Consider the following 46,822-nt stretch of genomic DNA (forward strand, 5'->3'; position numbering starts at 1 on the left):
TTCGGCTTCCGCGCACAGCGCCTGGTAGGCGTCCATGCCGGACACCGTGGCACTCGCTACGATCTGTGCGGACGGCGCGAAAACGCGGCGCTCCTGAAGTACCGATTCAATCGCTGACATCGACAACCCCTTCGTCAAGATAAGACGTCAAACTCATCGACACACGCAGCATCTCCGATGCCCGCGTGCGCCGTCTCCGAATGCCGCCCCGCCTTTTGAGCGGTTGCGACGATTATTGTTACTGCTTTATCCCTGCTTTTCGTGCTGCTACTTTCAGACGTGCACTGCGGCGCTGCAGCAAAACCGCGTGCGCAATATTGCTCTCCGTCCGTGCGGACTAGCGTAAGCGTACCAACTTACCTGCCACTTACGTGCGACGCGCGCAGCTTTACCCACACGCCTTTCAGGTGACGTTCAGGTAAGCGGGCATTTAGAATGCTAGCTGAAAACTTTGCGCGCCCGGACTCCAGCTTGAACCGATATTCCATTTTCCTCGTCGCTGCGATGCTCCTCGTGGGCAGCAATGTCGGCATCGGCAAGTCAATCGTCGCCTTCATCCCCGTTCCACTCTTTGCGCTCCTGCGTTTCGTGATCGCTCTCGCAGTGCTCGGGCCGCTGTTGCGCGTCGCGAAGATGCGGCTCGTGACGCGCGGCGAGTGGATCAATCTCTTCCTCCAGGCGCTCTTCGGTACATTCGGGTTTACGCTGCTCATGCTTGGCGGCGTGCATCGCACGAGCGCCGTCGCTGCGGGTGTCATCACGAGTACCATCCCCGCGGTCGTTGCCCTCTTCTCGTGGATATTCCTGCGTGAACGGCCCGACGCTCGCGCGCTCGCGTCAATCGCGCTCGCCATCGCGGGCATCGCCGTCATCAATCTCGCGCACACCGACGACGGCGGTTCGCCGCAATCGCTGACCGGCAATCTCATGGTGCTCGGCGCCGTATGCTGCGAGTCGCTCTACGTGATCCTTTCGCGCCGCCTCACGCAGACGCTCGCGCCCATCGACATCTGCGCATACACGCACCTGTTCGGCTTCCTGCTGATGCTGCCGGTGGGTCTGCCTTTTGCACTGTCGTTCGATTATGCGTCCGTGCCCGGCGGCATCTGGGGGCTCTCGCTCTGGTACGGACTCGCCGCGAGCGTGTTCTCGTTCTGGCTCTGGATGAAGGGAATCCGGCACGTTCCGGGCAGTGTCGCCGGCGTATTCACGGCCGTCCTGCCCGTAGCCGCGGCGGTCTACGGGATCGTGTTGCTCGGCGAGCGGCCCACACCCGCGCACGGCATCGCGCTGGCCTGCGTGATTACCGGCATCGCGCTCGCCAGCCTGAAGACAAAACCGGTGCCGCCCGTCGCATCCTGACTTGCATTGCGGCGCGGTGATGGATGATGCGCGCGCCGGGTCTGGCCCCCGGCGCACGATGCAGCCCGTGGCGCTCGCCGCGCGGCAACCACCAACCCTTCACACCTGGGCCGAACCTGCCCCGCCGCTGTTACGGCGAGGCCATCCGCCGACACTGTACAATTACGCCCGCCCGGTCCAGGCGGCGCGCACCCGCCGGCGGCGCACCCGTTGCGTTGCCGGATGCGGAAGGCGCGGCGCTTGAACCCCGCCCGATTTTCGCCATCGCAATTGCCTATGTCCGCCGCACGCCCTTCGCCGTCCAGAGCACCAGAGCCACGCCGCACCCCGCGCGCCAGCCGTCTGCTGCCGCGCGTGATCTTCATGAGCCGCTGGCTGCAGGTGCCGCTGTATCTTGGCTTGATCGTCGCGCAGGCCGTCTACTGTGTGCTCTTCCTGAAGGAAGTCTGGCACCTCGTCAGCCATTCGACGACGCTCGACGAAACGAGCATCATGCTCGCCGTTCTCGGCCTGATCGACGTGGTGATGATCTCGAATCTGCTCATCATGGTGATCGTCGGCGGCTACGAGACCTTCGTCTCGCGCATGGGCCTCGAAGGCCACCCCGACGAGCCCGAATGGCTCGATCACGTGAACGCCGGCGTGCTGAAGGTGAAGCTCGCGATGGCGCTCATCAGCATTTCGTCGATTCATCTGCTGAAGACCTTCATCAATCCTGATGCGGTCTCCGCGCACACCGTGATGTGGCAGGTGATCATCCATGGTGCGTTCCTCGTCTCCGCGCTGATCATGGCGTGGATCGACCGTCTCACGACGCATACGCATCCCGAGCATTACCAGGAATTCGCCGCGCGCCATCCGGTACCGGCTGACTCCGTTGTCGCCGAAGCCGTCGAATAAGGCGGCACTCAAAACAAGATTCACGACATTTCGTCCCCACTGAAGCTAGCCATGACCGTCATCAAACAGGAAGACCTGATCCAGAGCATCGCGGATTCGCTGCAGTACATCAGCTACTACCATCCGCAGGACTACATCGAAGCACTCGGCCGCGCCTACGAGCTTGAAGAAAGCCCCGCCGCGAAAGATGCGATCGCGCAGATCCTCACGAACAGCCGCATGTGCGCCGAAGGTAAGCGCCCGATTTGCCAGGACACCGGCATCGTCACGATCTTCGTGAAGGTCGGCATGGACGTGCGGTGGGATGGCGCGACGATGAGCCTGACCGACATGATCAACGAAGGCGTGCGCCGCGGTTATCTGAACCCGGACAACGTGCTGCGCGCATCGATCGTGAATCCGCCCGAAGGCGCCCGCAAGAACACGAAGGACAATACGCCGGCCGTGATCCACTACGAGATCGTGCCGGGCGACAAGGTCGACGTGCAAGTCGCGGCCAAGGGCGGCGGCTCGGAGAACAAATCGAAGTTCGTGATGCTGAACCCGTCCGACTCGATCGTCGACTGGATCCTCAAGACCGTCCCGACGATGGGTGCCGGCTGGTGCCCGCCGGGCATGCTCGGCATCGGTATCGGCGGCACCGCTGAGAAGGCGATGCTGATGGCGAAGGAATCGCTGATGGAGCCGATCGACATTCAGGAGATCATCAAGCGCGGCCCGAAGGATTGGATCGAAGAACTGCGTGTCGAACTGCACGAGAAGGTCAACGCGCTCGGCATCGGCGCGCAAGGCCTCGGCGGCCTCGCCACCGTGCTCGACGTCAAGATCATGGCCGCGCCGACGCACGCCGCGTCGAAGCCCGTCGCGATGATCCCGAACTGCGCGGCCACGCGCCACGCGCACTTCGTGCTCGACGGCTCGGGTCCCGCGAAGCTCGAAGCACCCTCGCTCGACGCCTGGCCGAAGGTCAACTGGGAGCCGAATACGGAAACGAGCAAGCGCGTCGACCTGAACACGCTCACGCCGGAAGAAGTCGCTTCGTGGAAGCCGGGCCAGACGCTCCTGCTCTCGGGCAAGATGCTCACGGGTCGCGACGCCGCACACAAGCGCATCGCCGACATGCTCGCGAAGGGCGAGAAACTGCCCGTCGACTTCAAGAACCGCGTGATCTATTACGTCGGCCCGGTCGATCCGGTTCGCGACGAAGTGGTCGGCCCGGCCGGCCCCACCACCGCCACGCGCATGGACAAGTTCACCGAGACAATGCTTGCGCAGACGGGCCTCATTTCGATGGTCGGCAAGGCTGAGCGCGGACCGGTCGCGATCGAGGCGATCAAGAAGCACAAGGCTGCTTACCTGATGGCTGTCGGCGGTGCAGCGTACCTCGTGTCGAAGGCGATCCGCGGCTCGAAGGTCCTCGCATTCGAAGACCTCGGCATGGAAGCCATCTATGAGTTCGACGTGCAGGATATGCCGGTGACGGTCGCGGTCGATTCGTCGGGCACCTCGGTCCACCAGACCGGCCCGAAGGAATGGCAGGCGAAGATCGGCAAGATTCCGGTCGCAACGGTTTGATGCGCGACTCAAGCCTGCTGGCCGGTTCACGCCAGCGACGCTGATACACAAAACCGGGGCCCTGTGCCCCGGTTTTTTTATGCGCCGCAACACGGCTCGAGGCTGGGTATCCGTCGCAAGGACCTGCTTTGAGTCCTCGGTCCGCCTTGGCTTTTGCCGGCACAGCGCTTATTGTTGAAAACCAGAGTCCGCCCCACACACCAAGGAAAAGATCATGCAAGGCGACAAGAAGGTGATCGAATATCTGAATGCGCAGCTCAAGAACGAGCTGACCGCCATCAATCAGTATTTCCTGCACGCGCGCATGTATGACCACTGGGGCCTCGGCAAGCTCGGCAAACACGAATACGACGAATCGATCGGCGAAATGAAGCACGCCGACATGCTGATCGAACGCATCTTCATGCTCGACGGCCTGCCGAATCTGCAGGACCTGCACAAGCTGCTGATCGGCGAGGAGACGAAGGAAATCCTCGAATGCGACCTGAAGCTCGAACGGATTTCCCAGGGCACCTGCAAGGAAGCGATCGTCTATTGCGAGTCCGTGCGCGACTTCGTCTCGCGCGAAATCTTCGAAACGATCCTCGACGACACCGAAGAGCACATCGACTGGCTCGAAACGCAGCTTGATCTCATCGACAAGGTCGGCATCCAGAACTATCAGCAGTCGGGCATGGGTTCGGTAGAATCCTGATCGCTGTCTTGCTGCTACGACGCATGCGCCCATCGGGCGAATGCGTCCCTACTATCCTGCCCGGACTATCTTGAACGTCTCGCCCCTCTGCGGCGCCGCGCCCGTTGGTATCTTCGACTCCGGCCTCGGCGGCCTTTCCGTGCTGCGCGCGGTGCGCGCGCTCCTGCCCGCCGAACGTCTCGTCTATGTCGCCGACTCGCGCTACGCGCCTTACGGGCAGCGCGACGACGACTTCATCGCCGACCGCACGCTCGCCATCGGCGAATGGCTCGTGGCGCAGGGCGCCAAGGCACTCGTGGTGGCCTGCAACACGGCCACCGCGCAATCCATCGAATTCGTGCGCGAGCGGCTGCCTATCCCGCTCGTCGGCGTGGAGCCCGGCATCAAACCCGCCGCGCTGCAGTCGAAAACGCGCGTGGCGGGCGTGCTCGCCACCCAGGTCACGCTGCGCAGCGCGCGCTTTCAGGCTCTCGTCGAACGCCATGCGGCTGATCTGCGCGTGCTCTGCCAGCCCGGCCACGGGCTAGTGGAAGCCGTGGAGCGCTGCGACACAGGCTCTCCTGAACTGCTCGCGCTGCTGCGCGGCTATCTCGCGCCGATGCTGGACGCCGGCGCCGATACGCTGGTGCTCGGCTGCACGCACTATCCGTTTCTGGATACGGCGATCCGCTCGATCGTCGGTGAGCGCATGACGCTGGTCGACACCAGTGTCGCCATCGCACGGCAGCTCGAACGCGTGCTGGGCCAGCACGGCCTGCTCGCCGACACAGCCGGTGACGCGCAATCGAGTGCACGCTTTTGCTCGACGAGCGATGGCGCCCACCTGCGCATGCTGGCCGCGGCGCTGCTCGGCATCGACGCGCAGGTCGAATCCGTGCGGATTCCGTCACGGCGCACGCTCGAACTGGAAACCGACGCGGTCTGAGGTCGCACCCTCGTCGCGGCACCCGTCTGGCAAGTCGAGCCCGTCTGGCTGCCGATCCCCCTTCTGCCCCCCGTTTCGCGTCTTTCCCGCGAGCCTGGCCTGCGGCGAAAATCCCTGCTAAGTGTCCGGTTTTGTTACAAAAATTCCATTAAAGCACTTGCCACGCGCGCCGAAGATAATGATAATAATTCCCATTACTGCTCTCTGTTGCGCTCCATCATCATGATTGTCTGCGTGTGCAAGTCCGTCTCCGACCGGACGATCCGAGCTTCCATCGCGGAAGGCACGGATTCATTCGATGAACTGCAGTTCGAACTCGGCGTTGCGACCTGCTGCGGCAAATGCGAAGAATCGGTTCGCGACGTGATGGCTCAGAGCGGTGTCTGCGCGGGCAGTTGTGGTGTCGCCCACGCGCATCCCGTGGCCGCACCCGCCGCCGCGCCCGTCATGTTCTACGAGCTCAAGGCCGCCTGAACATCCCGGCGCGCCCCGTTCGCGCCGACAGCAAGCCAGTTTCACGACGAGCCAGCGACCGCTCACCCCTCTACCAGGAGATCGGGATGGAATTGCTGGCCGGATTCGTGACGACTGTGTGCATCGCGCTGTGGATTTTCCGCGAATGACGCAGTCAGACACTGCGTTAATCATCTATCACGCACTGCTTACGATTGGTGCCGTCGTTACCGCATCTTGCCAGGCGCGTTTCATTGCCACATCTTCGGCCTCTTCGTCGCGACCGCCATGGCGCAAAGCCTGCGCGCTTGCTTCGTAATCGACGGGCGCCACCGCACGCGCACTAAAGCGCAGCCTCACGATGACCTGATGAACGACATCAACGTGTGCTCGGGCTCGACATAACGTTCGCTATCCTGATCATTTTCTGATAACGATCACCACAACCTGTCGAACCGTGAAGATCGGCCTGCTACACGCAAGCAGCCAGATGGAAGAAGCGCAGCCACGCCGATCAATGTATTGACCACCACGCAAGCCCCGGACCGCACGGTGGCGTCCGGGCAAGTGGCACAACCGATATCGGTCGCCCGGAGCGCCCCGCCTTGCAAAACCGGGTTCCCACCGATCCCGTGCCCACTTACGGAAGTACGGAACTCCCAGGCCACTGCCGCACATTTCGCGCCCTTGGCCTGTACAAAGTAAAAGGCCCTCATCGTCAGATGAAGGCCTTTTTTCGAGCGCACGCGGCGCATTCGGGCGGTCTCGACGCTCACCGTCGGCCAGTTCGCGTCAACACATGCGACATACCGTGGGCAACACGGATAGCGCTATCAGCCCTGAAGGCTCGCTATCATAGCGGCCATCAATTCCCGCACAAGACCGGTCTTGGCGAGAGGGATTTCAATATATTCCTCCCGCGGCGCGCATTCAAGACATTGCCCATTGAAAGTAACGATTGCCGGCGACGCTTAAATGCCAAAAGGCATAAGCCGCACCTGCCCTGCACTTCCTCATGCCGTTTCGATGTTGCGCCGGGACTTCGCATGCAGCGCTGGTGTGTCCGCCGGCGTCTCGCGATCGCGTTCGAGCAGCGGCGCGATGTCGCTGCGCAGCGGACACTCCTGCTGCAGGTTCTGGTCGGCATCGAGCACTTCGACGAGATAATCGACGAACGCGCGCACCGCCGGCACCATGCCCTGCCGCGACAGAAACACCGCGTAAAGCTGCGGCACCGGCAGCGTCCAGCCCGGCATCACAGGCGAAAGCTTGCCCGAACGCAGCGCGGCGCCATACATCATCTCGGGCATCGCCGCGATGCCGAGGCCCGCGAGTGCGGCTTCGCGAATTGTCGTGAGATCGGCCGAGATGAGGCGTGGTTCGTGTTCGTGCGAATGGCGCGTGCCGTCCGGCGCGATCAGTTGATAGACGTGGCGGCCGTCGCTCGTCGGTGTGTCGAGCGTTTCGAAACGTGCGAGGTCGTCGGGCGTGAGTGGCGGCGCGTTCTGCGCGAGCAGGCTCGGCGCGCCCACGAGCATCTGCTCCGTACGCCACAGCGGACGCACCACGATGTTCGCATTCTGCGGCGGATCCGAGCGCACGCGCAGCGCGATATCCACTGAATCCTCGAAGAGGTCGATGACGCGGTTCGTCACGCGCATCACGACTCGCACCTCGGGGTAGCGATGCATGAACTCGGGAATGATCTGCGAAAAGATGGTCTGCGAAAGCGTGACCGGCACGCTCACTCGCACCGTGCCACGCGGCGACGAGCGCAACGACTGGACGACGTTCACGGCGGCCTGCGCTTCGGCGAGCATGGCGCGGCAATGCTGATAGAACAGATCGCCGGCTTCAGTGAGCGCCAGCTTGCGCGTCGAGCGCTGCAGCAGGCGCACGCCGAGCGATGCTTCAAGCTCGCTCACCCGCCTCGACAGACGAGACTTCGAAATGCCGAGCACGCGTTCGGCCGCCGAAAAACCGCCGTGCTCGACGACCTGCGAGAAGTACATCAGGTCGTTCAGATTATGCGAGTCGATCTTCATCTGGTCGTTCCACCGGTGGGACAATCCATTGCGTCTGGGCCATAAAACCTGGCAAATCGGCTACCTATAATAGCGGTTTGTTTCGTATTTAACGCAATTCCCCCTGTTCGGAGGTGATATCCATGACGACCACCCGCACGATCGAACGCATCTTTCCCGCCGTTCGCACCACCGAGGGTGCCGGATTCATCGTCCATCGACCGTTCCCGACGCGGCAGTTGATGGACTTCGATCCGTTCCTGCTCCTCGACGAAATGGGTCCGACCGACTACGCTCCGGGCGCCGCGAAGGGCGCACCGGATCACCCGCACCGCGGCTTCGAAACCGTCACGTATGTCCTCGAAGGGCGCTTCGGGCACAAGGATTCGGCGGGACATTCGGGCACGCTTGGCCCTGGCGACGTCCAGTGGATGACCGCCGGCGCAGGCGTCATCCACAGCGAGATGCCCGACCCCGAATTCGCGCGCAGCGGCGGCCGCATGCACGGCCTGCAGTTGTGGGTGAATCTGCCCGCGCGCGACAAGATGATCGCGCCGCGCTACCAGGAAATGCCGACCGCGCAGATTCCGGTCGGTCGATCGGCGGACGGCAAAGTCTCGGTGAAAGTGATCGCGGGCGAAGCGCTCGGCGTCAAAGCCGCGATCGAAACGCGCACGCCGATTCTTTACCAGCACTTCACGATCGCACCGGGCGGACGCGTCGAGCAGACTGTGCCGCGCAACTGGCGCGTGTTCGCCTATGGTCTCGCGGGCACCGGGCGCTACGGGCCTGGCGGCGAGCGTATCGAGGCGCAGCAGATGGTCGCGTTCGCCAACGACGGCGACTCGATCGTGCTCGCCGCACCGGACGATGCAACGGAGGCGCTGGAAGTGTTGCTGATTGGCGGCGAACCGCTCAACGAGCCGGTCGTCCGCTATGGCCCGTTCGTGATGAATACGGAACAGGAAATCCGCCAGGCCGTGCTCGACTACCAGGCCGGGCGTATGGGACACATCGCGCACTGACGCGATACTTGCGGCGCGGCGATGCTGCATTGCAGTGCCACGCCGTTCCTCCCGCGGTTCCTCAGATACTTCCCACAGCTTTTTCGGCTTTCCGTCACAATATGGCCTCAAGGGACGCGCAGCGTCCCGCCCCTATCAGCCCGTACTGTCCGTGAGGAGCGCATGGCCGAACCCGCCGTCATTGCCCACATCGGCTCGACCGACTACCAGGTTCAATTCAACGATGGCACCCACACGTGGGTCGCCGACGAACCCGCCTCGCTCGGCGGCGGCGACAGCGGTCCGACGCCGTTCTCGCTCCTGCTTTCGAGCCTCGGCGCCTGCACGTCGATCACGCTCAAGATGTACGCAAAGCGCAAGGAATGGCCGCTCGAAGGCGTGCGCGTCAAGCTCTCGATGGAAAACGGCGACTCCGGCGCAACCATCGACCGCCAGATCGCGCTCGACGGCGCACTCACGAGTGAACAGCGAGAGCGTCTGCTGCAGATCGCGAACGTATGCCCAGTCCACAAGATCCTCACCCAGTCGGTAACGATCCGCTCGGGTCTGGTGGCCGCGTGAGCGGCGCTCACGGACAACGCCACAGGAAGCCTTCGACTTGAATTTCGAACATCTCATCCAGATCAACGACCCACAGAACCCGCTCGTCCCGACCATGACGCGCGAGCAGTTGTGGGAAGGCCTCGTGCTGCGCGCCGAGCAGCCGCAGCTCTTCGTGCTCGGCCTCGATAGCTGCACGATCCTCTCGCGCGAGGGCAACAGGCTCGAACGCGAGCTGCACTACGGTCACGCGACGGTGCGCGACCACGTCACGCTCACACCCGGCGTGAGCGTGCGCTACGACATCCTCGCGACCGAGGAGCACGTGGGCGGCTCGCTCACGATGACGATCGAAGAGCCCGACGATTCGCAGCTGTTCCTGCGTTTCGAGTACCGCACGACGTTGCCCGCCGCCGTTACCGACGACGAACGGCAGACCTCGGAAATCGTGAAGTCGGCGTATCGGGAGTCGGATATCGACACCGTGCGCCTGATTCGCCAGTTCGTGCTCGGACTCAACGGCCCGGGCGCACTGCCCCATTGAGCTACTTCACACGTGAGGCGGGCGTCGCGCGGTGAGCGCCCGCTTCGCGTGATAACGCACGGCCTCCACACCGCGCTCACCCTGCACACCGCCAAAAACTATCGTTGTACCGAGCCGATGTATATTTCGCAATTGCAAATGGGAACGATTATCATTTAATATCACTCCATCGAATCGAGACAGGCACCACGCTCATGACCGACTTCAACCGCTCGTCAACGCTCAGCCTGCGCCGCCCTGGCGGCCCGGCGTCGGGCGCCACGCGATCGAAACCGGCCGCGCCGACGCAAGCGTGCACGAGTGCGGTAACCGCACCGGCAGGAGCACCAGAAGTTGGCACTGCGTGCGCCGCACTCGACAGCACGACACTGCTGCAAGGCCGCAGCGTCGTCGGCATCACGCACAACGGCGAGACGTATCAGCTGCGAGCCACCCGGCTCGGCAAGCTGATCCTCACCAAGTAGTTCGTACCGGGTATTGTGGGGACCGCCTCCTTACGCGAGGCGTTGGGCACTAGCCAGTCACGACGGCCTGCACGCGAGATCTAGACCCCTTCGTGCAAACATTATTCAAGCCGGCCGTCGCAGCCAGCCACGCCATTTTTTTGTTCTCGCCGTGATACGGACGGCGCCGAAGCCAGGCGCGGCCCGAGCCAAAGGCCGCAGCATTGCCTGCGGCCTTTGCTTTTTCCAGCACTAACCGATGTGCTCGCGTCGCGTAGCGATCACGCGCACCGACCAGGCGACGTTTTACTCGACGCCGAGCGCTGCGATGCCCGCGCGGGCCACGACTGCGTCCTGATCGGACTTCACACCCGAGACGCCGATCGCACCGATCACATCGCCGTTGACGACGATCGGCACCCCGCCCTCCAGCATCGCCGTCAGCGGCGCGCTCAGAAAAGCGGTGCGGCCCTGCCGGATGACGTCCTCATAGATCTTGCTTTCGCGACGGCCGAGCGCTGCGGTGCGGGCCTTCGATGTCGCCATTTCGGCCGTGCCGGGTGACGCGCCGTCGAGGCGGCGCAGCCATAGCAGATGCCCCCCATCATCGACGATTGCGATCGTCACGTTCCATTGATTCGTGCGTGCGTGTGCGACGGCCGCATCGCCCATCGTCACAATGTCTTCGTCAGTCAATACCGCCCTGGTTCGCATGGCTTGCTCTCCGATCGGTTGAACCGCCGATCAGTGCGCCCAGCCCCAGAACATGAGCCACCACGCACCGTCGATCACGGCGAGCGCGGCGGCGAAACAGAGCATCGCGAGACCACGCTGCCAGAGCCGCTGACTGTAGCGGCCCGTCACCCGCCACGCAAGCCAGCCGCTCCACAAATTGAATATGACAAGAATCGCAATTCGCGCGGCCGTTGCCCAGTCGAGTTGCACGTGCTCGGCGCGCAGCAGCGCGAGCGTCGTGGCCGAGAGGCCCAGGAACACCCCCGCGCCCGCGAGCGGAATCAGCGCCTGGGCGAGGTGATGCAGACGGCGCATCTCGAAGCGTCCGAGCGGCACGCACGCGAGCGCCAGGATGGCGAGGAGCGTCGTGCCGAGAACGAGTCCGGTCGCGACGATATAGCCGACGATCAGCGTCCCGTCGAGCCACGAAAACACGTCGTTCTGCTCAGGGTAATGCGTCAGCAGGAACCACGGCGCGTTCGTGTCGAGCGGCCAGGTGATGTCGCGATCGATGAGCCAGCCGGCAATCGACTGCTTCAGATCGACGAACCACGGCGAGCCGCTCCAGTGGAAAGCACCGATCGCGATACCGAGCAGACCATAGAGGATGAGCGCCGTATCCCAGCCCTTTGCCTGCCGGTCACCGAGTTCGACGACCTCCTGCGCGGGCGAGCGCCACGTCAAATCGATGGCATCGCGGTGGCCGGCGCAGCGGCCGCACATGTGGCACGCGGCGGCGCCCTTCATGTTGCGCAGCGGCACGAGCGGCGCGCAATTGACGGGAATCACGCGATGTCCGCCGTGCTCGCCGGATTTGTACGAGCGGCGCCAGGCGTCCTCATCGACCTTGTAGTGGAATGGCGCGAGGCGCGCGAGAAGCGAAAACACCCCGTTGACGGGGCACAGGTAGCGGCACCAGATCCGCTTTTCGCGGCCGTACAGGAAGCCGATCACCATCGCGCCGAGCGTCGAGCCGCCCAGCACGAGCAGTACCGCTTTCGGATATTGGTAGACGCTCACCATCTGGCCGTAGATAGTCGTCAGTCCAAACGCGACGAACGGCCAGCCGCCCCAGCGCATCCAGTGCGGAATCGAACCACCGCGGCCGAAACGACTCGCGAACTCGGTGAGCGCGCCCTCGGGACAGAGCACGCCGCACCACACGCGGCCAAGCATGATCATCGACAGCAGCACGAACGGCCACCAGATGCCCCAGAACACGAACTGCGCCGCGAGCGTGAGATTGTTCCAGAGGTGCGCGGTGTCGCCGGGCAGCGGCATCACCGCAGGCGCAAGAATCAGGAATGCGTAAACCGCGACGACGATCCACTGCACGCCACGTATCACCGTACCGTGCCGTTGCATCCATAGCCCCACCTGGGCGAGCTTGCCACGCCTCACGACTGGCTGCGCCGACGCGCAGCTCACGCGGCCCGCCTCTTGCCGATCGCCGCCGCACGGCCATTCGCGCGACGCACGAGGAGCCACACGACACCCCAGTACGCGGCAAACGCGATCACGTTCATGAGCGCCGGGTGCGCACGATAGCCGGTGAGCGTCGCCACGAGCGAGCCGAAGGTGCTCGAATCGTCAAGCAGTGCGGACGCATTCCACACCTGGTCGATGAGGGTCGGCAAGATTTCCTTGTCGATCAGTTTGTCGACGCCGGTCTGGAACAGGCCCGCGCCGAGCAGGAGCAGCATGATCTCCGTGACGCGGAAGAAGTGGCGCCACGAAAACACCTTGCCGCCCAGCTGCAGAACGTAGAACGTGAGGAACGCGAGCGCGAGGCCGATCGCCACCGCGAGATACTGGCTTACGTCGACGTGGCCCGACTGGCCGAAGCCGAGGCCATAGAGGAAGATCACCGTCTCGCTGCCCTCGCGCGCAATGGCGAGCGCAACGAGCGCCGTCACGCCCCACCATTTCGCGTCGCGCGCACTCGCTTCGAGCGAATGTTCCATTTCGCGCTTGAGCGTGCGCCCGTGCTGCTTCATCCACAGCACCATCTGCACGATCAGCACGCAGGCGACGAGCACCATCGCAGTCTGGAAGTAGTCCTGCGCGTCGCCCGAAAGCACTTCGGTGAATCCCACCAACGCTGCGCCCAGTGCGACTGCCGCGAGCACACCGAGCGCGACGCCGCCCCACAAGTACGGCAAACCGCGCCGCGCGCCGGCATCGCCGTTCTTCAGCCACGCGTAGAGAATGCCGACGACGAGCAGCGCTTCGACGCTCTCCCGCCACACGACGAACATCACCTGTCCCATTCGAACCCTCCTGCTGGCGACACGAATTCCGCCGCGATCACTTCGCCACGATCAGGCCTTGCGCCTGCTGGTGGAAATCGTCGAAAAACTTGTATTCGCCCGGATCGAGCGGCGCGATCACGACGAACGACTCCGCACCCGGCGCCAGGACCTTCTCCTTGCGCAACTGGACGCTTTCGAACTCGGCCGCGCCCTTACCCGTGTTGCGCACGTCGATCTTGATGCGCTTGCCCGCGGGAACATCGATGCGCGTCGGGTTCAGCTTGCCGTCGGTCATTTCGAGCTTGAACGTCGGCAGATCCTCTGCGTGTGCGGCCTGCGCAAACAACCCGGCGACCGGGGCAACCAGCGCCGCAGCGAGCGCGAGCCCGGCAATCTTCCTTGTTCCAGTCATTCGTTGTTCCTGCTTTTGTTACTGCTCGTCCTGCGTTTTCAGGCGGCGGCGTCGCGCTCCAGACGCCACGCCGCACTCCCCGCTCATTAGCCGCTCAGTTACAACTCAGTAGCCGCCCTTCTTGCCGATGCCCGCGAACGGGAAATCGTATTCGAGCGTGATCGGCTTGAACCACGGACCCACGCCGGTTTCCTTGTCGACGTGACGGCCAAACGCCATGTGGCCCGACTGCATCGGTGCCTCTACGATCAGCTTCAGGTGATACTTGCCCGGACCCGCGAGCTTGACGTTGTCGCCATAGTGCGGGCCATCGTCCGCGACCATCGGCATGAGGTCACCCTTTTGCACGTAGCTCGAACCCGGCTTCGTCAGCTCGTAGCGAACCTGCAGGTACGGCATCCAGTCGCCCTCGGCAAAGCCGGTCGGGTTGCCCTTGACCGCGTGGATGTCGCTTTCGAGGTGGATATCGGAGTCCGAGGCCTTGCGCATCATGCCTTCCGGATCCATGGTGATCGGCTGCAGGTAGACCGCGCCGATTTCCATGCCGCCCTGAATCTGTTGTTTGCCGATCGGGTATTCGGCCGCGCTGGCTGCACAGGCAGCCGTCGCGGCGGCGATCAGCGTCATGCCGCGCAAAAGGGAGTGAATCCGCATCGAAACTCCTGATTGTTATGGGAGATACAAAGCCACCAAAGGCACAATAACGATGTAAACGTTAATGCGAACGATTCGCACTATGGTGTGGAGTGTAGCACCGATACGGCGCCATAACAAAGACGTGTTCGCGTAAGGCCTTAGGGTGAAAGGGTCTTGTGCGACGAGGCTCGGGCGCGAAGCGCCGTCTTGTGGTCTGAAGAAAGGGGAATCGGACGTCCTGCCTGAGACGCCCGTTGGCGGCACGGGTGGTCGAGTGCGGGCGGCCTGTGCGCGCCGCCCGCCTGCTCCCGCCCCGCGCAGAACAGCTCAGGCCGGATGGTCGCCGACGTTTGCTCCGAACACGCGCCGACGCAGCAGCGCAAGCTGGTCGCGGGTCTGAGCAGCCTTTTCGAATTCGAGGTTCTTCGCGTAGTCCATCATCTGCTTTTCCAGCTTCCTGATTTCCTTGGAAAGCTGTTTCTCCGACATGTCCTCGAACTTCGCGCGCTCTTGCTCCTCGCGCAGTTCGGCCCGCGCTTCGTCGACGTTGTAGACGCCGTCGATGATGTCCTTGATGCGCTTGACCACGCCGCGCGGCACGATGCCGTTCGCCTCGTTGAACGCGATCTGCTTGACACGGCGACGCTCCGTCTCGTCGATCGCACGACGCATCGAATCGGTGATGCGGTCGCCGTAGAGAATCGCCTTGCCGTTCACGTTGCGCGCCGCGCGGCCAATCGTCTGGATCAGCGAGCGCTCGGCGCGCAGGAAGCCTTCCTTGTCGGCGTCGAGGATCGCGACGAGCGACACCTCGGGAATGTCGAGCCCCTCGCGCAGCAGGTTGATGCCGACGAGCACGTCGAACGTGCCAAGCCGCAGGTCGCGGATGATCTCCACGCGCTCGACCGTGTCGATATCGCTGTGCAGATAGCGGACTTTCACGCCGTGATCGGAGAGGAACTCGGTGAGCTGCTCGGCCATGCGCTTCGTGAGCGTCGTGACGAGCACACGCTCGCCCACGGCCACGCGTTCGTTGATCTCGCCGAGCACGTCGTCCACCTGGGTCGACGCGGGTCGCACCTCGATCACCGGGTCAACGAGGCCCGTCGGCCGCACAACCTGTTCGGCAATCTGGCCCGTCACCTTCTTCTCGTAATCGGCCGGCGTCGCCGACACGAAAATCACCTGGCGCATCTTGCGCTCGAATTCGCCGAACTTGAGCGGCCGGTTATCGAGCGCGGAAGGTAGGCGGAAACCGTAATCGACGAGGTTTTCCTTACGCGCACGGTCGCCGTTGTACATGCCGTTCAACTGGCCGATCAGCACGTGCGATTCGTCGAGGAACATCATGGCGTCGGGCGGCAGGTAGTCGACGAGCGTCGGCGGCGGTTCGCCAGGCTGCGCGCCCGAGAAGTGCCGCGAATAGTTCTCGATGCCCTTGCAGAAACCGAGTTCCTGGAGCATTTCGAGGTCGAATCGCGTGCGCTGTTCGAGCCGCTGCGCCTCGACGAGCTTGCCTTCGGTGTGGAAGAACTCGAGCCGGTCGCGCAGTTCGGTTTTAATGGTCTCGACGGCACGCAACACGGTCTCGCGCGGCGTCACGTAGTGCGACGACGGATACACCGTGAAGCGCGGAATCTTCTGGCGCACGCGACCCGTGAGCGGATCGAAAAGCTGCAGCGTCTCGACTTCGTCGTCGAACAATTCGACGCGCACGGCCATTTCGGCGTGCTCGGCCGGGAAGATGTCGATTGTGTCGCCGCGCACGCGGAACGTGCCACGCTGGAAGTCCTGCTCGTTGCGCGTGTACTGCATCGCGATCAGGCGAGCGATGACGTCGCGCTGACCGAGCTTGTCGCCGTGGCGCAGCGTGAGAATCATCTGGTGATACTCGGACGGATTGCCGATACCGTAAATCGCCGACACGGTCGCGACGATCACGACGTCGCGCCGCTCCATCAGGCTCTTGGTCGCGGACAGGCGCATCTGCTCGATGTGCTCGTTGATCGACGAATCCTTCTCGATGAAGAGATCGCGCTGCGGCACGTACGCTTCCGGCTGGTAGTAGTCGTAGTACGAGACGAAGTACTCGACGGCGTTGCGCGGAAAGAACTCGCGAAACTCGGAATAGAGCTGCGCGGCGAGCGTCTTGTTCGGCGCGAACACGATGGCCGGGCGGCCAAGGCGCGCGATCGCGTTCGCCATCGTGTAGGTCTTGCCCGACCCGGTCACGCCGAGCAGCGTCTGGAACATCAGGCCGTCGCCGACGCCCTCGACGAGCGTCTCGATGGCCGTGGGCTGGTCGCCGGCCGGCGGATACGGCTGATAAAGCTCGAACGGCGAGCCGTCGAAACGGATGAACTTCGACTCGTCGAGGACGGGCGCATCGACAACACTGTGGTCGGACATGGGGCGACATCCTCTGCCAGGAGCAAACGACTATTCTAGCGTCTTGCCGCTGGCAAAGCCGGGGGTGGGATCGGGCGGGAATCGGGACCGAGGTGGCACGAAAACGGGCCTGGAACGAATGGGCTGCAGCGCGCAGGCAGGCGATCGCGCCGGGCGTGCGGCGCTCGGACGACCGTTTCCAGGGTCCGGTCCACGCTTGTCGCCCCGGCGAACAGCAAGCGGACGACACCGGTCCCGGGAAATGTGCAGCAGCGCCCCCCTGCAAAACGCGCCCGAAAACCGCGCAATCCGACCGCCACGGGCGAAAACGATTCACAGATTCGCTACAATAGCGAGTTGCGTGGCCGGCCGGCTGCGTCGCCCGGATTACATATCGCGGCGGCGCATAAGCCAGCGCAAGCGGCCAACAGAGTGTCCATCCCTGACTATTGCCGAACCATCATGTCCCTTTTCTCCGCTGTCGAACTCGCCCCTCGCGACCCGATCCTGGGTCTGAACGAAGCCTATAACGCCGATGCCCGCACCAACAAGGTGAACCTCGGCGTAGGCGTCTACACCAACGAGGAAGGCAAGATTCCGCTGCTGCGCGCGGTTCGTGACGCCGAAAAGGCCCGCGTCGAAGCGGGGCTGCCGCGCGGCTATCTGCCGATCGAAGGTCTCGCCGCCTACGACGCTGCCGTGCAAAAGCTGCTGCTCGGCGACGACTCGCCGCTCATCGCTGCCGGCCGCGTCGTGACGGCGCAGGCGCTGGGCGGCACGGGCGCGCTGAAGATCGGTGCCGACTTCCTCAAGCGTGTGAACCCGAACGCGAAGGTCGCCATCAGCGACCCGAGCTGGGAAAACCATCGTGCCCTGTTCGAAAGCGCGGGCTTCGAAGTCATTGCGTACCCGTACTACGACGCGCAGACCAACGGCGTGAACTTCGAAGGCATGCTGAGCGCGCTGAACGGCTACGCCGCGGGCACGGTCATCGTGCTGCACGCGTGCTGCCACAACCCGACCGGCGTGGACCTGACCGTCGACCAGTGGAAGCAGGTCATCGAAGTCGTGAAGGCGCGCAACCTCGTGCCGTTCCTCGACATCGCCTACCAGGGCTTCGGTGACGGCATCGCGGAAGACGGCGAAGTCGTGCGCCTCTTCGCTGCTTCGGAACTGAACGTGTTCGTCTCGTCGTCGTTCTCGAAGTCGTTCTCGCTGTACGGCGAGCGCGTCGGCGCGCTGTCGATCATCACGAACAGCAAGGAAGAATCGGCGCGCGTGCTCTCGCAGCTCAAGCGCGTGATCCGCACGAACTACTCGAACCCGCCGACGCATGGCGGCTCGGTAGTCGCAGCGGTCCTCGGCTCGCCGGAACTGCGCGCGCTGTGGGAAAACGAACTGGGCGAAATGCGCAATCGCATCCGTGCAATGCGCACGGGTCTCGTCGAGCGTCTGACGGCCGCTGGCGTCGACCGCGACTTCAACTTCATCAACGTGCAGCGCGGTATGTTCTCGTACTCGGGCCTGACGGCGGCGCAAGTGGACCGTCTGCGCGAAGAGTTCGGCATCTACGCCGTGAGCACGGGCCGCATCTGCGTGGCCGCGCTGAACATGCGCAATCTCGACGTCGTGGCTAGCGCCGTCGCGCAAGTGCTCAAGTAAGCAGCCTTGAACACGTGCCGCTTTAGTGGGCGGCGCGTGGCTTCGCTGCCGGAATGATTACGGCGCCCGTCTGAACGACGGGCGCCGTTTTTGTTTGACGAACGGGCGATGAAATCACTGCGAGAACACATTCGCCCCCCAACATCGCTGCTCAATCAACGATAAAGAGCCTGGCGCCCGTCCTCGTAAAGGATTGGTGTGGCTCGGCGTTGTCACCAACCTGGTAACTCATTCCCGCCGTCAAAACGAACTTCCGCCCATCTTCGAGCGTCGTTTCCAGTTCGCCTTCCATGCAGAAGAGAATATGACCTTTTTGGCACCAATGGTCCGCGAGGTAGCCGGGAGTGTATTCCACCATCCGCACGCGGATCTGATCCGGCTTCTCACCGAAATACCGCGTGCGCCAGTAAGCCACGCCCGTTTCCCCCAGGTGCTCCGTTCTTTCGACTTCCGCCCAGTTGGTTGTGCCAAACGCAAATGCATCCATTTTCATTCCGTCGCCTCCGGTACAAGTCACACTCGCGTGCGCTGGTCAACGCGTCGTCGTGCTCCGCGCATTCTAAACGGGAGTGGCAAGCGCAGCCTGTTTCCTGATCAGGATTACGAACCATAGAATATTGCCACTGCGAACGTCGAAGTACGTGCAACGCGGGTTTGAGGAAGGACCTCCGCGGCCCTTACACGATGCCCTCGCCTTCTCCCTTGCGCGAATGTCCGCGGCCATCGCGGTGAATGTCGTGCGTGACGAACCCCGCGTCGTTATCGGGCTTGTCGAGCCAGCCCGGCTGTGCGAGCGATGCACGTATGTCCTGCAAGCCACTTCGCCAATGCTCGTGCATGGTGGAGGTACCGAACTGATAGTCCTTGAAGTGGCCCTCGTACTCCTTTTGCCGGTAGATCAGGTGGATCACGTTGTACTTCTTCGAGCATGACAATTCCCCCGCCAGCTCGACCCACGGATCCTGCTGATGCTCGGGCGCGACGCGCTCGAGCACCTCTCGCAGCACATGGCGAAAGCGCTGCGAACGTTGGAGCATGTCGGTCACGAGACGCGTGCGACTCGAATACTGGATGTCCTTCATGCGGCCCTGGACGTCGGTGAGATTGTCGGGCACGGGACCGCGTGCGCTCCAGAGATCGACCTGGAACGCCAGTGTGTCGCGGCGCGGCGTGGTCTGGATCACCTCGTAGAGCGGTGTATTCGACATCAGGCCGCCGTCCCAGTAGTACTCGCCGTCGATCTCGACGGCCGCGAAGCCGGGCGGCAACGCTCCCGACGCGATGAAATGCTCGGGCCGCAGCTTTGTCGTGGTGTTGTCGAAGTAGACGAAGTTGCCGGTACTCACGTTGACCGCGCCCACCGAAACACGAATCTCCTTCGAATTGATGCGATCGAAGTCGCACAGACGCGCGAGCGTCTCCTTGAGTGGCCGCGTGTCGTAGTAACTCGCGCGCTCCGGATGGCCAGATGCGTGCGGCATGGGCGGCGGAAAGCGCGGCACGAAAAAACCCTTCTGACCTTCTACGAGCGCGCCTGCCGCCTGGAACGCCGTGAACGTCTTGCGGATCGCGTCGCCCGAATTAAAGAGCGCGTGCTCGACGAATGCTGGCATCGGCAGGCTATAGGCGGGCTGGCAGATCGTCTCCCAGAACTCGCGCAGCCGTGCGACGCGATGTTCGGGCGGATTGCCCGCGATGATCGCCGTGTTGAGCGCGCCGATCGAAATACCGGCGATCCAGTTCGGCGCGATACCGGCCTCGACGAGGCCCTCATAGACGCCGGCCTGATACGCGCCCAGCGCGCCGCCGCCCTGCAGCGTGAGCGCAATGGTTTCCCACTGCGCCGACTCGCCACCGCAGTAGTCGGGACGCGGCCGCGGCGCGGCTCCGGTATGGACGCCGGTCTCATCGACGACGGCGCTGGACTGGACCTGCTTCTTGCGTTGAACCATGGCCGCGCTCCCTCCCTAATGTCACTGCGGTCACTGCGGTCACTGCAGTTACTGCATGAACCACCCGTGGCTGACGACGAACGATTGACCGGTGAATGCCGCTGTCGGGAACGCTGAAAGGAACAGCACCGTCTGGGCGACGTCCTCGACGGTCGTAAACACCCCGTCCACCGTGCCGCCGAGCATGACGCGCTTGACGACTTCCTCTTCGGAAATGCCGAGTTCTTTGGCCTGCTCGGGAATCTGCTTGTCGACGAGCGGCGTGCGCACGAAGCCCGGACAGACTACGTGCGAGCGCACGTTGTGCTTCGCGCCCTCCTTGGCAAGCACGCGAGCCAGACCGAGCAGTGCATGCTTGGCGGCAACGTAGGCCGACTTGAGCGGCGATGCCTCATGCGAGTGCACCGAACCCATGTAGATCACGACACCGCCGCGATCGTCCTTGTACATGTGCTTGAGCGCCGCCTTCGTGGTGAGGAACGCACCATCCACGTGGATGGCCTGCATCTTCTTCCAGTCGGAATACGCATAGCTTTCGATCGGATTCACGATCTGGATGCCCGCGTTCGAAACAAGGATGTCCACCGAGCCCAGTTCGGCCGCAACGCGGTCCATGCCCTGATTCACGGCGTCCTCGCTCGTGACGTCCATGGCAATGCCGATCGCCTTGCCGCCCGCGGCCTTGATCTCGGCAGCGACGGCGTCGGCGCCGCTCTGGTTGAGGTCCGCAATGGCGACGGCTGCGCCCGCCTGCGCGAACGTGAGCGCAATCTGCTTGCCGATTCCGCTGGCCGCGCCGGTGACGACGGCAACCTTGCCATCGAGCTTGGTATTCAGGGAAAGAGACGACATCGAGCACCTCCAGGTAGTAGTCGAGATCAGACCTCGGTACGCGAACGCTGTCAAACCGGCCATATGGCCTATGCCGTCCAGCAGATTGTTGCACCGCGGCCAACCGCGTTATTGTGCATGAACCTGCCCGCACCTCGCATCTGGCAGGACGCCTGCTGGCTGCGCCGGCGTTAATATCGGGGTTCTATTCACAGGAGACATTCATGAATTATCGGCGACTGGGCCGTTCCGGCCTGCAGGTGAGCGAGTTGTCCATCGGCTCGTGGGTCACATACGGCAGCCAGATCGATCGCGGCCTCGCACGCGAGTCGCTCGCCGCTGCGCGCGACGCGGGCGTCAACTTCTTCGACAACGCTGAGGGTTACGCAGGCGGCAAGTCGGAAGAAATCATGGGCGAGGCTCTCAAGGAACTCGCGTGGCCGCGTGTGAGTTACGTTGTCTCCACCAAGTTTTTCTGGGGCTTGAGCGAAGGGCCCAACCAGTACCACACGCTCAACCGCAAGTACCTGCTCAACGCCATCGACGGCTCGCTCAAGCGTATGCAGCTTGACTACATCGATCTCGTGTTCTGCCACCGTCCTGACCCGAACACGCCCGTCGAGGAGACAGTCTGGGCGATGAGCGACATGATCTCGCGCGGCAAGGCGCTCTACTGGGGTACATCGGAATGGAGCGCCGACGAGATCCGCGCGGCGTGGGCAATCGCGGAGCGGCACCACCTGCACAAGCCGGTCATGGAACAGCCGCAGTACAACCTGTTCCATCGGCGCCGCGTGGAGGACGAATACCGGCGTCTTTACGAGGACATCGGTCTCGGGCTCACCACCTGGAGCCCGCTCGCGTCGGGCCTGCTCACGGGCAAGTACCGCGACGGCGTGCCGGCCGACAGCCGCGCGCAATTGAAGGGCTATGACTGGTTGCGCGCAGCGCTCACCGATGCGGACAAGAACGCCATCGTCGCCAGGCTCGCCGATCTTGCCGCGCAATTGGGCTGCACGGTCGGGCAACTCGCCATCGCGTGGATCCTGAAGAATCCGCACGTCAGCACGGTGATCACCGGCGCGTCGCACGTCGCGCAGATCAAGGAGAACATGTTGGCGCTCGACGTGGCCCAAAAGATCACGCCGGAAATCAAGGCGCAAATCGAGGCGATCGTCGGCGACGCTTATAACTGAAACGCACGGCGGGGCCGGGTGCGGCCGGGTCGCGTACGCGTCGAGTACAATACGCGGCCTCGACGTCGCTCACGGCCCCAAAGGGTAACGCGACGCACACCACAGGCGCACGGCCCCACGTTGCGCCCCCTGTTTTTGTCCTGGTTTTCCGTCCCGCCCATCATGCTGAGCTACCGCCACGCCTTCCACGCAGGCAATCATGCCGACGTCCTGAAACACGCCGTTGTCGTGCAATTGCTGCGCTATCTCGGCAAGAAGGACAAGGCGTACTGGTACATCGACACGCATGCAGGCGCCGGCGCGTATGCGCTGCGCGAGGGCTACGCGACGAAGACCGCCGAATTCGAAACGGGCATCGCCAAGCTCTGGGGCCGCACCGACCTGCCGACGGTGCTCGCCGAATACGTCGAAGAAGTCGCGGCGCTCAATCCCGATGGCGAACTGCGCTTCTATCCGGGCTCGCCATATCTGGCGGCGCGGCTGATGCGCGAGCAGGACCGCATGCGGCTCTTCGAGTTGCACAGCACTGAAATCGAAGTACTGCGCCACCGGTTCCGCGACGCTGGCCGTCACGTGATGCTTTACGAAGGGGACGGCTTCGAAGGCATCAAGGCGCTGCTCCCGCCGCCGCCGCGACGCGCGCTCGTTCTGATCGACCCGTCGTTCGAGGACAAGCGCGACTATGCGCGCACGCTCGCGTGCGCCGAGGAAAGTCTCAAGCGGTTCGCCACCGGCACGTATGCGATCTGGTATCCACAGGTGACGCGCCCCGAATCGCAGCGATTCCCCGAGCAACTCAAGCGTCTGCAGGAGAAAAACTGGCTGCACGTCACGCTCACCGTGAGCCAGCCGCCCGCGGATGGCTACGGCCTGTACGGCAGCGGGATGTTCATCCTGAACCCGCCCTACACGCTCGTCGCCGCAATGAAAGAGACGCTGCCGTGGCTCGTCAAAACGCTCGGACAGGATCAATCCGCGCAATTCAAGATCGAATCGCGCGGCGATTAAACCTGTCGCAGCCTATTGCGCTGGCAATACCTGCGGCGTGATATGCGGTGTGACCCGCGGTCGGTGATGCGGCGGGCGCGGTCGATTGGGCGGCGTTCCGGCGCCCGGCACTGCGATATAAGGCGACACGATATAAGGCTGCGAATAGTCATTCGGCAGCCCGGCCGGCTCAGCGGGCTGATGCGCCGCAACCATCGGCTCGTGCGAAAGCGGCGCGTTCTGCAGCACCATCCCTTTCTGGCCGTCGATAATTCCGTGCTGGGTATCGAGAATCAATGGCGGGCCATCCGCGTATGCGGCGGCATGCGTCAGAGCCAGTACGCCCGTCATCGCTGCGGCGGTCAGCCAGACGGTCAAAGGCTTGCGGAAGATGTGGTTCGACACCATGAACGCCCCCGAAATGTGCGGTTTCACTGCTTTGTCGGCTTATCTCGAAAAGACTTTACCTCACTGTGGCGTCGCGGATCAGTCTACAGCGCCTGCACTGGCAGGCGACCGCTTCCCGAAAAGGCAGTGCCAGAAATGACAAAGCCCCGCAAGGCGGGGCCTGAGACAACGTGGTGTAACGCGTGGCTTATTGCGAGTAGCCGTCCGTTTCGAGCGATCGGATACGTTGTTCGAGTTGCACAACGTCCGTCGATGACGCCAGATACGATTCGCGGCGGGTACGCTCAGCGACTTCAAACCAGTTGCTCACTGCTTCAAGAATGTACGCAAACATGATGTTCCTCTACAAGGATCTCTATGTCCCCGGTGGAATCTCATCAGGGATTACCCTACCAAGGGATAACCCGCAGTATAACCATGTTTTTGAGATTTGCAACTGAATCGCACGAATGCGGTGCATTCCAGAATGGAATGACTCAACACGAATGCTCCGCAAAAGCATGATTTATTGGCACAATTTTTCGCACAGGCGGCAGGCGATGCGTCGGAAGCACCACATACGCACCATTTTTGGGCATCGACTAAAGCAAGGTGCGGCGATTTGCGCCGTACTGGTCGCACTTTGATTCAATGCGCGCTGGCACACGGCTCGTGCACGGAAGGCTGCGGATCGGCAAGCTGCTCAAGGATCGGACAGTCGGGACGGTCGTCGCCATGGCAATGCGCTGCGAGGTGAGCAAGCGTGTCGCGCATCTGGGTCAGTTCCGCGATGCGCTGGTTCAGCTCGGTCACATGAGCGAGCGCAATCGACTTGACCTCTGCACTCGCCCGCGAGCGGTCGTGCCATAGCGCGAGGAGACGGCGGATATCGTCGACGGAAAATCCCAACCGTCGCGCCTGACGTACGAAGCGCAGCGCATGCACTTCCTCCATGCCGTACACGCGATAGCCGGACTCAGTGCGCCCCTTGGGCACCAGCAGGCCCACGCTCTCGTAATAGCGGATCATCTTCGCCGTGACGCCCGATTCGCGTGCCGCTTCGCCGATGTTCATGCTGCGCTCCCTCCCGTACTCAAACGATGTTTCCATCGTATACCTTCCAGCGATGGGAAGGTCTAGCGCCCATTCCACTCACGACTGGCATAATCCGGCCGCGGCCCCATATGAGGTTAGTAGTTGAGTCCTCCCCTCTGCAAAAGGAAGAAACGATGATCCAGTTCAACGTCGAAGGCATGAGTTGCCAGCACTGCGTGGGCGCTGTCACCCGCGCGATCCAGGAGCATGACGCCGCCGCAAAGGTCGAAGTCGATCTGGCCGCGGGCCGCGTGAGCGTCGAATCGAGCCAGAGCGCCGACGTGCTGAAGGCCGCGATCGACGACGCAGGCTACACCGTCAAGAGCGTCGTCACTGGCGCGTAGAACGGTTGACGCACGGGGCATTGTGCAAAGTTGGCGAGTGTGGGCCGCCGGGACACGCCCCGCTCAATGAAAATTACGGCTCTCGGTCGCGAGCCGCCCGAGCAGGCGGCTGTGATCTTCGAGCCGTTGCGCGACGAGGTGCACCACTTCACCCTCGCGCTGCACGACACCCGCCACCGCCATCAGCGACGACCCCAGCAGTTCCTTGCGCTGCCGCTCGACGAGCGCCGCGTGCACGATCACGTTGACCGAGCCGGTCTCGTCCTCCAGCGAGACAAAAATCGTCCCGTTCGCCGTTCCAGGCCGTTGCCGCACCGTCACGATGCCGCACACGCGTGCGAGCGCGCCGTGGCGGCACTGCGCGAGTTGCGCTGCCGTGCGAAAGCGCTGCTTCACGAGACCGGGCCGCAACAGTTCGAGCGGATGCCGGTTCAGCGTGAGCCGCAGGCTCGCGTAATCGGCGACGATTTCCGCACCCTCGGACGCGCACGGCAACGCGAGCGGCGCTTCTGCGACGCTCGCATCGCGCAGCAGCGCCGGCACCACATGTTGCGCGGTCACGGCCCACCACGCCTCGCGCCGGTGCCCTGCGATGCTTGCAAGCGCGTTCGCCGCCGCAAGCGCCTCCAGGTCGCGCCGCGTGAGCGCCGCGCGACGTGCGAGATCGTCGACGTCGACGAACGGCGCGCGCGCACGCGCCTCCATCACGCGCCGCGCGGCATCCTCCGAAAAACCCTTGATGAGACGGAAGCCGAGCCGCACCGCTGGACCACCACGGCCGTAGAAACGCGACGCCAACTCGATCCGCGCGCGCAGCCTGCGCGCAAAGCGGCGCGCAATCCGGCCTGAGAGCCGCATCCGGTCGTGCGGCCACGCGGCACGCAGCCGCTCCTGGTCATGTGCCGCGTCGGCACGGCGCGCGCGAGCCGCATCGGCATCGATCCGCACGCCTGCCCTGTCGTGCATCTCCAGCGCGCAATCCCAGTCGCTCAACGCGATATCGGGCGGCAGCACCGTCACGCCATGGCGTTTCGCATCCTGCACGAGTTGCGACGGCGAATAGAACCCCAGCGGAAAACTGTTTAGCAATCCTGCCAAAAATGCGGCTGGCTCGTAGCGCTTGATCCACGCACTCGTATAAACGAGCAAGGCAAAGCTCGCCGCGTGGCTCTCCGGAAAACCGTAATCGCCGAAGCCCTCGATCTGCTTGCAGATGCGCGAAGCAAACTCCTCGGTGTAGCCCTTCTTCAACATCCGGCGAGTGAGATCCGCCTGGTACGGGCGCAGATCGCCGTCACGCCGCCATGCGGCCATCGCGCGGCGCAGCTTGTCGGCTTCCTCGCCGGTGTAATCGGCGGCAACCATCGCGAGGTGCATCACCTGCTCCTGGAAAATCGGCACCCCGAGCGTGCGTGCGAGCGCCGCGCGCAGTTCGTCCTTCGCGTACTCCACCGCCTCCAGCCCCTGGCGCCGCTTCAGGTACGGATGCACCATGCCCCCCTGGATCGGCCCGGGCCGCACGATCGCCACCTGAATCACGAGGTCGTAATACGTGCGCGGCCTCAGGCGCGGCAGCATGCTCTGCTGCGCGCGCGATTCGATCTGGAACACGCCGACCGTATCCGCGTGACAACACATCTCGTAGACCGCCGGATCTTCGACGGGAATGTCCTGCACGCGAAATGCTGGCAGCCCGCGCCGCAACGCAATCAGCTCCAGCGAACGCCGGATCGCCGAGAGCATGCCGAGCGCGAGCACATCGACCTTCAGGAGCCGCAGCGCGTCGATATCGTCCTTGTCCCACTCGATCACGTAGCGGTCCTTCATCGCGGCATTCTCGATGGGCACGAGGCGCGAGAGTTTGTCCTTCGCGATCACGAAGCCGCCCACATGCTGCGACAAATGACGCGGAAAGCCGCGCAACTCGCGCGTGAGACGGATAAGCTGCTGCGTGACATGCGAATCCGGCGAGAAGCCCGCCTCCTCCAGATGCCCCGCGATCGAATCGGAGCCGTCCCACCACTGGTGCGCGCCCGAGAGCTTTTCGACGAGCGCGGCGTCGAGCCCGAGCGCCTTGCCCACGTCGCGCAACGCGCTGCGCGAACGGTAGGTGATGAGCGTCGCGGCCAGCGCGGCGCGGCGCGTGCCGTATTTGCGGTAGATGTACTGGATCACTTCTTCGCGGCGCTGATGCTCGAAATCGACGTCGATATCGGGTGGCTCGTTGCGCGCGCGAGAGATGAAACGCTCGACGAGCATGTTCATGCGCACGGGATCGATCTCCGTGATTCCGAGGCAATAGCAGATGACCGAATTCGCCGCCGATCCGCGCCCCTGGCACAGGATGCCCTGTTCCCGCGCGTAACGGACGATGTCGTGGACGGTCAGGAAGTACTTCTCGTACTTCAGCGCCGCAATGAGATCGAGTTCCTTGTCGATCTGCTTCTGGCGCTTTTCCGTCATGCCGTCGGGCCAGCGCCCGGCCGCGCCCCGCATGACCAGCTCGCGCAGCCACGTGGCCGGCGTCTCGCCGGCCGGCACCAGCTCTTCGGGATACTCGTAGGCCAGTTCGGCGAGCGAGAAGGTGCAGCGGCGCGCAACGTCGAGCGTCGCGTCGAGTGCATCGCGCGGATACAGCGCGCCGAGCCGCACGCGTGAGCGCAGATGACGCTCCGCGTTTGGTTCGAGCGCGCGGCCGCACGCCGTGAGCGGCCGGCCGATGCGGATCGCGCTCAAGGTGTCCTGCAGCGGCTTGCGCGAGCGTGCGTGCATCAGCACGCCGCCCGCCGCCACGAGCGGCAGGCCCGTCTCCTGCGAGACAAAACGCAGCGCTTCGATCTGCGTATCGTCGCCCCCCGTCTGCCAGAGTTCGAGCGCGAGCCACGCGCGCTCCGCCGCGAAGCCCGCGAGCCAGTGTGCGGCGCGCAGCGTATCGGCAAGCGTCGCCGCGCGCTGCGGCACGAGCAGCAGCACGCAATCGCGCAGATGCTTGAGGTGCGTGAGCTCCGGATCGGGATCGGTGAAATCATCTGGGTGCACGCGGTAATGCCCCTTGTCCGCCCGCGAGCGCGCAAGCGTGATCAGCTCGCACAGGTTGCCGTAGCCCTCGCGGTTCATCGCGAGCGCGACCAGCGTGCAGAACGGCGCATCGCTGTCCTTCTCGACGAGATTCAGCTCGCTGCCGATCAGCAACTGCAGCGACGGCACGAACGCCCCTAACGCCGCCGCAGCAGCATTGCCGACGCGGCTTTGCGCTTCGCGCACGGCTTCGTCATGCGCTTTCCTGAGCGGCTCGTCGTGATCATTCAGTGCGCTGAACGCGCGCACGACGCCGGCGAGCGAACACTCGTCGGTGATGGCGAGCGCGCGGTAACCATGACGGATCGCCTGCCCGACCAGTTCATCCGGGCGCGACGCGCCGCGCAGGAACGTGAAGTTGGTCAGGCAATGCAGCTCCGCATAATCGGGTAAATGCGCGGATAGCGCCCTGCCCGGCTGCAAAAATGGACGAGACGGCGACGGCGCGCGCGGCACCTCACCCGAACCGGACATCGACATGATCGCTGCTCAGCCAAAAAATCCCTGCAGATACCACTGCCCGCCGATGCGCTCGCGATAGAGCCAGAACATGCGGCCCTGATCGTCGGCGGCGACGTAGTAGTCGCGCCCGACGCCCTCGCCGTCCCACCAGCCCGTCTCGATGCGCTCGGTGCGCGTGAGCGTCTTCAGCGGCCGGCGGTAAACCGGACGGTCGTCGCGCACGGCCAGTTTCAGCGGCTTTTCGAGCAGCCATGCCGGGCGCGGCTGCGACGGCAGCGGCATGTCCGGCAAATCGAGCACGGACTGCATGGACGCCGCTGCGTCCTTCGACTGAGTCTGCGGCTGACCGCGCGGCTTGCGCGCAGCCGTCCGGCGCGCGCTCGATCGATATGCGCGCGCCGCCATCGCACGCTCGGGCCGGTGATCGTCTTCGACGAAAAGCTGCAGTACATTCTGCTCGCCGAGCCGCGCGCCAATGCGCTCGAACAACTGCGCGATCGATGCGTCCGATGTTTCCGGCATCGGGAACAGCGTGTCGTTAGGCACGGCGTACTCGGTCACCCCGGACGCGACGAGCGCAAGCCCGATCACCGGCGCGGCAAGTTCGGTCTGATTGAGCTTCTCGCGCAAGAGCCACAACAGATGCGCAGCATCGCGCGAAGGCGCTGCCCACGCGAGCGTCAGACTCGACGTGCGCGGTGCGTGGCGCGAAGCCAGTTCGTGTTCGAGCCGCAACTCGAAGGCTGTGAGCGCGGCGTGTTGCGCGGCGAGCCAGCCCGCCAGTTGCATCACGAGCCGGCGGGCGGCGAAGAGCAGCGCCTCGGCGCTTTCCACACGCGCCTGCAATTCGAGTTCGGCGCGAAACGACGGCGGCGCGCTGAACGACACGCGCGGATCGGGCGCCTCGCCACGCGCCTGCGCGAGCCAGGTCAGCACACCGTCACCGAAGCGTCGCGCGATGCCCTCGCGCGGCAAACGTCGCAGATCGCCAAGGCTCGCGCAGCCGATCTGCGTGAGCGCGTGATCGTGCTGCGCGGCGAACGGCGCGAGCGTGACCGGCAACGTGTCGAGCACGCACGCAAGCGTCGTTTCCTTGAGCACGCGCCAGCGACGCGACACACGCGTGGCGCGTGCTTGTGCAAGCGTCCACGCACCCCAGGCCGTGGGTGCGCAGGCGATGCGCGCGGTGTGACCGCAGTCGGCCACCGTCGACGCCACTTTCGCCAGCAGCGCGCGCACGCCGCCGAAAAGGCGCAAGCCGGAACCGACCTCCAGCAACAACGTATGCGACGGCGCAAACGACACCTTCGGCGTATAGGCGAGCAACGCGAGCGCGAGCGCCTCGAACGCGCGCGTCTCGCGCGCCGGATCGGGTTCGAGCAGCACGAGCCCGGGCGCGAGTGCGAGCGCATGCGCGCGCGTGTTGCCGGCGTGCACGCCGAGCGCGAACGCATCGGGATCGGGGATCAGGACACGCGCGTGGTCGGCCAGCGCATAGCAGCGGGAGTCCTGCGCATCCGGTGCATCGGGCACGCCCGGCGGCTGCGTCCGAGCCTCAGACGGATGCCCATGCGGCTGATCCGGCAGTTGACCCACCAGCGGACCCGGCAACAGCAGCGGCCTCACGGCCTCCAGCGGCAAGAGCGGCAAGGTAACGGCGATCCACAACATGATTGACCCCGGGCCGCGGCACGGCATGCGCCGGCCCTGTGGGGGGCAGCACGGCGTCCTGCAGCGGCAACGTAACGACAAGTGGCTGGGCGGGCGGCGGCCCGCGGCGTTTGAAGATATCGACGGACACGGCGGTGAGCTGCATCCACTGGCGCCGGTTGAGACTGGCATCGACGGGCGGCGGCACCGGCGTGCAGACCATGCGCAACGGCGCCGGCGACGACTGGCTGCGCGCCGCGCGCGGGCGGATCAGGAACGCGAGCGAGCCCGAATCCTGCGCGGCGACCTGCAAACGCCGCACCGCATCGGCGCGCGCCCTCGTCTGCCAGAGCAGCACGGCGCCCATGCCGTCCTGGCGCAGCGCCTGCTCGGCGACCCAGGGGGCATCGTCCTCGCCCGCGCGCACCCAGACCACGCGCTCGAGCGCGAGTCCCCACGCCCCGAGCGCGCACGCATTCGGCTGCCAGGGTGGTGCGACGAGCAGCACATGGCGACCGGCCGTAGCCGTCAGCGAACGCAGCGCGGGCGCGACGAGACGCATCTCGCCGATACCGCCCTGCTCGACCAGCAACTCGGTCAGACTGCCCGTCGGCCAACCCGCGCCGGGCAGGAGAGCGTCGAGCGCGGCGTGGCCGCTCGACACCGTGCGAACGCCCGCATGCGCGAGCTGATCGCCCGCCCAGATCCGGCTTTGCAGCCGGGGCGGCAGATGTGTTGCCGCAAGCTGAAGTGCTGCTGCCATGGTTGTGCTCGGTCTTGTGCTCGGTCGAAAGGGAATGGATCGCCCTGCCGAAGCCGAAAACGGGGCATGACGAAATCACTGACTGGAGCTGATATCGCGCCGGTACCTGTATATTTATACAGTATTTTACGCAATTTTGGGAAGCGGGATAGGAGGCATCGGGGCACGCCCGTCAGTTGCTGTTGATCTGGCAGCGACCGCTGAGGTCATCGACTTAAGGCCCGGTCGAACGGGTGATGTGATGAGCCGCGATGCTATGATTGCCAGTCCCGCGACACGCGACAGCGCGCGGGCTGCCCATATCACGGCATTCATTCACTGAACGCTATTGCATTACTTGCATTAACCGCGCTCGATCCGCAATGTACGCAGCCGCCTGGCCTCCTTCGAAAACGCTCTGAACAGCCTCCGTCACCGCACCCCTATGCGCTGACGCGACTATTCATTCCGGACTCGCTTCACAAGCGATCCGGCGATGTCGTTCGACCCCGACACAACTCGTCGGGAATCGCACGGCGGCTTTTTCGTGAGACCAACATGCGTATTCTCAATACGATGGCGGCACGCGCCATCCCGCTCGTTCCCCGTTCACTAATCCGTAAAATCTCGCGCCGCTATATCGCTGGCGCGACGCTCTCCGACGCGCTCGACCGCGTGCGCTCATTGCACGCAGCGGGCTACTGCACGACGCTCGATGTACTCGGTGAAACGGTTCACTCACCAGCAGAAGTCGAAACGGTAACGCGCGAATACCTGGCCCTGATCGACGCACTGCATACCGCCGGTGTGCCTGCGGATCTGTCGATCAAGCCATCAGCCCTCGGCTTGCTGTTCGATGAAGCCCTCTGCAAAGAGCACGTTCTACGCATCCTCGAGGCTGCGAACGAGAAAGGCGTGACCGCTTGCATCGACATGGAAGATGCCAATTGCACACAGAAAACACTCGACCTCTTCGGAAAGGCAGAAGCCGCGGGGGCAGACGTGGGTATTGCACTGCAGGCGTATCTGAAACGCACATACGATGACATCGTCCCGCTTCGACTACGGATGAGCCGGCTGCGAATCTGCAAAGGCATCTATGCCGAAGCCAGGGAACATCTTGTATCGGGTGCATCGCTCGACCGAAGCGCAATCAACGAGCATTTCTTGCGACATGTATCGAGCGCATTACGGGCTGGATCGTTTGTTGGCATTGCGACGCACGACGAGGCGTTGATCGACTCGCTGATCGAGTGGATCCGGCACGAGCAGATCGAGCCAGGCCGCTTCGAATTTCAGATGCTGCTCGGCGTTTGTGAATCGCTGCGGGAGCGTCTGCGTGCAATGGGGATACCGGTGCGTGTGTATGTTCCCTACGGTCACGACTGGTATGGATACAGCACGCGGCGCATCAAGGAAAATCCACGTATCGCAGGCTATGTTCTGCGCGCGCTGTTGAGTGGCGGGTAAGCCTTCCTGGCTAAAGCACTACGCAGTTTGAGTTCATGTGCCCCTCGTCGAATGGATTCGACGAGGGGCACACGTACCTGAGAGAGACGTTGTCTATTGTCCAGGCGCAGCCAGCGGGCTCGACTTTTCGTTCCAGGTTCCTGCGCGACAGTTCTCTGAGACAGGAAGTCCCGCGCGTAAGGATTGCTCTTTCACCAGCACGCAGATTCGCGCGTCCCTCCACCGTTCCCGGACCAGGGCGACCGCGCCGGTTTTAGAATAGTTGTCACCAACTCTCCCACCGCCGTCCTGGCTTGCTCGGCGGCGGTTGCGTCATATCCGATGATGGCCCCTCGCTCGACGCAAGGGTCATCGTATAGAAGCCCATCAGCATCACGCGGTTACCATCGATCCTTGGATCTTTGGCCAGAACGGCGAGCGCGCGATACGCGTCTTCGATCTGCGCCAGCCGACCCAGTTGGCTCTGATTGTTGATGGTGTTGACAACGCCTCGGCTCGTAAAACTGTCGGCGATAACCGTGGCTACGCCCATCGAGAGCAAGTACGCTTCCCAGTCAGTCACAGCACCGCTAATGCCCCCTGAGGGGTGAAGCAGGATGACCGCTGGCAAACGCCCGCCGCTGGAGCGAGGCAAGCGCAGTTCCCCAGCTATCGTGACGCGTTTGCCATCTTCCCTTCCGCGCAGGAAATCCTGGTCCGTCAGGGTGAGAGACTCAAACGGCACAACGTCCATTCGGGCCACTTGTGCGTGGTCAACAGCGGGTGAGACCAAAGTTATAAGTGCCACCAGAACAGGAATGCAGAACCTCGTACGCTTCGAGCGCATGGGCATCTCCTTCAGGCTCTGGAAAGATCCCGCTTGCCGTCGGTTATAAGTGCGATCAGGGGAAAAAGCCAGAAAGATGCTGCGCTGATCTATGCGCGTCGCTGCAGGTTCACTGATTCGTAGCGTGTCACCAGCCGATGAGCCATTTCGCACCCCCGATCCGCATTCGACAGGTGGCGACCAAAGCCTGTCTTTTGACGTGCCGGCGCTGGTCGTTGGCAATCAACCGGGGCACCGTGGCAGCCGTAAATGCGCTTGCTTCCCCGGTATAGCAATATCCCATTGAACAGGCCATCGACTTTCAGCGACCGTGACGGTTCGCCAAGAGTCGGCTTATCTCTCGCATACTCGCCGCGATCAGCAAACGATCGAGGCGTGCGTCAACCGGGGGCCGAGCATAAAAGCGACGAGCGCAACAACGCCACCCGCGAGCCACACACCTTATGCCATTCGAATTGTGCGGAAAATCTGTAATATTATTTTCATCCCTATACATGCACGGTATGGCCACACGTTCTGCGTAACCCAGGACGAATTACGTTCCTCCCTCGCGAGCAATACACCAGACTTCAAACATTCCGGCGGCGTGCCGACTGGTGCTTTTTCTAGACATTCGTTAAGCACATCAGATACGGATCAGCATCCGCTCATTTCATTTGACTGGTGAGAATGCATACATTGCGGGGTGACCAGCAACGATGCATGATTCATAGTTTTCCTGCAGGGCGCACCCGATCAGGTCAGCAACGGCTTGGGGCGCATCATCCGACTTAAGATCAATCGGATCGAAAATCCTTGCACCGAATCGGCCCTTTTCGAACGTCAGATAAAACGGCATGAGCAGCGCATTAGCCGCTGCGCCGAGACGAAAAACCCCGTTATGAATGCGCGCCGGTCTGCCGAGCACGGAAACGCCCACCGTCTCCATCGGATATTTATGGAGCGTATAGGGTGGCACGTCCGCAAAGAGCACAGCCACACCATCACGTCGCACCGAACGGATAAAACGCAGTCCTAGCCCGTTCCGATCCCCATCGCCGAACGTATAAAGAATGCGAATGTTGGGGATAGTGGCCGAATCAATACCGTAGATGTCACGCGGCATCCCGGACACGACTGAAATACTCGGAATGCCGAGTAACTCGCGCAGTACTTCAACCACATACATGTTCGCGTACTGCGAAACGTAGTGAAAAGGCGCAACGATAACAGGACGCCCCGGCGTGGTGACGTGAAGTGCCTTGATCTGGCGCGCCAGGGTCGCCGCAACCTCATTCAGATCCGGACAACACTTCTCATCCGGATCTCGCTGCCGGCCTACATGCAGCCGCAAATCAATCAGTTTCTCGCGCGCGCTGGAACTCTGGGTACGCAATCGCTTCGCGCTACTTAGCTCATACAGGTCCCTTCCCAGCTCGTAGCGTATGCGCCCGTTCCAGCGCACCCTTCTATTGAACAGGCTTCGGATACGCCACTGAAGCGAGGCATAGCGCTCGATCGACGACCACGACATGCGCAACAGGATGACATACGAAAAGCGCCGAACCACGCGTTCACGAGTTCTGCGTATTGCCATCCTGACCAGATTCTGGCGACGCATGACTGCGGACCACATTTCACCGATGCGACGGGCCGGGTCATTTAAGCGCGTGGTCATGCTCCGACTCCGGTCTATAGGTTGTGGCGACCGGCGCGGAAGCATTCTGGCGCGCCTCGGGTCCTGTCGCATCAGGCGACGCCATGCGCTGGGTCAAATCCGCAATGTCCTCCATGCTCAGTGTCGCGGTGCTCGCCTTGAGCCCGAGATAAGCCACGATTGCATCGTAATTCGCCTTCAGCAGATCCCGGCGGCTCGTGTACAGCGCGTCGAGCGCGCGCAGAACGTCGGCGTTCGAGCGGCTGCCAACCCGAAAGCCGGTTTCCGTGGCCTTTAGCTTGTCGTCGTTCGTGGCGCTTAGCGTCCCCAACCGGCGGGCACGCTCCGCGCTCCAGCGAAAACGCGTGTAGCTATCCTGAGCATCCGCACCAGCATCGCGAATCGCGGCGCGCAGCGCGTCATCCGCCTTGCCCCGTGCGGCGATCGCCTTGTCGATCCCTGCGTTGATCGCCCCACCCTGAAAGATCGGAATCGACACCGACAACATGGCAACAGCCGTCGTGCTCGGTCTGGAATAACCCGAGGCTGCGGAAGCCGGCGTGTAACTACCGTCGATCGACACCACGGGATAACGCTGCGAACGCGCTTTATCGACGCCGAGATCCGATACCTGCAGATTCATCTGCGCGACCTGCACTGGGTAGCTTTTCGTTTCGGCCTGTTCGACCCATTGTTGCTGATCGTCGGGCACAAGGCTCGGCAATACAGGGAGCACATGACTCCGCGGCGACATCGAGGCATCGAACGGCGTGCCAGTGAGCCGCTCCAGCGCCTGCCGCTTTACCTGCATCTGAACGCGCGCGTCCTCAAAGGTAAGCTGCGCACTCTCCACGCTCGACTGCGCCTCCTGCAGGTCAATCACGGTGGCCTCGCCACTGCCGCTCAGAATGCCCATCATCTTCTGATGCGACAGCACGGCCTCCACGTATGCATCGGCGCGCGCAACTTCGTTTTCCGCGGCAATCTCATCGAAATAGGCTCTGGCTGCCTGCAATACCATATCCTGCTCGCGCTGCTTTAATTCCAGTTCGCCCTGAACATTGACCGCATTCGCCGATCGGTAGTCGACCCATTTGCTCCAGTCGAATATGGGCTGTGACAATTGCACGGTCCAGCCGCTCTGCCAATAGTTTGACGACGGATAGCCGCTCACCGCAATCTGGTTATACGCGCGTCCCCAGCCGCCGCCCACACGAGGAAGCAGCGCCGCACGCGCTTCGGCAATGCCAAGATGAGCGATTTTCGCATCCGCGCGCGACTGCGCCAGATCCGGACTTCGATCCAGCGCCTTTTCAACGACGTCCAGCAATGTATCCGCCTGTGCAGTCGAAGCGACGATCGCGATCACAAGCGCGGAGAAATACTTCAGTGAACCCGCCTTCGACGCGCGGGCAACGTTGCATCGCTTCAAGCTGCCCCCTGAGCCACGAGCGCACCATCGCAGAGACGGTAGCGCTGCGGGAAACGTGACGCGAGCGATTCGTCGTGTGTAATAACAACGACCGTCCGGTCGAGACGCAGCAGAAGATCGCCAATGAGGCGTACCGAGGCCGGATCGAGATTCGAAGTCGGCTCATCGAGAAGCAGGACCTCCTTTTCCTCGTACAACGCACGGGCCAGCAACAACCGCTGCCGCTGGCCGGCGGAAATATTCGCAATCGAATCGCTGATCACCGTGCGCGAGCGCATCGGCAAGCGCATGATGTCGGGCAGCAACCCGACCTCCTCCAGCGTGCGGTGCAGCCGGTCTTCGTCGACCTGCCCCTTGAACATCGTGACGTTGTCGGCAATCGAGCCGTGCAGAATGATGTCGCCCTGACGCGTCTGCGCGATGTGGCGCCGAACTTCATCCACCGTCACGTTTGACCAGGCGATGCCATTGAACGCCATTTCCCCCTGCTGAAGCGGTTCAACGGCGCCAATCAGCTTGAACAGGGTGGATTTCCCGCTACCGGACGGACCCGATATCGCGATCTTGTCGCCGCGACGTATCGAAAGATTCGCTTCGCGCAGCACGGGCTGATCCGAGACCCCGTAGCGAAAGGTCACATCCTGAATCTGGATGGATTCGAACGCGCGTGTCTCCGGCGTCCGGTGAACCATATCCGCAGATGCATAGCGCTCCGGTTCCTGCTCCACGAGATCGGCCACGCGCGAAGCCGGTACCGACAACATCAACCCTGACACCACGCCGTTAATGACGTTGGAAAGCCGCTCGGAAAGCAGCGATTTGTAGATCATGAACGAATAGAACACGCCCATCGACATTGCGCCTGCCACCATCTGGTTAGCAGCCAGCCACATTACGGCAAGCAGTTCTCCATAATTGAGCAACTGCAGCGTTGCACCACGGACCTGCTCAAGGCGGCTATGGTGCAACTGCGCCGCCGAGTAGCCCCGGAAGCGAGTCAGGTACTGCGTTGTGCGGCGCACTTCACCGGACGAAAGCTTGATCATCGCTGCCGCCCGGAATGTTTCAAACAACGCATCATCGCAGCGCGCCGATTCCTCCATCACGAGTTCGTGCGTCTCGCGCATACGCACGTACAGTGCGAGCGCGACAGCGACGTAAGTAGTGAAAACTCCAAGTGCCACGGCCGTCAGTTGCGGACTAAGCACAAGCATGAGCGCAAGCGCAATCAGGGCGACGCATCCATCGACCACCATGGAAATCGTCGTGCGCGTGGCGAAGGCAGTGATATCGCTCTGAATCCGGAATTTGGAAAACAGATCGCCCACGTTGCGTTTTTCGAAAAACGGTATGGGATTACGCAGCACGCGGAGCAACAGCGATTGCGTTACGTTGATCTGGGCCTTGCCGTACGCGAACTCCGTCAGGTAGCCCTGCACGTACTTGCCGAGTGCTCCCGTCAGGAAAATACCCGCAAATGTCAGCACCAGCACGTTCAGCAGGTTCAGATTGTCCTGCGCCACGACATTATCCAGTACGAGCTTGCCGAGGTACGGCATGGCCAGAATCGCGAACTGGCATGCGGCGGCCACGAACACCACCTTGGCGATTAACGACGTTAGTTCAGGGGTCAACGCGCGCACTTGTTTCAGCGCGCGAGGCACACGCGAGCGCGAACGGATACGGGGCAGCGCGGGCGTGGGCGAACACTGGATCAGATAACCGCTGATGCATGCCAGGAAGGTATCCATGGCGATTCGTCGCCGCCCCGCCGCCGGATCAATGATCCTTACGTAACCGGGCGTGGCGCGCTCGAAAACCACGAAATGCGCGCCTCCAAAATGGAGAATCGAGCCGCGCCGAATCTGCGAAATCTGATCGGCGGAAAACTTGTAGGCTTCCACTTCCAGCCCAAATTCCAGCGCAACATCGTAAAGGTCGAGCAGGGTCAGTCCATTCGCGGAAATGGGCCGCAACGCGGAAATCTCGCGCACTTCCGTCGCCCGCCCCAAATGTGTGAGGACCATCGCCAGACACGCGTAGCCGCATTCGGCTACTTCGTTTTGGTAGATCAATTTCACCACTAACCTCGAATCATACGAAACAGAGGTTCAAATACCCACTCGGCAATCGTCCTCTTTTCCACAACAATGCTCGCCGTGCCGTGCATACCCGAAAGTATTCTCAAAGGCTCACGGCCCGAATAAAAAGTATCTCCACTTAGCCGCGCCCATGCCATGTAGTAGCCACCGGCCTGCACCGCTGCCGGATCCGATGCAGCAACGGCAAGAGCTTCGTCTGCCTTACTGCCAATCGTCGTGTTGGAAATCGATTCGATATGAGCCGGGTAGCTGCCAAAACGGGCATAAGGAAAGGCATCGAACTTGATGCGAATTGTCTGCCCGGTGCGCACGAAACCACGCTGGCGAGACGAAATGTGCAAGACGGCAAACAGTGGCGCGGACGGTTGCTTGCCGATGACGATGGCCACATCGCTTGCGTCGAGAGACCGTCCCTGGACAAGACTGGAAAACGTGACTATGCCCGCCTGAGGTGCCGATACGGTGATGTTTTGCCGGAGCTGTTCGAAACGCAGCCGGATATCCTGAAGCTCACGCTCATGTGCGGCTGCGAGCTGCGCCTTCTGCGCGTTCAAACTGGTCAACGTGCTGCCGAGCGTCTTGCTATCTGCAATCAGTTCCTCGCGGCGCTGCACTGCCTGCGCGAGCGCGATTTTTCCCTGGTGAACATCGTTGCTGGCCTGTTCTATGCGATCAGCCGTTATGTATTTTGAAACGCTGTTGAGGCGGTCCAGCTTGCTCTGCGATTCCCCCGTCACCTGGCGCGCCTCGCCAATCTGCACGGCGGCAGCGGAAATGGCCGCATTACTCGCGTCTATTCTCGAACTGGCGGCAGCGATCTGCGCTTCCAGGTCCGCAAGCTTCGATTCGAACTGTGTGGAGGCAGCGCGAAGCTGCTCGCCGCGCAGCGCGGCGTCGAATCTCTGCCGCGGCTCTCCGCTGGCGGTGAGTGATAGATCTCGCGTGAGCGCGAACAACGGCGCGCCTGCCTCGACCTTTTGCACAGGTTGGGCGTATATCGCCGACACTATCCCCGAATAACCACTAATCTTTACTTCGGACGACGAGACAATCTCGCAATCGACGTCCTGCTTCAATTCAATCTTGCAGATAAAAGCGAAAAGAACCCCCACAATCACAAGGGCCGAACCGCCGTATGCTATCCACCGACCGCGTATGTCCCGAAACTCCGGAAAACTGCGTACTTCCACAACTTCAACTCCATCCGGCATCTACATGCCAGCTTTGTAGGACGAGGCAAACGGCAAACTCAACGACAGTCGGATAACGCAACCGCGCGAACATGGTTTTGCCGCCCCCCCTCAGGACAGGGCATCCTGAGGGGGGGTCAGTGGTTCTCACCAATCAGGGCAACGGACCGGTTAGACGAGCGACCCACCACCGTTGTTGTTGCCGTTGCCACCGGTGTTGCTGGTGTCCGTCGAGCAGCAGGACTTGCAGCAGCCGCCGGCCACGTTTGCGTTCGCGAGTGCTTGACGTTCGATTTTCTGCATGATCAATTACCTTTACTAAAGTTTAGACTGCCCCAAAATATGCCTGCATCTTTTGGAATCAGGCCTTCCCCCCATCCGGAACCTCGACGGGGAGCACGACACTGCCAGGGGCACGGCAGAACCGCAATCCTATTGGTACGACATCGTGAATGTGGCGATCCCATCCGCCACGCCTGGTGTGACGGTTGAACCTGTCTGCACATAACGACCGGCGAAGGCAAGATTCTGCGATGCATTGCTGACCGTACCCAGCATGATCTGTCCGGGATTGCCTGCGACCGAAGCATCGGCGCCGTATTGCACGGGCGAACCCGAATTCATGATTTGAATGCCTACACCTGTCGCAGTCGAGTCGCCGGTCAACGACAAGTTCGAAGTCGTGTTCCCGGGATTGGTAATATCCGTAAACGTAACGCCGACGTTCGTCGTTACGCCCGAGCAATCCAGACCAATCTGGAATGGAACCGGGCTCGAAGCCGAACCCACACTGGTAAATGTCTTCAAAGGCACGGTACCGAGCGAAACCAACACTGACGGCGTCGTAACGGTGCAGGTCTGTCCTATCACCTGCACGGGGCTCGCGATACTGACCGACGCCAAGGGGAGGCCACCGATCGTAGCCGAAAAAATCTCTCCGGCCGGAAACACTTGCATACCGGTGACCGGCCCCGTCTTGATCAGTTTCACCGTAATCGCATTTGAGAGAATCAGCACGCAATAAGTGACATTGGTGCCGCAATTGCTCCACGCCGACGCGGCCAATGTCGTCGTCCCTGTATTTAATACCGTACCCGTGCTTCCAGAAATGCTAAAACCAATACCGCTGAGCGATGTTGGCATTACCCCGTTGGCCGATGCGCCACCAATCAGATTCGAATAGATAAGGTTCGCGCTTGTGCTGCAATAGACCCCGTAAAGATTTTGCATGCCTTGGGTCACGTTAGTTGCGTTGGTCGTACCAGGGCCATTCGTAAACGCGACCGTCCCTTGCGCCAGGATTGTTCCTGCCGGAGCATCACGCGGAATCGTTACCGTGGCCGGTAACGTAATGGTCACGTCCTCCGGGCCGAGACTGCCCTGGTAACAGGTTTGCGCGTGCGCACGTGTTGACCCTATTGTCGTAATCACGACCACCAGGAGCGTGAGCAGCCAAAACACTGGCCGCGAGCAAAAATTCGTGGGAATTCGCATGATGAGTTTCAGCTTGTTATCTCGCGGCTTTACAGCAGAGCCTTCGATCTAGACGTGAATTTTCCCGAATCCGGGGATGGCGGGTTGCCCGTCTCGGTGCTGTTTTGCGACGGTTGCACTGCGGTGCCTCCGCTACCCGATGCCACGTTGTTTCGCGCTTGCCATGCCGGCATGTTGTTGCCTTGGGCCTGTCCCGGTCCGGCCATGCGCCCAGCCAGAGTCGCCGCACTTGCCACCGGCGCCTGCAACGCAAAGAAACAAGCGCTGAAACTCAAAACTGCCAGCATTCGATAACGGTTCTTCAATTTCATTGCCATACTCCAATCGTGAGGATTTGTCTTCGCGACATCACCGCTTCCCGCCCGCCACCGCTCATGGCGCCACGCCCTGTGCATGAGGATCAGCCATTTCAGGGTGTTGTATATCGCTCAACGTGGCCGCCGAAGGGCCACACGACACGCTAACTTCCTCATAAGGCTTCTTCCTGTCCGCGTTCTTGTCCAGCACGTAGCGGTAGCTGCACACATCTCCAGGTTCGGCGCCCCAACGCACGCTGTATTCACCGCCATCCTGCAGACCGCGCAGGAACGCGTGCCCACCTTGCCCGATCGTTCCTATGATCGTTCCGGCCTTGTCGGACACATCGGCCCCGAACGGTGCGAGCGTTCCATCCTTGCGGCGTACCGTAAGGAGTACCGAACTGCCCACTTTCGTGCCGAAACGAATCATGGCTACTGCGTTCTGGCGCGGCGCCACCTGCATACTCGTTTCGCTGAATTCCACATCGAACGGCAACCCCTTCGGGTCGACGTTGACCTGATTCATGTGATACGGATTCAGGAACGGGAGGATGGCATAACCATGGTTATCGACCTTCACACCAGGCCAGTTTTCGATGGACGCGCCTTGCGCGCCCTTCGCCTCGACGACGCCGATCGTGTCGCTCAGGCTGTTTGCCAGCGACATCCCACCCGGATGCACGACCACGCCGCCTGACAATCCCGCGCCAACCTGCGTGTAACGCGTACCTGTACTTGCGCTGGCCGTAAGCGTCGAATTAACACCGCGGTACTGAATATTTCCGCCACCGGAATCGACGCCGGACATATGGCTCGCCGTTACGCCATACGCGAACTGGTTGTGCTCGCCCGCGGTTCCCGTGAGCATGGCCTGATCGCTCGCGCCGCTCTGGCTCGACTGGCCGATGTTGAGCGAAAGCACAGGCGAATGCGTGCTGCGCCCCAGCGGCAACGTGACAGTGCCAAGCGCCTGCGTGACTATGCGCCCCGTCGTCGCATCGCGTTGCCGCGCGAATGACAGGTTATAGCCAACGTTATAACTACCCAGGCGCAGAGAATTGTTGTAACCCACCTGCACTTGCGTATCGGTGCCGCTACGGTTCCAGTAGTTCTGCGTTGAACCGACGACGTACACATTGCCCCAGGTCGTACCCAGCGACTGATTGAGCGTCACCTGAAGTTGATTGCGCTGGCGGTAAAACGTATCGCCGATGGGGCCGTACCCAATCGCCTGCCGTGCGAGAAGCGCATCTCGCATTGTCCAGAAACCGCTCGACGAATAGCGGTACGCCGCGACTGCAATGTCGGTACCGGTCGCCGGCAGCATCCGGCTATAACTGATCCGCAGACTCTGGCCACGCGTATTCGTTACGCCCGGAATCGTCGCATTGGCATACGTGAGATCGAGGGCGAGCGCGCCCACCGGCGTATTGAAAGCCGCGCCGACGAGGCCCGCCGTGTAACCGCGCGCCGCATTGACGCCGGCGTAGCCAGTCAACAGGTTATTGATGCCTCGTTGATACGTTGCCTGAAAGAAGTTGGGGTGATCATTGAGCTGAACATCGCGCACCTGGCCCACGACAAAATGGAATCGTGAAATGCCCGGCCGGAGCAACTGCACCACCGATGAATACGGCACCGTGAAGCTATGCTGGCTACCGTCGGCCTCCGTCACCGTGACGACGAGATTACCGCCGTAACCAACCGCATAAACATCGTCAATGCTGAACGCCCCCGGCGCAACGTTGGTTTCGTAAATCCGGTTGCCGTTCTGTGTGACGGTCACGCGTGCATTTGTCATCGCGATGCCGCGAATGACAGGCGCATAGCCGCGCATCGAATCGGGCAACATTTGATCGTTTGTACCGATCTGTATGCCCCGAACACCGATACTGTCAAACATGGCGCCATCAGTGAACGAGTCACCGATCGTCAACTGGCTCCGCAGCGATGGGAGATCGCGCTGAACGTAGGTCGAGATGTCCTGATAGTGCGTACCGGCGCCCGTTCCCGAGGTAAAGGCACCGTTACTGCGGAAGTGCCAGTCGCCGACGTTGATGCCACTAGTCAGGCCCAGATAGCTCTGGTCGTACCGGGAGCCGCTCCCCTCCGAATGGAACGTGTTGAAGTTATACGCGAGCGTCGCAGACGTGACGCCGGAATCCCAAAGTTCGGGACTCACGTAACCCGAGGGATTACGTGCGAGGGCGATCTGGGGAATACTCAGGTCGAGCCGGAAATCCGAAAGATCGAACGAACTGGTGGCATCCGGTACAAGTTTGTCAAGCGCGATGCACTCGCCAGCATCGAGCGCCGCGAGCGCATCATGCTGCTCCTCTCCGAATGCGGCCATGTTGAGCCCGATGCGCGAGATCAGTGCGCGGTCGAAGCACGGCGTTGCATTGGCGCCTGGCTGCTGCGCGACGAACTGAACATTCAGGTGTCCAATCCAGTCGCCATTGCGGTACATTTCGACGTTATAACGCCCTGGCATCACTACCTCGCCACGGCCGAAACGCGAAACGTCGATGCTTCCACCCTTGGGCTTCATCAGCATCAGGTCGTCGAACTGCACCTGCGAAACCATGACGTCAGCCCAAGCCGAGTGCGAGGCGCTAGCCGCAATGGCCATCATGATGGCCGCGCTCATCCGCGTACGCGGAAATAGCGCTGAATTGGAGGATGACATATGAATCGTTTTATTGGTGTTTTTGTCTGCCGCACGGGGTTCAAGCCTGTCAGGCATGACCGGGGCTTCAAAACCCGTTCATGCCGCAGCGCTTGCGAACCGCGATCGAATTCCTGGCGAGTGCGTTCAGTTCGTTTTTTCCCGCCACGATCCTTCTACGCCGGCCCCAAAGTCGTCGATTGACTTGAAATTGACGACGAGCGGCCCAGACGGCTTTGCCCCCAAATTGCCCATATCGAATTCCGTACTAGCCTGCGGATCGACCATGCCGCCTTTGTCATTCGTGCGCTCCACACCACCCGCCTTCACACTCACGACTGTGAATGTCACGTGGTAAGCCGTAGGATTGGTCGCACGCAACACATAGCGGCCATCGTGCTCGACAAATGCCCATTTCACGGCTCCAGGTGCATCCCTCGGATCACCTGCGAGGCCCGTGGGCCGGAAAAACAGTTTGATGCGCGTCCGCAGCGCGAGACGCAGCACGTTGGGATCGGCATCCTTGCCCGTCGCGCGGGGCGGAACTTCAAGCACGTTCAGCCAGTACAGCGACTCTTTGTCCTTCGCGAGCGGTTCATGCGTGTACATCAGGCGCAGACTCTGGCCTTTGTTCGGATCGAGACGGAACAGCGGCGGCAGAATCGTAAACGGAACAGCGTTTTCGTCGGGCAATGCGTGGGGGTTACCGGCGTCGATCCACGTCTGCACAAGAGCCGGCGACTTTCCGTCGTTGGTCACCCGAACCGTCACCTCGGGATCTTTCTCCTGGTACACCACGCGCGTTCCAGTAATAACCACGCTTGCCGATGCACTCGCCGCAACCAGCCCGCTCATGACCAGAATCGCTGTTGCAGCGGCGACGTTCCTGAAAATCCCCATCACACGTCTTCTCCGTAATATTTGTTAGGTATACCTAAGAAATGGCGCGGACCGCGTCCGCACCACTCTCAACCATTCAGCGCTTACTGATAGGACATCGAATACATCACGCTCGTGTCAACCTGACCTGCGGTCGACGCACCATTCACGGCAACGTACTGCGCGTAGTAGTTCAGCGTTGCAGAACCAGCCGAGATCGAAGCCGATTCCGAGTTTTGCGACGCTTGCGCCTGACCCAGCATGATCTGCGTGGCATCGCTGTTGAGCAGACCCACTTCGACGTTCTGTGCATCACCGTTCGTGTTGTGCAGCTGACCGGTGCTCGAGTTGACCGTCACGCCCGGCTCAAAGTACGTCGAAACCGTGCCCGAATCCGGCGAGCAGTTCGTCAGTGCGATGTTGAACGGCGTACGGCCGGCCGTTGCACCGGCGATGGTGAGCGCGCTCGTCGAAACGGTCGGCAGCATCACGGTGAAGTCCGTGCCTTGACCATCGCCGCTGATCGAGCAAGTCTGGGCAGTAATCGTGCCCTGAATCGTGATCGTTCCATCCGCGGCCCACGAAGCGGCCGGTGCAAGAGCTGCGGCGGCGAAAACCGCACCGATAACGGCGAATTTATTGCTTTTCATATTCCCACTCCTAATAAACTAGCGTTGATATGCGCCCTGTATTGAGGGTGAGCGTATATTCACATAAAGAAATAAAAATTAAAAACGAGATACGATCAAGTATTGTCAATTAGGCACGTTCTCGGCAAAATTCGGACATGTCCATATGAAACTCGGACGCGTCCGAGAATGTGGCCAGGTTAGTCCTCTGCCTAAGAATTTGACTTTGCTTTATAAGCGGCCTGAAATTAACCACAGCAAACAGAATAGTACTGGTTACCCAAGAGTCTTAACTCTCGCGAGCAGTGTCGAACGCTGGGTCGCTGAAACGCTCGAGTAATACGCTCAATACGAAACTGGTGTGATGACCGCTGTCACGTACCATTAAAGAAACTACGCGAGCCAAAGCAATCGTATCCACAGGCGCCAGCGGTGCACCGAATTGGTCGTCGATCGTCGACAGCGTGGCGGCCGGCACCGGCTGGACCGGCCAGCCTTTCGTAGACACCTTTGAGCCATAATTTCTGGCAACCGAAGGGGTCTATATGAGCAGCAAGCGGTACACGGATGAGTTCAAGATTGAAGCAGTCAAGCAGGTGAGCGAGCGCGGTCATTCGGTGGCGGATGTGGCGCAGAGGTCGGGCGTCACGACCCACAGCCTGTATGCCTGGAAGATGAAGTTCGGGAAGCCGGACGTCGTGCAGCAGGCTGAGCTTAACCAGAACGCCGAGATACGGCGGCTGAAGGCAGAACTCAAGCGCGTGACCGAGGAGCGTGACATTCTAAAAAAAGCGGCGGTAGGTTCAATGAGTCGCTGCAACAGCCTCGCGTAGTTTATCGGCCGGAGACATGAAGCCCAATGTCTTTCTGGGCCTTTCATTGAGTCGCGCCGCGATTTTGTTC

At 62.0% G+C, this 46,822-nt stretch carries 42 protein-coding genes and 1 pseudogene; 16 read left to right on the forward strand and 27 right to left on the reverse strand.

What is annotated here, in order from left to right; all coding sequences use genetic code 11:
• Positions 1–471: 471 nt before the first annotated feature.
• From D1Y85_RS24970 to D1Y85_RS24995, 6 genes are all read left to right on the forward strand, one after another.
• On the forward strand, positions 472–1,362 hold the full coding sequence (locus D1Y85_RS24970) for a DMT family transporter (protein ID WP_124153760.1): 891 nt from the start codon (positions 472–474) through the stop codon (positions 1,360–1,362).
• A gap of 276 nt (positions 1,363–1,638) precedes the next feature.
• Positions 1,639–2,262 (forward strand): TIGR00645 family protein, encoded by a 624-nt coding sequence (locus D1Y85_RS24975; RefSeq protein WP_124153761.1) that lies wholly within the window; start codon positions 1,639–1,641, stop codon positions 2,260–2,262.
• A 51-nt stretch (positions 2,263–2,313) separates the two neighbouring features.
• Entirely contained in the window at positions 2,314–3,837 is a 1,524-nt protein-coding gene (locus tag D1Y85_RS24980) for a fumarate hydratase (RefSeq protein WP_124153762.1), read from the forward strand.
• 214 nt (positions 3,838–4,051) lie between these two features.
• Positions 4,052–4,531 carry a bacterioferritin gene (gene bfr, locus D1Y85_RS24985; protein ID WP_124153763.1) on the forward strand — a complete coding sequence of 160 codons (480 nt, stop codon included), beginning with the start codon at positions 4,052–4,054 and terminating at the stop codon, positions 4,529–4,531.
• Between the two features lie 40 nt (positions 4,532–4,571).
• Entirely contained in the window at positions 4,572–5,456 is an 885-nt protein-coding gene (gene murI, locus D1Y85_RS24990; RefSeq protein WP_124153764.1) for a glutamate racemase, read from the forward strand.
• Between the two features lie 222 nt (positions 5,457–5,678).
• Complete coding sequence (locus D1Y85_RS24995) at positions 5,679–5,930, forward strand: (2Fe-2S)-binding protein (RefSeq protein WP_124153765.1); 252 nt, start codon at positions 5,679–5,681, stop codon at positions 5,928–5,930.
• A 992-nt stretch (positions 5,931–6,922) separates the two neighbouring features.
• Here the strand turns inward: D1Y85_RS24995 and D1Y85_RS25000 are convergent.
• Positions 6,923–7,954, reverse strand: a complete 1,032-nt coding sequence (locus D1Y85_RS25000) for a LysR family transcriptional regulator (protein WP_246025048.1) — start codon at positions 7,952–7,954, stop codon at positions 6,923–6,925.
• A 122-nt stretch (positions 7,955–8,076) separates the two neighbouring features.
• Between D1Y85_RS25000 and D1Y85_RS25005 the strand changes: the two genes are divergently transcribed.
• From D1Y85_RS25005 to hemP, 4 genes are all read left to right on the forward strand, one after another.
• Positions 8,077–8,958 (forward strand): pirin family protein, encoded by an 882-nt coding sequence (locus tag D1Y85_RS25005; protein WP_124153766.1) that lies wholly within the window; start codon positions 8,077–8,079, stop codon positions 8,956–8,958.
• A 162-nt stretch (positions 8,959–9,120) separates the two neighbouring features.
• Complete coding sequence (locus tag D1Y85_RS25010; RefSeq protein ID WP_124153767.1) at positions 9,121–9,519, forward strand: OsmC family protein; 399 nt, start codon at positions 9,121–9,123, stop codon at positions 9,517–9,519.
• 37 nt (positions 9,520–9,556) lie between these two features.
• Entirely contained in the window at positions 9,557–10,042 is a 486-nt protein-coding gene (locus D1Y85_RS25015; RefSeq protein ID WP_124153768.1) for an SRPBCC family protein, read from the forward strand.
• 194 nt (positions 10,043–10,236) lie between these two features.
• On the forward strand, positions 10,237–10,506 hold the full coding sequence (gene hemP / locus D1Y85_RS25020) for a hemin uptake protein HemP (RefSeq protein ID WP_124153769.1): 270 nt from the start codon (positions 10,237–10,239) through the stop codon (positions 10,504–10,506).
• A 285-nt stretch (positions 10,507–10,791) separates the two neighbouring features.
• On the opposite strand, the gene D1Y85_RS25025 is transcribed toward hemP, so the two are convergent.
• From D1Y85_RS25025 to uvrB, 6 genes are all read right to left on the reverse strand, one after another.
• Complete coding sequence (locus D1Y85_RS25025; RefSeq protein WP_124153770.1) at positions 10,792–11,199, reverse strand: GlcG/HbpS family heme-binding protein; 408 nt, start codon at positions 11,197–11,199, stop codon at positions 10,792–10,794.
• Between the two features lie 30 nt (positions 11,200–11,229).
• Positions 11,230–12,585 carry a 4Fe-4S binding protein gene (locus D1Y85_RS25030; protein ID WP_124153796.1) on the reverse strand — a complete coding sequence of 452 codons (1,356 nt, stop codon included), beginning with the start codon at positions 12,583–12,585 and terminating at the stop codon, positions 11,230–11,232.
• A 59-nt stretch (positions 12,586–12,644) separates the two neighbouring features.
• On the reverse strand, positions 12,645–13,490 hold the full coding sequence (locus tag D1Y85_RS25035) for an FTR1 family iron permease (protein ID WP_124153771.1): 846 nt from the start codon (positions 13,488–13,490) through the stop codon (positions 12,645–12,647).
• A 37-nt stretch (positions 13,491–13,527) separates the two neighbouring features.
• Positions 13,528–13,884: a cupredoxin domain-containing protein gene (locus D1Y85_RS25040; RefSeq protein ID WP_124153772.1), complete on the reverse strand. Its 357-nt coding sequence runs from the start codon at positions 13,882–13,884 to the stop codon at positions 13,528–13,530.
• Between the two features lie 105 nt (positions 13,885–13,989).
• The gene (locus tag D1Y85_RS25045) at positions 13,990–14,538 is read right to left on the reverse strand and encodes an iron transporter (RefSeq protein WP_124153773.1); all 549 of its coding nucleotides are present in this window, start codon (positions 14,536–14,538) and stop codon (positions 13,990–13,992) included.
• A 309-nt stretch (positions 14,539–14,847) separates the two neighbouring features.
• On the reverse strand, positions 14,848–16,929 hold the full coding sequence (uvrB, locus tag D1Y85_RS25050; RefSeq protein ID WP_124153774.1) for an excinuclease ABC subunit UvrB: 2,082 nt from the start codon (positions 16,927–16,929) through the stop codon (positions 14,848–14,850).
• A gap of 441 nt (positions 16,930–17,370) precedes the next feature.
• Between uvrB and D1Y85_RS25055 the strand changes: the two genes are divergently transcribed.
• Positions 17,371–18,570 (forward strand): amino acid aminotransferase, encoded by a 1,200-nt coding sequence (locus D1Y85_RS25055; protein ID WP_124153775.1) that lies wholly within the window; start codon positions 17,371–17,373, stop codon positions 18,568–18,570.
• Between the two features lie 151 nt (positions 18,571–18,721).
• Here the strand turns inward: D1Y85_RS25055 and D1Y85_RS25060 are convergent, their stop codons facing one another.
• From D1Y85_RS25060 to D1Y85_RS25070, 3 genes are all read right to left on the reverse strand, one after another.
• Complete coding sequence (locus D1Y85_RS25060; RefSeq protein WP_124153776.1) at positions 18,722–19,063, reverse strand: DHCW motif cupin fold protein; 342 nt, start codon at positions 19,061–19,063, stop codon at positions 18,722–18,724.
• 184 nt (positions 19,064–19,247) lie between these two features.
• Positions 19,248–20,522, reverse strand: a complete 1,275-nt coding sequence (locus D1Y85_RS25065; protein ID WP_124153777.1) for a DUF3734 domain-containing protein — start codon at positions 20,520–20,522, stop codon at positions 19,248–19,250.
• A gap of 48 nt (positions 20,523–20,570) precedes the next feature.
• Positions 20,571–21,374, reverse strand: a complete 804-nt coding sequence (locus D1Y85_RS25070; RefSeq protein ID WP_124153778.1) for a 3-hydroxybutyrate dehydrogenase — start codon at positions 21,372–21,374, stop codon at positions 20,571–20,573.
• A 203-nt stretch (positions 21,375–21,577) separates the two neighbouring features.
• Here D1Y85_RS25070 and D1Y85_RS25075 point away from each other — a divergent pair, with 203 nt between their 5' ends.
• Together D1Y85_RS25075 and D1Y85_RS25080 are read left to right on the forward strand one after the other, a co-directional pair.
• Positions 21,578–22,549, forward strand: coding sequence for a potassium channel beta subunit family protein (locus D1Y85_RS25075; RefSeq protein ID WP_124153779.1), 972 nt, complete (start codon positions 21,578–21,580; stop codon positions 22,547–22,549).
• Between the two features lie 162 nt (positions 22,550–22,711).
• A complete protein-coding gene (locus D1Y85_RS25080) occupies positions 22,712–23,557 on the forward strand; it encodes a 23S rRNA (adenine(2030)-N(6))-methyltransferase RlmJ (RefSeq protein WP_124153780.1) in 846 nt (281 codons plus the stop codon).
• Positions 23,558–23,569: 12 nt separating this feature from the next.
• Here the strand turns inward: D1Y85_RS25080 and D1Y85_RS25085 are convergent, their stop codons facing one another.
• From D1Y85_RS25085 to cueR, 3 genes are all read right to left on the reverse strand, one after another.
• Positions 23,570–23,971, reverse strand: coding sequence for a hypothetical protein (locus tag D1Y85_RS25085; RefSeq protein ID WP_246025049.1), 402 nt, complete (start codon positions 23,969–23,971; stop codon positions 23,570–23,572).
• A 160-nt stretch (positions 23,972–24,131) separates the two neighbouring features.
• Positions 24,132–24,278: a DUF3563 family protein gene (locus D1Y85_RS25090; RefSeq protein ID WP_124153781.1), complete on the reverse strand. Its 147-nt coding sequence runs from the start codon at positions 24,276–24,278 to the stop codon at positions 24,132–24,134.
• Positions 24,279–24,571: 293 nt separating this feature from the next.
• Positions 24,572–24,997 (reverse strand): Cu(I)-responsive transcriptional regulator, encoded by a 426-nt coding sequence (gene cueR / locus D1Y85_RS25095; protein ID WP_124153798.1) that lies wholly within the window; start codon positions 24,995–24,997, stop codon positions 24,572–24,574.
• 155 nt (positions 24,998–25,152) lie between these two features.
• Between cueR and D1Y85_RS25100 the strand changes: the two genes are divergently transcribed.
• Positions 25,153–25,362 (forward strand): heavy-metal-associated domain-containing protein, encoded by a 210-nt coding sequence (locus D1Y85_RS25100; protein WP_124153782.1) that lies wholly within the window; start codon positions 25,153–25,155, stop codon positions 25,360–25,362.
• Positions 25,363–25,425: 63 nt separating this feature from the next.
• Here D1Y85_RS25100 and D1Y85_RS25105 read toward each other — a convergent pair whose 3' ends face one another.
• The 3 genes from D1Y85_RS25105 to imuA are packed head-to-tail and all read right to left on the reverse strand — an operon-like array spanning position 25,426 to position 31,315.
• Complete coding sequence (locus D1Y85_RS25105) at positions 25,426–28,914, reverse strand: error-prone DNA polymerase (protein WP_425466984.1); 3,489 nt, start codon at positions 28,912–28,914, stop codon at positions 25,426–25,428.
• A 15-nt stretch (positions 28,915–28,929) separates the two neighbouring features.
• Positions 28,930–30,573 carry a Y-family DNA polymerase gene (locus D1Y85_RS25110; protein ID WP_124153784.1) on the reverse strand — a complete coding sequence of 548 codons (1,644 nt, stop codon included), beginning with the start codon at positions 30,571–30,573 and terminating at the stop codon, positions 28,930–28,932.
• Positions 30,458–31,315 carry a translesion DNA synthesis-associated protein ImuA gene (imuA, locus tag D1Y85_RS25115; protein ID WP_124153785.1) on the reverse strand — a complete coding sequence of 286 codons (858 nt, stop codon included), beginning with the start codon at positions 31,313–31,315 and terminating at the stop codon, positions 30,458–30,460. Before imuA ends, D1Y85_RS25110 begins: the two co-directional genes overlap by 116 nt.
• A gap of 537 nt (positions 31,316–31,852) precedes the next feature.
• Between imuA and D1Y85_RS25120 the strand changes: the two genes are divergently transcribed.
• Complete coding sequence (locus D1Y85_RS25120) at positions 31,853–32,764, forward strand: proline dehydrogenase family protein (protein WP_124153786.1); 912 nt, start codon at positions 31,853–31,855, stop codon at positions 32,762–32,764.
• A gap of 265 nt (positions 32,765–33,029) precedes the next feature.
• Here D1Y85_RS25120 and D1Y85_RS25125 read toward each other — a convergent pair whose 3' ends face one another.
• The 11 genes from D1Y85_RS25125 to D1Y85_RS25170 form a co-directional block, all read right to left on the reverse strand.
• Positions 33,030–33,590, reverse strand: coding sequence for a dienelactone hydrolase family protein (locus tag D1Y85_RS25125; protein ID WP_124153787.1), 561 nt, complete (start codon positions 33,588–33,590; stop codon positions 33,030–33,032).
• Positions 33,591–34,242: 652 nt separating this feature from the next.
• A complete protein-coding gene (locus tag D1Y85_RS27775; protein WP_246025050.1) occupies positions 34,243–35,247 on the reverse strand; it encodes a lysophospholipid acyltransferase family protein in 1,005 nt (334 codons plus the stop codon).
• Entirely contained in the window at positions 35,228–36,658 is a 1,431-nt protein-coding gene (locus D1Y85_RS25135) for a TolC family outer membrane protein (RefSeq protein ID WP_185219125.1), read from the reverse strand. The genes D1Y85_RS27775 and D1Y85_RS25135 overlap by 20 nt, the downstream gene beginning before the upstream one ends.
• Positions 36,655–38,739 carry a peptidase domain-containing ABC transporter gene (locus D1Y85_RS25140; RefSeq protein ID WP_124153789.1) on the reverse strand — a complete coding sequence of 695 codons (2,085 nt, stop codon included), beginning with the start codon at positions 38,737–38,739 and terminating at the stop codon, positions 36,655–36,657. Before D1Y85_RS25140 ends, D1Y85_RS25135 begins: the two co-directional genes overlap by 4 nt.
• Positions 38,740–38,741: 2 nt before the next feature.
• Positions 38,742–39,950, reverse strand: coding sequence for an HlyD family secretion protein (locus D1Y85_RS25145; protein ID WP_124153790.1), 1,209 nt, complete (start codon positions 39,948–39,950; stop codon positions 38,742–38,744).
• 171 nt (positions 39,951–40,121) lie between these two features.
• Positions 40,122–40,253 (reverse strand): hypothetical protein, encoded by a 132-nt coding sequence (locus D1Y85_RS27990; protein ID WP_281278322.1) that lies wholly within the window; start codon positions 40,251–40,253, stop codon positions 40,122–40,124.
• Between the two features lie 129 nt (positions 40,254–40,382).
• Positions 40,383–41,444, reverse strand: coding sequence for a fimbrial protein (locus tag D1Y85_RS25150; protein ID WP_124153791.1), 1,062 nt, complete (start codon positions 41,442–41,444; stop codon positions 40,383–40,385).
• A 29-nt stretch (positions 41,445–41,473) separates the two neighbouring features.
• On the reverse strand, positions 41,474–41,755 hold the full coding sequence (locus D1Y85_RS25155) for a hypothetical protein (RefSeq protein ID WP_124153792.1): 282 nt from the start codon (positions 41,753–41,755) through the stop codon (positions 41,474–41,476).
• A gap of 61 nt (positions 41,756–41,816) precedes the next feature.
• Positions 41,817–44,393 carry a fimbria/pilus outer membrane usher protein gene (locus D1Y85_RS25160; protein ID WP_185219126.1) on the reverse strand — a complete coding sequence of 859 codons (2,577 nt, stop codon included), beginning with the start codon at positions 44,391–44,393 and terminating at the stop codon, positions 41,817–41,819.
• 165 nt (positions 44,394–44,558) lie between these two features.
• Entirely contained in the window at positions 44,559–45,311 is a 753-nt protein-coding gene (locus tag D1Y85_RS25165) for a fimbria/pilus periplasmic chaperone (protein ID WP_124153794.1), read from the reverse strand.
• Between the two features lie 83 nt (positions 45,312–45,394).
• Positions 45,395–45,940 carry a fimbrial protein gene (locus D1Y85_RS25170; protein WP_124153795.1) on the reverse strand — a complete coding sequence of 182 codons (546 nt, stop codon included), beginning with the start codon at positions 45,938–45,940 and terminating at the stop codon, positions 45,395–45,397.
• A gap of 524 nt (positions 45,941–46,464) precedes the next feature.
• Here D1Y85_RS25170 and D1Y85_RS25175 point away from each other — a divergent pair.
• Positions 46,465–46,713: pseudogene (locus D1Y85_RS25175) on the forward strand (transposase); the annotation flags it as partial.
• Positions 46,714–46,822: the final 109 nt, after the last annotated feature.

The organism is Paraburkholderia dinghuensis (genome assembly GCF_003837865.1).
GTDB lineage: Bacteria > Pseudomonadota > Gammaproteobacteria > Burkholderiales > Burkholderiaceae > Paraburkholderia > Paraburkholderia dinghuensis.

Bases quoted from the DNA above. Each gene is read 5' to 3' on its own strand.
- D1Y85_RS25070 (WP_124153778.1), bottom strand. From the start codon at position 21,374: ATGTCGTCTCTTTCCCTGAATACCAAGCTCGATGGCAAGGTTGCCGTC.
- D1Y85_RS25100 (WP_124153782.1), top strand. From the start codon at position 25,153: ATGATCCAGTTCAACGTCGAAGGCATGAGTTGCCAGCACTGCGTGGGC.
- D1Y85_RS25010 (WP_124153767.1), top strand. From the start codon at position 9,121: ATGGCCGAACCCGCCGTCATTGCCCACATCGGCTCGACCGACTACCAG.
- uvrB (WP_124153774.1), bottom strand. From the start codon at position 16,929: ATGTCCGACCACAGTGTTGTCGATGCGCCCGTCCTCGACGAGTCGAAG.
- D1Y85_RS24995 (WP_124153765.1), top strand. From the start codon at position 5,679: ATGATTGTCTGCGTGTGCAAGTCCGTCTCCGACCGGACGATCCGAGCT.
- D1Y85_RS25120 (WP_124153786.1), top strand. From the start codon at position 31,853: ATGCGTATTCTCAATACGATGGCGGCACGCGCCATCCCGCTCGTTCCC.
- D1Y85_RS24980 (WP_124153762.1), top strand. From the start codon at position 2,314: ATGACCGTCATCAAACAGGAAGACCTGATCCAGAGCATCGCGGATTCG.
- D1Y85_RS25030 (WP_124153796.1), bottom strand. From the start codon at position 12,585: ATGCAACGGCACGGTACGGTGATACGTGGCGTGCAGTGGATCGTCGTC.
- D1Y85_RS25035 (WP_124153771.1), bottom strand. From the start codon at position 13,490: ATGGGACAGGTGATGTTCGTCGTGTGGCGGGAGAGCGTCGAAGCGCTG.
- D1Y85_RS25125 (WP_124153787.1), bottom strand. From the start codon at position 33,590: ATGCGCTCGAAGCGTACGAGGTTCTGCATTCCTGTTCTGGTGGCACTT.
- D1Y85_RS24975 (WP_124153761.1), top strand. From the start codon at position 1,639: ATGTCCGCCGCACGCCCTTCGCCGTCCAGAGCACCAGAGCCACGCCGC.
- D1Y85_RS25040 (WP_124153772.1), bottom strand. From the start codon at position 13,884: ATGACTGGAACAAGGAAGATTGCCGGGCTCGCGCTCGCTGCGGCGCTG.
- D1Y85_RS25155 (WP_124153792.1), bottom strand. From the start codon at position 41,755: ATGAAATTGAAGAACCGTTATCGAATGCTGGCAGTTTTGAGTTTCAGC.
- imuA (WP_124153785.1), bottom strand. From the start codon at position 31,315: ATGGCAGCAGCACTTCAGCTTGCGGCAACACATCTGCCGCCCCGGCTG.
- D1Y85_RS25000 (WP_246025048.1), bottom strand. From the start codon at position 7,954: ATGAAGATCGACTCGCATAATCTGAACGACCTGATGTACTTCTCGCAG.
- D1Y85_RS25080 (WP_124153780.1), top strand. From the start codon at position 22,712: ATGCTGAGCTACCGCCACGCCTTCCACGCAGGCAATCATGCCGACGTC.
- D1Y85_RS25005 (WP_124153766.1), top strand. From the start codon at position 8,077: ATGACGACCACCCGCACGATCGAACGCATCTTTCCCGCCGTTCGCACC.
- D1Y85_RS25075 (WP_124153779.1), top strand. From the start codon at position 21,578: ATGAATTATCGGCGACTGGGCCGTTCCGGCCTGCAGGTGAGCGAGTTG.
- D1Y85_RS25055 (WP_124153775.1), top strand. From the start codon at position 17,371: ATGTCCCTTTTCTCCGCTGTCGAACTCGCCCCTCGCGACCCGATCCTG.
- D1Y85_RS25150 (WP_124153791.1), bottom strand. From the start codon at position 41,444: ATGCGAATTCCCACGAATTTTTGCTCGCGGCCAGTGTTTTGGCTGCTC.
- D1Y85_RS25105 (WP_425466984.1), bottom strand. From the start codon at position 28,914: ATGTCCGGTTCGGGTGAGGTGCCGCGCGCGCCGTCGCCGTCTCGTCCA.
- murI (WP_124153764.1), top strand. From the start codon at position 4,572: ATGCGTCCCTACTATCCTGCCCGGACTATCTTGAACGTCTCGCCCCTC.
- D1Y85_RS25165 (WP_124153794.1), bottom strand. From the start codon at position 45,311: ATGGGGATTTTCAGGAACGTCGCCGCTGCAACAGCGATTCTGGTCATG.
- D1Y85_RS27775 (WP_246025050.1), bottom strand. From the start codon at position 35,247: ATGACCACGCGCTTAAATGACCCGGCCCGTCGCATCGGTGAAATGTGG.
- D1Y85_RS25045 (WP_124153773.1), bottom strand. From the start codon at position 14,538: ATGCGGATTCACTCCCTTTTGCGCGGCATGACGCTGATCGCCGCCGCG.
- bfr (WP_124153763.1), top strand. From the start codon at position 4,052: ATGCAAGGCGACAAGAAGGTGATCGAATATCTGAATGCGCAGCTCAAG.
- D1Y85_RS25110 (WP_124153784.1), bottom strand. From the start codon at position 30,573: ATGTTGTGGATCGCCGTTACCTTGCCGCTCTTGCCGCTGGAGGCCGTG.
- D1Y85_RS25170 (WP_124153795.1), bottom strand. From the start codon at position 45,940: ATGAAAAGCAATAAATTCGCCGTTATCGGTGCGGTTTTCGCCGCCGCA.
- D1Y85_RS25060 (WP_124153776.1), bottom strand. From the start codon at position 19,063: ATGAAAATGGATGCATTTGCGTTTGGCACAACCAACTGGGCGGAAGTC.
- hemP (WP_124153769.1), top strand. From the start codon at position 10,237: ATGACCGACTTCAACCGCTCGTCAACGCTCAGCCTGCGCCGCCCTGGC.
- cueR (WP_124153798.1), bottom strand. From the start codon at position 24,997: ATGAACATCGGCGAAGCGGCACGCGAATCGGGCGTCACGGCGAAGATG.
- D1Y85_RS25025 (WP_124153770.1), bottom strand. From the start codon at position 11,199: ATGCGAACCAGGGCGGTATTGACTGACGAAGACATTGTGACGATGGGC.
- D1Y85_RS25090 (WP_124153781.1), bottom strand. From the start codon at position 24,278: ATGTTTGCGTACATTCTTGAAGCAGTGAGCAACTGGTTTGAAGTCGCT.
- D1Y85_RS25065 (WP_124153777.1), bottom strand. From the start codon at position 20,522: ATGGTTCAACGCAAGAAGCAGGTCCAGTCCAGCGCCGTCGTCGATGAG.
- D1Y85_RS27990 (WP_281278322.1), bottom strand. From the start codon at position 40,253: ATGCAGAAAATCGAACGTCAAGCACTCGCGAACGCAAACGTGGCCGGC.
- D1Y85_RS25160 (WP_185219126.1), bottom strand. From the start codon at position 44,393: ATGAGCGCGGCCATCATGATGGCCATTGCGGCTAGCGCCTCGCACTCG.